The following is a 56,326-nucleotide window of genomic DNA, read 5'->3' as shown; positions in this document are numbered from 1 at the left end:
CTGCTCCCGGCGGATCGGCCCGGACGGCCAGTCTACATCCAAAGGCCGCCACGACCCCCACAAGGGTACAGGGTGGGTTAGCGAAGCGTAACCCGCCAACGCCTCGCGCGCGGATGGACCGAATTGGCGGATTACGCTGACGCTAATCCGCCCTACGACATCCTCAATGCCCAACCGCGCGCCTTGCCGCAGCATTGTTCAACACGATCAGGGCATCGACGGCCACGCCCGTCCTGGTGTTGATCAGGAACGGGTTGATGTCGATCGAGGCGATCCGGTCGCCGGCATCCGCAATCAGGTTGGAGAGCCCGACCATCGCCTTCACCGCCGAGGCCTCGTGCAAGGCCGGCCTGCCGCGATAGCCGCGCATCTTGATGCCGGCCTTGGTGCGGCCGATCAGGAGCCGTGCTTCGGCCTCGTCCAGCGGCGCGCCGGCGAGCGCGACGTCCTTCATCAGCTCGATGTCGATGCCGCCGGTGCCGAACAGCACGACAGGCCCCATCTCGGCATCGAGCGAGGCGCCGACCACGAGCTCGAGCTCGGCCTTGACCTGCTGCGCGATCAGGATGCCATCGAGCTTCGGCCTGCCCTTGAGTTTCGCCACGCGCGCGATGATGTCGCCGAACGCCTTCTTCACCTCGGCCGCGCTGTTGAGATTCAGCACCACGCCGCCGATGTCGGACTTGTGCAGGATCTCGGCGCTGACGACTTTTGCCACGACGGGAAAACTGATCTGCTTTGCAATCTTCACGGCTTCCGCTGCGGTCCGTGCGATCGCCTCCTTCGAGATCGGGATGCCGTAAGCCTTGAGGAGCCTCTTCGAGGCGATCTCGTCGAGCGCGGCGCCAGTCGCCGAGTTCAGTGCCCTTTCCAGCGCGACGCGTGCGGCAGGCTTCGAGCTCGAGACGATGTCGGGCACTTCCTTCCGCAGCTTGGCGTAGGCGAGCATCGACTTGATCGCGGTCACCGCGCGGTCCATGCCCTGCATGACCGCAAGATGGGATAACGATTTGCGCAAGCCCTTGGTGAATTCGGTGAAGCCGATCGACATCGCGCTGATATAGATCACGGGCTTTGAGGCCTTGCTCGCCATCTCGTTGACGATGCCCAAATTGCGCTCGCGCAGCTCGTGCGGCGCTTTCGGCAGTTCGGCATCGATGATGACGATGTCGATATCGGGATCGTCGATCATCAGCTTGATCGACTTCATGTAGACGGAGGGGTCGACGACCGCGGCAAAGCCGGCGTCGAGAGGATTGCCGACGATCGACCCGGGGCCGAGCATCTTCGCCAGCTCCGAGCTGACATGCGGACTCAGCGGTGCGAAATTCAGGCCTGCGGCATAGAACGCGTCGATCAGCATGCCACGCTTGCCGCCGGAGAGCGTGACGGCGGCGAGCCGGTCGCCTTTGGGCATGGCTGCGTGAACGAAGCATTCGGTGGTCTCGATCAGCTCGTCGAGGCCGTCGACCCGGATCACCCCTTCGCGCGTCGCAATCGCGTCGAACGTCTCGATCGAGCCCGCGAGCGCGCCGGTATGCGCCATCGCCGCGGCGCGGCCACCCTCCGACGCCCCGAGCTTGAGCGCGATCACGGGCTTGCTCGCGGCGCGCGCCGCCTTGCAGGCGTCGCGGAAGGCCTTGGTGTTGCGCACGCCTTCGAGGTAGACGACGATCACCCTGATGCTCGGATCCTCGGCGAAATAGCGCATCAGATCCGGCGTCTCGAGCCCGGCCTCGTTGCCGGTCGTGACCATGTAGCCGACACCGACGCCGCGATCCTCCAGCGTTTGGCGGATCGCCATGACGATGGCGCCGGATTGCCCGGCGATTGCCACCGCGCCCTGTTCCATGGTGACGATGCGATCGTCGATGTTGGTGAAGAGCTTTTCGCCGGCGCTTAAGTTGCCGAGACAGTTCGGGCCGGTGACGGCAAGCCCGGTCTCGCGCACGGCCGCCTGCAATTCGGCGGCGAGCTTCTGGCTTTCTTCATCCTGCAACTCGCTGAAGCCCGAGGTGACGATGGTGGCCGAACGCGCGCCGGCCGCGGCGGCGTCGCGGATCACCTGCACGGCGAAGCGCGCCGGCACCAGCACCAGGACGTGATCGGGCTTTTCGGGAAGGCTCGCAAAATCCTTGTAGCAGGGAACGCCCCAGATGGCGTCGCGCTTGGCGTTGACCGGATAGAGCCCGCCCTCGTAACCGTACTTGATCAGATTGTTCCAGATGCGCTCGGCATAATTGCCGGGCTTGTCGGTTGCACCCACCAACACGATGTTGTGCGGGTGCAGCATGGCGTGGATGCCCTTGACGATGTCGCTGGCATCTGGCGGCGGAGACCATGGACGGGACGCGGACGCAGCAGACACACGGGCTTCCATGGCGTGACCTCACCTGTTGTTCTTATTGGTGTCGCGTCGTTCTGTTCTATGGCGAGTCCTTCGGAGTGGCAACCATGTGCATGGGTATGCCGTGTGGTGGAATGAAGTGCGCACCGGCGTTTGTCGCCAGTCCCTTAGGCGATCTATCTGTCGGCTCCTATCAATGTCGCATGCAGGATGTAGCGCTCGGGGCCTGATGTGACGGCGTCGAATGGCCAGCAGGTTGTGAGAATGAGCTCGAAGTCCCGCGTCGTGGGATCGATGCCGGATGCATCGAAGCGAACCACCGCCGACGAATCCGCGCGATAGCGAAAATGTTGACCGTCGCGGCGTGTGATATCGATGACGTCCCCCATGGCAACGTTCCGCAGGAAGTGGAAATGAGTGTCACGATGGGCGGCATAGACGGCAATCCCGCGTTCGCCCGCATCGGCCGTGTGCCGGATATGGCCGGGTCCGAAAGCGAGCGCCTGTCCGCTCGCGCCCTCAAGCACGATGGCGCTGGCGCCGATCCGCTTGACCTCGATCCGCGCGATCGGCCAGGTGTCAGCCCACGACCACGGCTTCACCGCCTGTCCCGTGGCAATGCTTCGCTCGAACGTCCGCTCCAGCAGCACCTGGGCCAGCCATGCCTTGGCGTGGATGTAGGCACCGTCGCCGAACAGGATGAGGCCGATCAGCGCCAATAGCAGGGGAGAGATGAGGCGGGGCATTGTCTCCACACTCGTCAAAAAGGCGCGCGCGGCAGTTTGTAGGGGACGGGCAGCCGCGCGCGCTAACAGAGGAGTTCGGGGGGCTCCTCTCTCAACCGGCGTCGGTGAGCAAGGGCCGACGCCGGTTGAACACGAACAGGACCACGGCGAGAACGATCAGGATGAAGCCTGCGATCATCTTCAGCTCGGCCGAGGTTGCAGTCTTGGGCAGGCGGATCGCATCGGGTGCGGCGGGTGTCGGCCGTCGCGTCGCCGGCTGATTGCGCGCGTCGGCATGACGTTCGCGCAGCTGTGTCGGCAATTGCTGTCGTTCGCCAAAGACCTTCTCGAAATCCCAGCCCGCGGGCAGGTTGACGGGCAGCTCGCTCAGCTTGAGCGGCGAGCCTTCGGGCCGGCTTGGCGTCTTGTCGACCGCGACGAGGCTGGTCAGTCGCGTGACGATCTGATGGTCGAGCGCCAGCGCCAGGATCGCCTTGTCAGCTTCCTCCGGCGTCATCTCGCGTAGGGTGCGCGCCACTTCCGCATCGGCGATCTTTCGCCTGGCCCAGAGCTTTGACAGGCCCTTGCCTTCGGCTGCGCTCTGCAGCGGCAGCGTCACCGACCACGGACGGTCGCCGACGCGGCCCTTGATCTCGAGCGAGCCTGCGAGCTTGTCGAGCCTCGCCGCCAGCACCAGCGGTTCGTCGCGATAGACGTCGGGGATGATCGCCGGGGTGACGTCAGCCTTGGTGTCGGAAAATCTTGCGGTGATGCCGGTCACGGCCGGATTTTCCAGCTTGGCGAACAGGCCGCGCATGCGCTCCTCGACTTGCTCGACGGAGCCGATATGGGTGAAGGCGCCGCGGCCGAGCTCGGCGGCACGGGTCATCAGATAGGTGTTGGGCGCCGACCCGATGCCGACCATGAAGACGCGCGAGCGGCCGCGCATCGTCGTGATCGCATCGAACAATTGCTGCTCGTTGCCGATCGCGCCGTCGGTCAGGAATACGACCTGACGAACCATGTTGGTGTCACTAATCTTGTCGGTCAGCGCCGCGCGCATCGCCGGCACCATCTCGGTGCCGCCGCGCGCCTGCAACGCGCCGACGAACGAGGTTGCTTCGCCGACATGGGTGGCATCCGCCGGCACGGAAGCTGGAAACAGCACGTCCATGGTGTCGTCGAAGCGGATCACGTTGAAGCGGTCATTCGGCTGGAGGCGGCCGAGCGCATAGAGCAGGCTCGCCTTGGCCTGAACGATGGAGGTGCCGCCCATCGAACCGGAATTGTCGATCACGAACACGACTTCGCGCGGCAGCGGCTTCTGCGCCGCTTGCTCGGCGCCCGGCGGGGTGACGAAGGCGAGCAGGTAATCGGCATCGCCGATACGCTCGCGGAACAGGCCGACCGACGGCGCTTTCTCCGCAGCCGGCTTCCAGGTCAGCTCGAAATCGCGGTCGGCGGGAACGACGCCGTCGGCGAGCGTAACCACGCGGGTCGTGTCGTCCGGGCTTTCCGTCTTGACGTTATGATGGTGGCTCTTGATCTCACCGAGCGCGAAGCCGGCCTTCAGGCGTACCGTGATGCTGGTCGGATTGACCGGCGCATTCCTGGCGGGATCCAGCACAGGCGGCGAGATGCGATCGCGATCCGGTACAGGGTCAGACGTCGCTGCACCCCAGCCCGAGCCGTCCTTGCGGAAGTCGACGCTCTGCACGATCGGCGCCGGATTGTAGCGCGGTCCGACCACGAGCGGCAGGCGCAGCGAATACTCATTGCCGGATTGATGCACCGGCTCCTGATATTCGATCTGCACCAGCACCGTTTCGCCGGGGCCGATATTGGCGACCGAGTTGGTGAAGATGTTCGGCCGCTGCTGCTCGGTGAGCGCAGCCTTCTGGCCGGCACGGCGCGCCTCTTCGTAGATCACGCGCGCCTGCTGCCGCTCCTTGATGTCGCCGACGATGACGCGGTCGCCGACCACCATCTTCAGCGTGTCGACGGCGCCGCCGGTCGCGAGCGGATAGACATAGGTGGCCTCGACCCAGTCCTTGGTCGGGTTGCGGAAGACTTGCGTGACGCGGGCGCGCAACGTCGGGCCCGACACTGTGATGTCGACATCGGTCCCAACGCGGATCGCCTCGGTGATGGCGCCGTCCTCCTTCAGCAGCAGGCTGCCCGACCGTGCCTCCCCGGGCTGGAGCAGGCTGGCCTGTTCGGTCGTCGCCGACCAACTCGTTCCGAAGCTCACCAGCAGGGCCAGGAAGGCCACCAGCATCACTGCGATGCCCTGCGCGAGAAGGAACAGTCCGACCTTGATGAGCCGGCTCAACAGGGGGTGTTCGTCGCTGTCGGCCGTGTCGTAGGCGTCCATTTGGCTTGCTCCCGAAGCATGTTTGCTGGTCCTCAGCATCCGCTGGCGGGGCGGCATTTCGCGAGCGGAATGATCGGCAATGTTCCGCCGCGGCCGGCCCGGACTCGATTCCGCCCGGGCGGCCATGTGCGGTTTTGTGCTGGTTTGTCCGCCCTGCTAGGATGGGACTCCAAGGCAGGGTTCACGATGCAGATGCAGGCCGACAAGCAGCTTTCGGACGAGCAGAGCCGCGAGATCGCGGAGACCATTCGCGAGGAACTGGCCAGGCGCCGGATCTCCCGGCAGGCTTTGGCCGAGCAGGCCAAGCTCAGCCTGTCGACGCTGGAGAAGGTGCTCGGCGGCCGGCGGCCGTTCACGCTGGCGACGACAGTCCGGCTGGAGCAGGCGCTCGGCGTCTCCTTGCGCAAGAATGCCGTCGCGGTGACGCCCCCGGCCGCAAACGACGTCGCGCCCGACAGTCTCGGCTCCTATGCGCATCGCGCCGTCACCTGGCTCGAGGACGTCTACATCACCCTGCGGCCGTCGTTCGGGGACAAGGATGCGATCTTCGCCTATCGCACCGAGATCGTCTGGGAGTCGAAGGTCTCTTCGCTGGTTTTTCGGGAGGGCGATCGGACCGATGCCGCCTACGAGCATACCGGCGAGGTCGCCGTCCCCCATCAGTCCGGCTTCATCTACCTCGTCATCATCAAGCACGGCCAGCATCGCGTGATCACGGTGTCGCGGCCGACGGTTTCCGGCGAGATGTACGGCATCATCTCGACGCTCCGCGCCGGGCCCGGCTCGCAGCTCACGCCGATCGCCGCGCCGATTGCCTATGTGCCGCTCAGGCACGTTGCGAAGCCGTCTCTGGGCCGGGTCGCGTCCGGCGATGCCAACTATGAGCTGTACCGAAAGCACCTGCGCCGCACGGTGGAAGAGCCGTTCGCGCTCTTCCTGCCGGCATAACCGCTTCGATCGTGTTCAGCACGCCTTCCGACGCGTTGAGGCTTGCGGGCATCGCCGAGCGCCGTTCGAGACGTCGATCACCACATGCGTTCAAGAAAGCGCCCGCGAGGCGCGCTTCGATCACGCGTTGGCGACTTTCTTGTCGACTTCGGACGCCACCGAGAACTCCTTGCGCAAGGTCGGCTTGTGGATCTTGCCGGTGGCGTTGCGCGGCAGCGCATCGACGAAGCGGATCTGGCGCGGGCATTTGAAGCGCGCCAGATTGGCCGCGCAATGGGCGAGGACCTCGGTCTCCGTCAGCTTTTGTCCCGGCTTGATCGCAACGATGGCGAGGCCCACCTCGCCCCATTGAGCATCAGGGATGCCGATCACGGCAGCTTCCGCGATCGCCGCGAGCTGGTGCAGGACGTTCTCGACCTCGGCCGGATAGACGTTCTCGCCGCCGGAAATGTACATGTCCTTCCAGCGATCGACGATGTAGTAGAAACCGTCCTCGTCGACGCGGGTCGCATCGCCGGTGTGCAGCCAGCCGTCGGTAAAGGACGTCTTGTTCGCTTCCGGCCTGTTCCAGTAGCCCGGGGTGATGTTGGGGCCCTTGACCCAGAGCTCGCCGAGTTCGCCGACATCGGCGTCGCTGCCATCGGGGCGAACGATGCGCACCTCGGTGTGCAGCACCGGCTTGCCGGCCGAGCCGGCCTTGCGCGCTGCATCCTCACGGTCGAGCACCAGCACGGCCGGCGAGGTCTCGGTCATGCCGTAGCCCTGCTGCAGCGCGACGCCGCGCGCCTCCCAGACTTTCAGCAGCGGCACCGGCATCGGCGCGCCGCCGACACCGCCGACGATCAGCCGGCTGAGGTCGGTGGTCGCGAAGGCCGGGTGCTGCGCCATGAACTGGTAGATCGCGGGCACGCCGAAGAACACGTTGATGCCCTGCGCGGGATCGTCGATCAGGCCGAGCGCCGTGCCGGGATCGAAGGCGCGCATGATCATCACGGTGCCGCCGGCATGCAGCACCGGATTGGTGTAGCAATTGAGACCGCCGGTGTGGAACAGCGGCAGCACGGTGAGCAGCACGGAGCCCGGTCCGATGCAGGCGGGACCGCCGAGATTGACGCAATTCCAGAAGGTCATGCCATGGGTGATGGTCGCGCCCTTGGGATGTCCCGTCGTGCCTGACGTGTACATGATGGTCGAGACGTCATCGAGCGTGACTTCTTCGGCGCGGTCGAGCGGCTTTGCGGCAGCGATGCCGGCCTCATAGGTGCCGCCGGGGCCGAGCAGCAGGCTGGTCGCAATGTTGCAGAGCTTCGCCACGCTGAGCGCCGTCTCGGCCAGATCAGTATCGTGGATCATCACCTTCGGCGCGCAGTCGGCGGTGATGAACTGGAGCTCGGGGACGGTGAGGCGGGTGTTGAGCGGCACGAAGATGGCGCCTAACCGCCCACATGCGAACTGCACCTCCAGCGTATCGGTCGTGTTCAGCGCCAGCACCGCGACGCGGTCGCCGCGCGAGACCTTGAGCGAGTGGCGCAAGAACGAGGCGAGGCGCGAGACGCGGGCGTCGAGCTGCGAATAGGTGAAGCGGCGCTCGTTCGCGAGGTCAATCACCGCAACCTTGTTCGGCGTGCGGCGGCCATGATGGACGATCCAGTCGTAATAGCGAATGGTCAAAGATGTCTCCCTCGGCGGTCTCGTGCCGCCCGTCTTCCTGTTGCCCCTGCACGATGCGCGGCTTGGCCCTGGGGCCAGCCGGAGTCTGTGCAGCAACGTTTTTTTGAGCGAGAGTTGGCCTGCGAGCAGCGAAAATCGTCTTGCGTTGAGTTGCTAGGAGATAAGGTGCTCCGGAGCAGTTCCTTCGGTCAGCCACTCTGCGCAAGTGAACGGCAAATGTTCCAGCCATGGTGGACGCGACGAATCCGCCAAGAGGCGACACTGCGATGAAGAGCCCGTTCTATACCGCCGAGCATGACGCGTTCCGCGAAATGATGCGGCGCTTCGTCGAGAAGGAGATAGCGCCCTTCGCCCATGAATGGGACGAGGCCGGCGAATTCCCGCGCGAGCTCTATCGCAAGGCGGCCGAGATCGGGCTATTGGGCCTCGGATTCCCCGAGGAATATGGCGGGATCGCCGCCGACCAGTTCATGAAGATCGTCGCCAGCCAGGAGCTGGCGCAAGCCGGCGCCGGCGGTATCAGCGCCAGCCTGATGAGCCATACGATTGGATCGCCGCCGATCGCGCGCGCGGCCCGGCCCGAGGTGAAGGCACGTGTGCTGCCGCAGGTGTTGTCAGGCGAGAAGATCTCAGCGCTGGCGATCACCGAGCCGGGCGGCGGTTCCGATGTCGCGAACCTGCGAACCCGGGCGCGGCGCGACGGCGATCACTACGTCGTGAGCGGGGAGAAGACTTTCATCACCTCAGGCATGCGCGCCGATTATCTGACGGTTGCGGTGCGCACCGGCGGCGAGGGGGCCGGCGGCGTCAGCCTGCTCCTGATCGAGGGCGACACGCCCGGCCTGTCGCGGACGAAGCTGAAGAAGATGGGCTGGTGGGCCTCCGACACCGCGACGCTGCATTTCGACCAATGCCGTGTGCCGGCCGAGAACCTGGTCGGCGAGGAGGGCCAGGGCTTCAAGATCATCATGCAGAATTTCAACAGCGAGCGCATGGGCATGGCGGCGAGCTGCACCGCCTTTGCCCGCGTCTGCCTCGATGAGGCGATCGCCTATGCCAGGGAGCGCAAGACGTTCGGCAAGCCGCTCGCCCAACACCAGGTCATCAGGCACAAGATCGTCGACATGGCGCAGAAGGTTGCGGCGTCCCAGGCAATGCTCGAGATGCTGGCCTGGCGTCTCGAGCAGGGCGAAAGCCCGGTCGCCGAAATCTGCATGATGAAGAACCAGGCGACGCAGACCATGGCGTTCTGCGCCTCCGAGGCCGTGCAGATCTTCGGCGGCGCCGGCTTCATGCGCGGCATCAAGGCCGAGCGCATCTACCGCGAGGTCAAGGTCAACGCCATCGGCGGCGGCACCGAGGAGATCATGAAGGATCTGGCGTCGCGGCAGATGGGGTTGTGACGGATACCGTCATTCCGGGGCGACGCGAAGCGTCGAGCCCGGAATCCATCGGGCGCCAGACTCCGCAGAGGAATGGATTCCGGGTTCGCGCTTCGCGCGCCCCGGAATGACGAAGAGGAAAGAGATGCTGTTCACCACCGACCACGACGACATCCGCCGCTCCCTGCAAAAGTTCATCGCCAACGAGATCAATCCTCACGTCGATGAGTGGGAGAAGGCCGACATCTTCCCGGCACACGAGCTGTTCAAGAAGATGGGCAGCCTGGGCTTCCTCGGCCTGAACAAGCCGGTCGAGTTCGGAGGCTCCGGGCTCGACTACTCCTATGCGCTGATGATGGCCGAGGAGTTAGGCGCCATCACCTGCGGCGGCGTGCCGATGGCGATCGGGGTGCAGACCGACATGGCGACGCCCGCGCTGGCGCGGTTCGGCTCGGACGAGGTGCGGCGCGAATTCCTGGCGCCATCAATTGCCGGCGACTACGTCGCCTGCATCGGCGTTTCCGAGCCCGGCGCAGGCTCCGACGTCGCTTCGATCAAGACCCAGGCGCGCTCTGATGGCGACGATTACGTCATCAATGGCGGCAAGATGTGGATCACCAACGGCACGCAGGCCGACTGGATCTGCCTGCTCGCCAACACCGGCGACGGGCCGGTTCACCGCAACAAGTCGCTGATCTGCGTCCCCATGAAGAGCAAGGGCGTCACCGTCGCGCGAAAGCTCGACAAGATGGGCATGCGCTCCTCCGACACCGCGCAGATCTTCTTCGACAATGTCCGCGTGCCCAAGCGCAACCGGATCGGCGAGGAGGGCAAGGGTTTTACTTACCAGATGATCCAGTTCCAGGAGGAGCGCTTGTGGGGCGCGGCCGCCTGTCTCAAGGCGCACGAATACATCATCAACGAGACCATCGAGTACACCCGCAATCGCAAAGCCTTTGGCCAGAGCATCCTCGACAACCAGGTCGTGCACTTCAAGCTTGCGGAGATGCAGACCGAGGTCGAGCTGCTGCGCGCGCTGATCTACCGGGCCGCCGAGCAGCTGGTCGCCGGCGAGGACGTGACCAGGCTCGCGACCATGGCCAAGCTGAAGGCCGGCCGGCTCGGCCGCGAGCTCACTGACGCCTGCTTGCAATATTGGGGCGGAATGGGCTTTACCAACGAGACGCCGGTCAGCCGCGCCTATCGCGACAGCCGCCTGACCTCGATCGGCGGCGGCGCCGATGAGGTCATGCTGATGGTCCTGTGCAAGATGATGGGCACGCTGCCCGGCAGCAAGGGGAAGGCCTCATGATTACGCTCTATCACTGCGATGCCGCGCGCTCGTTCCGCCCGCTCTGGATGCTGGAGGAGATGGGGCTGCCTTATGAATTGAAGATGCTGCCGTTCCCGCCGCGGGTGTTCGCCAAGGACTATCTTGCGCTCAATCCGCTCGGCACCATTCCCTTCCTGATCGACGGCGAGACGCGGATGACCGAGTCCTCCGGCATCTGCCATTACCTCGGCATCAAATACGGTCCGACGCCTTTGATGGTAGGCCCCGAGGATCCCGCCTATGGCACGTTCCTGAACTGGATGTATTTCAGCGACGCCACGTTAACCTTCCCGCAAACGCTGGTGCTGCGATACACCCAGCTCGAGCCGGAGGAGCGCCGCAACCCGCAGGTCGCCACCGATTACGCAAAATGGTTCCTGGGGAGACTGCGCGCGGTCGAGGCAGCGACGGCGAATGCCGAAACCTTGTGCGCGGGCCGCTTCACTGCCGCTGACATTGTCATCGGTTACGCGCTTCGCCTGGCGAGCAACATCGGGCTTTCCAAGGATTTTGGGCCAAATGTCGCAGCCTATTGGGCCCGCCTGCAGCAGCGCGAGGGTTTCAAGCGCGCGGTTGCGGCGGAGCAAAAGGCCGGCGTTGAGCAGAATGTCGCGCCGAGAGTGAAGGCGTAAGGGAGGCTGTCATTCCGGGGCGGTGCGAAGCATCGACCCCGGAATCTCGAGGTTCCAGGGTCGGTCCAATGGACCGCCCCGGAACGATAGCGCGCGTTTCCATGACAGCGCTATCCCATCGTGACAGCGCCCAAATTTCGGCTAAGGTGACCTCCGTCCGCAGCGGCCAGAGAGCCGCGCGAGGAGGACCCCAATGGAATATAACGGTCGCGAATCCGACCATCTGATGCTGATCACGCCGGAGCGGGTATTCTATGCCGGCCTGCTGGGCCGCCCCCGCAAGCGAACGCCTGGCTGCTGCCAGGTTTATGTGGCGGTGAAGGGCAATCTGCACCTGACGATCGACGATGTCCTCGCTACCGGTGAGCTGTTCGTCACCCTGCCGAACCAGCGGCACTCCATCGCCAGCGACTACCGCACCGTGATCAGCGTGACGCTGGAGCCCGAGAGCATGCCGGATGGCGTGATCGAGGCCTTGGCCGCGCGGCTGACCGGGCCCGATCGGGCGTTCTACGCCCGCAAAATCCTCGCAGCCTATGCGCTGCTGCGTCAGCGCCGCTATGGCGACATCACCACTGCCGAGTTCGACGAGATGTGCTTTGGCGAGGCGCTGCCGCGCCGCGTGCTCGACCCCCGCGTGATGCGCGCGGTCGCCCGCATCGGGCGCTTTTCCGGCGAGCCGGTGACGGCCGACACCTGTGCGGCGGAAGCAGGGCTCTCGGCTTCGCGCTTCCTGCATCTGTTCAAGGAGGAGACCGGCATCTCGTTCCGCTCCTTCCGGGCCTGGAAGCGTGCGCGCCATTTGCTGCACTTCGCCAACCAGGACCTCAACCTCGCCCATCTCGCGCAGGACATCGGCTATCCCGATTCCACGCATTTCAGCCACTCGATCCGTCGCTTCTATGGCCTCAAGCCGCGCGCGATCTTCGTCGGCTCGCGCGATCTTGCGATCTATCGCAGCACCGAGACGGTGCGGCTCGCGGAGGCTTCGTAGCTCTCGTAGGGTGGGCAAAGCGAAAGCGTGCCCACCATCTTTGCCAAGCGTTGAGACGTGGTGGGCACGGCGCAAGAGCGCCTTTGCCCACCCTACGATAGCTCGTCTTTAGCTAGCTTCTCCGCGCAAGAAGCCGCATGTCGCGCGTCACATGATCTCAATCATTGAATTCTCAACGTGCGAGACATCACTGGCATGAGCGACAAGGCCGTCATCACCTGCGCGCTGAACGGCGTGCTCACCGACCCGAAGCAGCACAACGTGCCCGTGACGCCCGAGCAGATGGCGCGCGAGGCCAAGGCTGCGTTCGATGCCGGCGCATCCATCATGCACATCCATCTGCGCCAGCAGGCGCCGAACAAGGGGCATTTGCCATCCTGGGAGGTCGCAGTCAGCAAGGAGATCCAGCAGGCGATCCGCGACGCCTGTCCCGGTGTCATCATCAATCACACCTCGGGCGTTTCCGGCCCGAACTACTCAGGCGCGCTCGACTGCATCCGCGAGACCAGGCCGGAGATCGCCGCCTGCAACGCCGGCTCGCTGAATTATCTGAAAGTGAAGGCCGACAACAGCTGGGCCTGGCCGCCGATGATGTTCGACAACGCGGTCGAGAAGGTGAAGGACTATCTCGACGTCATGAACGCAGTCGGCACCATCCCCGAGTTCGAATGCTTCGACGTCGGCATCGTCCGCTGCGTCGGCATGTATCGCCAGGTCGGCATGTATAAGGGGCCGCTCGAATACAATTTCGTCATGGGTGTCGCTTCCGGTATGCCTGCTGATCCCGAGCTGCTGCCGATCCTGATCAAGCTGAAGCGCCCCGAGGCGCATTGGCAGGTCACCGCCATCGGCCGCGAAGAGATCTGGCCGCTGCACCAGCGCTGCGCCGAGCTCGGCGGCCACTTGCGCACCGGGCTGGAGGATACGTTCTACCTCGCCGACGGCACGAAGGTCACCTCGAACGGCCAGCTGATCGAGGCGGTCGCCGCCTGCGCAAGGCGTGCCGGCCGCGAGATCGCGTCTCCAGCCGAGGCGCGGAAGATCTTTGGGACGAACAGGTAAGGTATCGCCTCACCCGTCATTGCGAGCGAAGCGAAGCAATCCAGAATCTCTCCGCGGATGCAGTCTGGATTGCTTCGTCGCTTCGCTCCTCGCAATGACGAGCAGGATCAAGTCATGTCTGTCATCGAAAACACCATTTCCCCCGGCAGCGTCGCCTACCACGCCAACCGCGACGGCATGCTCGCGCTGATCGGCCGCATGCGCGCGCTCGAAGAGCGCACGCGCGCGGCATCGGCTGCGGCCAAGGATCGCTTCCACAAGCGCGGCCAATTGCTGCCGCGCGAGCGCGTCGCGCTGGTGCTCGATCCCGGGGCGCCCTTCATCGAACTGTCGACGCTCGCCGGCTACATGTTCGACGTGCCGGATGCGAACAAGAGCGTCCCCGGTGGCGGCGTCATCGCCGGCATCGGCTTCGTCTCGGGCATCCGCTGCATGGTCAGCGCCAGCGATTCCGGCATCGATGCCGGCGCGTTGCAGCCCTACGGCCTCGACAAGACGCTGCGGGTGCAGGAGCTCGCGCTGGAGAACAAGCTGCCTTACATCCAGCTGGTCGAAAGTGCCGGCGCCAATTTGCTGCGCTACCGCGTCGAGGACTTTGTCCGCGGCGGCAACATCTTTCGCAACCTCGCCCGGCTCTCGGCCGCAGGCCTTCCCGTCGTGACCGTCACGCACGGCTCCTCCACTGCGGGCGGTGCCTATCAGACCGGCCTGTCCGACTACATCGTCATGGTGCGCGGCCGCACCCGTGCGTTCCTCGCGGGGCCGCCGCTGTTGAAGGCCGCGACCGGCGAGGTCGCGACCGAGGAGGAGCTCGGCGGCGCCGAGATGCATACGCAAATCTCCGGCCTCGGCGATTATCTCGCCGAGGACGATCGCGACGCGCTCCGCATCGCCCGCGAGATCATGGCGGCGATGGAATGGGAGCGGCCGGGCAAAGCGTCGGCGCAATTCAAGCCGCCGCGCTACGACCAGGACGAGCTGCTCGGCATCATGCCGATGGACCACAAGCGTCCCGTCGACATGCGCCAAGTGATCGCGCGCATCGTCGATGATTCCGACTTCACCGAGATGGCGCCGAATTACGGCCCGGCCACCGTTTGCGGCCATGCCCGCATCGAGGGTCAGGCGATCGGCATCATCACCAACAACGGCCCGCTCGATCCCGCCGGCGCCAACAAGGCCACGCATTTCATCCAGGCCTGCTGCCAGACCCGCACGCCGCTGCTCTATCTCAACAACACCACCGGCTACATGGTCGGCAAGGCCTATGAAGAAGCCGGCATGATCAAGCACGGCTCGAAGATGATCCAGGCGGTGACCTCGGCGACGGTGCCGCAGATCACCATTTATTGCGGCGCCTCGTTCGGCGCCGGCAATTACGGCATGTGCGGCCGCGGCTTCCATCCGCGCTTCTGCTTCTCCTGGCCCAATGCCAAGACCGCTGTGATGGGTGGCGAGCAGGCCGCCGAGACCATGGCGATCGTGACCGAGGCCGCCGCCGCGCGCCGCGGCAGGCCGATCGAGAGGGACAGGCTGGAGGCGATGAAGGCTGAGATCATCGGCGTGTTCGACGGCCAGATGGACGTGTTCTCCACCAGCGCGCGCGTGCTCGACGACGGCGTGATCGATCCGCGCGACACCCGAGCGGTGCTGTCCGAGGTGCTCGCGATCTGCCGCGAGGGCGATGCGCGCACGCCTCAGCGCATGCAGTTCTCGGTGGCCCGCCCATGAGGAACGGATCAGTGCAGCACCGGCCGTTCTTCAAGGTCCTGGTCGCCAATCGCGGCGAGATCGCGCTACGCGTGATGCGCAGTGCGCGAAAACTCGGCCTCGGCGTCGTCGCGGTCTATTCCGACGCCGATCGCGACGCGCTCCATGTGAAGCAGGCCGACCAGGCCGTGCGCATCGGTGAAGGGCTGCCGGCGCAGTCCTATCTCAACATCTCCGCGATCATTGCCGCGGCGAAAACCAGCGGCGCGGACGCCGTACATCCCGGCTATGGTTTCCTCGCCGAGAACGAGGAGTTTGCGCAAGCCTGCAAGGATGCCGGCCTCGTCTTCATCGGCCCGTCGCCGCAGGCGATCGAGGCGATGGGCAACAAGGCCGGTGCCAAGGAGATCATGAGGAAGGCCGGCGTGCCGATCGTCCCCGGCTATCAGGGTGCCGATCAGGGCGACGAGGTCATGCTCGCGGAGGCCAGAAAGATCGGCTTCCCCGTGATGATCAAGGCGGTCGCCGGTGGCGGCGGCCGCGGCATGCGGCTCGTCACTGACGCGGCATCCTTCCCCAATGCGCTGCGCAGCGCGCGTTCCGAGGCGAAGGCCGCGTTCGGCGACCCCACCGTCATCCTCGAGCGCGCGATCCAGAACCCCAGGCACATCGAGATCCAGGTGTTCGGCGACAGCCACGGCAGCGCCATCCATCTCGGCGAGCGCGACTGCTCGGTGCAGCGGCGGCACCAGAAGCTGATCGAGGAGGCGCCGTCGCCGGCGGTCACGCCGGAGCTGCGCGCCAGAATGGGCGAGGTTGCGGTCGCCGCGGTCAAGGCGCTGCGCTATGAGGGCGCCGGCACGCTGGAATTCCTGCTCGATCAAGGCGGCGCGTTCTACTTCATGGAGATGAACACGCGGCTCCAGGTCGAGCATCCCGTCACCGAGGCCATCACCGGGCTCGATCTCGTCGAGCTGCAGCTGCGCATCGCGCGCGGCGAACCCTTGCCGCTGAAGCAGCAGGACATCAAGTTCTCCGGCCACGCCATCGAGGTGCGGCTTTGCTCGGAAGATGCTGGGCACGATTTCATGCCGCAGTCCGGCCGCATGGCGCGCTGGCGGGTGCCTGACAGCATCCGTGTCGAGCACGCGCTGCAATCGGGCTCGGAGATCCCGCCGTACTACGATTCCATGATCGCCAAGGTGATCAGCCACGGCGTCACGCGCGAGGAGGCGAGGGGGCGGCTGATCGTGGGTCTCGAGCAGCTCACCGCGTTCGGCGTGACCACCAACCAGGCGTTCCTGATGTCCTGCCTGCGCCATTCCGGCTTTGCCAAGGGTGATGCGACGACGGCGTTCATCGACACGCATCGCGACGAGCTGCTGGCGCCTCGTGCGGACGCCGCATTCGACACGTCGTTGGCCGGGCTCCTGCTCTACGTCACCAACCCGCGCGCGCCGTCATGGCTGGCTGGGCGGAGCCTCGCCGCCACCTTTCCGCTGCCGGCGAAAATCGAGATCGCCGGCCACGCGCACGAGCTCGACATCACGCGCGAGCGCGATGGCAGCTACTGTGTCGTCGTCGACGGTCGCCAGAACAGGTTCGAGATCGACCAGCTCGATCCCGACGCGATCCGCTTCCGCCACGATGGCGTGATGGACGGCGCGAGGTTCCTGCGTGACGGCGATCGCCTGTACGTCCAGCATCGCGGCATCCCGTTCGCAGTCGCCGATCTCACCCTCGCCGCACCAAAGGCCGCCGCAAGCAACGGCGGTGACGGCAAGGTCCGCGCCGCCATGAATGGCCGCGTGGTCGCCGTGCTGGTGAAACCCGGTGAGCGCGTCACCGCCGGCCAGCCGGTGATGACGCTGGAAGCGATGAAGATGGAGCACGTCCACAAAGCCGGCATCGACGGCATCGTCGCCGCGATTGACGTCGCCGAAGGTGAACAGGTGACCACGGGACGGATCGTGGCAGAGATCGGGGCAGGGTAGCAAGGTATCGTAGGGTGGGCAAAGGCGCATAGCGCCGTGCCCACGAATGTCGATCGTACGCGGGATGGTGGGCACGCTTCGCTTTGCCCACCCTACGGCACTGGATTGCTTCGCTGCGCTCGCAATGACGATGGGGCGAGATGCTGCCTCAAACTCCGCCCCGACAAGGGGCGGGGACGATAGCGGAGCTATTGGCTTCGCCCCGTCCCCTCGTTCAGCAGGCACGCCACCTGATGCCCATCACCGGCATCCATCAGCGCCGGCCGTTCCGTCTTGCACCGATCCATCGCATACCGGCAGCGGGTGTGAAATGCGCAGCCTGAGGGCGGGTTGACCGGGCTTGGCACATCGCCGTCGACCAGCGGCGCGAGCTTCTTCGCCAGCGGATTGGCAATCGGCACCGAGGCAAGCAGGGCCTGCGTATAGGGATGTCTGGGATTGCGGAACAGCTCGTCCTTGCCGGCAATCTCGACGATGCGGCCGAGATACATCACGGCGACGCGGTGGCTGATATGGGCGACCACGGCGAGATCGTGGGCGATGAAGAGATAGGAAAAGCCGTGTTGGCGCTGCAGGTCGATCAACAGGTTGATCACCTGCGCCTGGATCGAGACATCGAGTGCAGACACCGGCTCGTCGCAGACGATCAGGCGCGGCTCCAGCGCCAGCGCGCGTGCGATGCAGATGCGCTGGCGCTGGCCGCCGGAGAACTGATGCGGGAAATTGCCCATCTGGTCGGGCCGCAACCCCACCTGCTCGAACAGTCTTGCGACCCGTGTCTCGAGCGCCTTGCCTGTGGCGAGCCCGTGCACGGCGAGTGGTTCGCCGACGATGTCGCCCGCGGTCATGCGCGGGTTGAGCGAGGCAAACGGGTCCTGGAACACGATCTGCATCGAACGGCGGTGCGGCCGCAGTGCCGTCTTGGACAGATGGGTGATGTCCTCACCATCGAGACGGATCTGGCCCGAGGTCGGCTCGACCAGTCGCAGCACGCTGCGCGCCACCGTGGACTTGCCGCAGCCGGATTCGCCGACGAGCCCCAATGTCTCGCCGGTTCCAAGCGCAAACGAGACGCCGTCGACCGCATGCACAGTGCCGATCTGCCGGCGCAACACGCCGGCGCGCACGGGGTAGTGCTTTTTGAGGTCAGTGACTTCGAGCAGCGCCTCGGTCATGCCACCTCCGCGACTTCTTCCGCGCGCCAGCAGGCGGCGAGATGGCCGCCGCCCCAGTCCGCCAGCGGTGGATATTCGGCCTCGCAACGCTTGATGGCGAGCTTGCAGCGCGGCGCGAACGCGCAGCCCTTCGGCAGCCGCACCAGCGAGGGCACCGTGCCGGGGATTTCGTTCAGCCGCGCCTGCGCAGGGACACCGGATGCGGGGACGGCCGGGATCGAGGCCATCAGCCCGCGCGTATAGGGATGCTTCGGCGAAGCGAACAGCGCTTCGACGCTGGCCTCCTCGACCTTTCGCCCCGCATACATCACGATCACGCGCTGCGCGGTCTGCGCGACGACGCCGAGATCATGCGTGATCAGCACGAGCCCGGTGCCGAGCTCTTTCTGAAGATCGAGGATCAGCGCCAGGATCTGCGCCTGGATGGTGACGTCGAGCGCCGTGGTCGGCTCGTCCGCGATCAATAGCGCCGGCCGGCAGGCCAGCGCCATCGCGATCATCGCGCGCTGCCGCATGCCGCCGGACAGCTGGTGCGGGTACTCACGCGCGCGCCGCGCCGGCTCCGGGATGCGCACCAGCCGCAGCATCTCGACCGCGATGCCTTGCGCCTCTTTCGACGAGATGTTCCGGTGCAGCCGCACGGCCTCGACGATCTGGTCGCCGATCCGCATCACTGGATTGAGCGAGGTCATCGGCTCCTGGAAGATCATGGAGATGCGGTTGCCCCTGACCGCGCGCATCTGCGCTTCATCCAGCGCCAGCAGGTCGGTGCCTTCGAGCGAGACGGAGCCGCCGACGATGCGGCCGGGCGGATCGGGCACCAGCCGCATCAGCGACAGCGCGGTCACGCTCTTGCCGCAGCCGGATTCGCCGACGATCGCCAGCGTCTCGCCGCGCTTCACGCTGAACGAGAGGTCGTCGACAGCTTTGAACAGGCCGGAATTGGTGAAGAACACCGTCTTCAGGTTCTTCACATCGAGCACGAGATCGGATTTGTCCGCCATCAGCCGCGTTGCCTCGGATCCAGAATGTCGCGCAGGGCGTCGCCGAACAAATTGGCGCCGAACACGGCGAGGCTGATCGCGATACCCGGGAAGATCACGAGCCACGGCGCGGTACGGACATATTCGGCGGCGGATTCGGATAGCATGCGCCCCCATGACGGATAGGGCTCGGGAATGCCGAGGCCGAGGAAGGACAGCGAGGCTTCGGTGAGGATGGTCGAGCCGAGCTGTGCCGTCGCCAGCACGATCAGCGGGGCCAGCGTGTTCGGCAGCACGTGGCGCAGCGCAATCCGCATCTCGCTCATGCCGATCGACTTGGCGGCCTCCACGAACGGCTGCTCGCGCAGCGCCAGCGTGTTGGCGCGGATCACGCGCGCGACCGTCGGGATCAGCGGAATGGCGATGGCGATGATCACATTGGGCAGCGAGGGGCCGAGCGCCGCCGTCATCACCAGGGCCAGCACCAGCAGCGGCAGCGCCTGTAGGACGTCGGAGACGCGCTGGAATACGAGATCGACCCAGCCCGAGAGATAGCCGGAGGTGAGGCCGACGATCACGCCGATGGTGCCGCCGAGTGCGGTCGAACCGAGCCCGACCGCGAGCGAGATCCGCGCGCCGTGGATGATGCGGCTGAACACGTCGCGGCCGAACGAATCGGTGCCCATCCAGTGCGCCAGGCTCGGGCGCGCCAGCGCGCGGGCGGAATCGACCGTGAGGGGATCATAGCGCGCAATGAAGCCGGCGAAGATCGCAGTCAGCACGAACACCGTCATGATGACGAGCCCGGCCGCGCCCAGCACATGCCGCTGCGCCATGAACAACACGCGCCGCCACCCGCCGGTCGCATGCGCCCCGGCCCGCCTCAGCTCAACGTCGAAATCAATCGCGGCCAAGCTGATCTCCTAATCCGTGTACCTGATCCGCGGATCGAACACCGCGTAGAGCATATCGACCGTGAAGTTCGCGAACACCACCACGACCGCAATGAACATCACGAGGTTCTGCACGATCGGATAGTCCCGCCAGCGGATCGCCTCGACCAGGAAGCGCGCGACGCCGGGAATGTTGAACACCGTCTCGGTGACGATCAGGCCGCCGATCAGGAACGCCGCCTCGATGCCGATCACGGTTATCACGGGCAGGATCGCGTTCTTCAGCGCGTGGTGATAGTTCACCGCCGCATCGGAGGCGCCCTTGGCGCGCGCGGTGCGGATATAGTCCTGCCGCAGCACCTCCAGCATCGAGGAGCGGGTGATGCGCATGGTCAGCGCCGCGCTGCGGAAGCCGACGGCGGCGGCCGGCACGGCGTAGGTTGCGAATGCCTCGAGCCATGTCTTCGGATTCGGATTGAAGATCGGCATCTGCCCGAACATCGCCACCGACGCGGTGAGGATCAGAAGGCCGAGCCAGAACGAGGGCAGCGACAATCCGCTGAGGCTGACGACGCGAAGCACGTAGTCGAGCCTTGTGCCCTGCTTCACCGCGCTGATGACGCCGAGCGGAATGCCGATCGACGCCGAGAACAGCAGCGCGAGGCCGGCGAGCCGCGCCGTGATCGGAATCCGCGGCAGGATCTCCTGCAGCGCCGGTTTCTCCGAGACATAGGAGTAGCCGAAATCGCCACGCAGCAGGCCACCGATCCAGTGCAGATATTGCACCGCCAGCGGCTGGTCGATGCCGAGCTGCTTCTCGAGCTCGGCCTTGTCGGCGGGATCGACATAGCCGGCGGCGGCGAACAGGATATCGACGATGTTGCCGGGCACGATGCGCAGCAGGAAGAAGATGACGACCGAGATCCCGAACAGGGTCACGAGCATCAGGAACAAGCGCCGCACCAGATAGGCAAACATGCATCGCGCTCCGCGAGCCGCTAGAGCATGATCCGGACCCGGAGGGCCGCGTTAGCGCAAAGTGCGCAGCGATTTTCCGAGAAGGTCATGCTCAAAACCAAAACCTAAAGTCGTCAGCCCGGGCTGCTACTTGTCGAGCCACACATCCTCGTAGCGGAAGCCGTTGTAGGAGCTGTTCGACATGATGGTGACGCCCTTGACATAGGGCTGCCAGCAGGTGCCGGCCCGTGCATGGAAGATGATCGGGCGGGCGACGTCCTCCTGCAGCTTCTTGTCGATATCCCACACCAGCGGCTTGCGCTTGCTGACGTCGGTCTCCTGCGACTGCACGTCGACCAGCTTCTCGATCTCCCTGTTGCAGTAATTGGTGTAGTTCCGTTCCGAGCCGCAGGAATAGTTCTCGTAGAAGGACTGGTCGGGATCGTCGACGGAACTGCCGGTCAGATTGAGGCCGAGCATGTAGTCCTTGCGCGCGACCTTCGGAAACCAGTTCGCGGTTTCCACCACGTCGAGCTCGCCGTCGATATAGATGCTCTTGAGCTGGTCGATCAGGATCACCGCGGGGTCGCGATATTCGGCGAGATTGCGCGTCGAGACCTTCACCGCGAGATGCTTGTCGGGGCCGTAGCCCGCCTTCTGCATCAGCTTCTTGGCTTCCTCCCGGTTTGCCTTCACGTCCCGGCCGTAACCTGGAATGGTCTCCAGCTTGTCCTTGGGCATGCCCCAGATGCCTTGAGGCGGCGGCAGCATGGTGCCGCCGATATCGGCCTGGCCTTCGAACAGGATGTCGACGAAGGCCTTGCGGTCGAGTGCGAGCGACATGGCCCGGCGAATATCGATGTTATCGAACGGCGCGGAGGTCGAATTGACGATGATGTTTGTCGAAACGTTGGTCGGTTCGACGACGCAAACCGCGTTCGGCGCCTGCGACTTGATGTCCTTCAGGAGCGGGATCGTGATGTGCGTCGGGAAGGTCATGTCGAACTTGCCGGCGACGAAAGCGAGAATCGCGGTCGAGCGGTTGGTGATGATCGTGTACTCGACGCCGTCGAGATGGGGCAGGCCCTTCTTCCAATAGTCCGGATTTCGCGTCAGCTTGATCGATTCATTGGCCTTGAATTCGACGAACTTGAACGGCCCGGTTCCGATCGGATGGGTGCGCATGTCCGCCGGCGAGACATGACAGGGATAGATCGGCGTGTAACCGGACGCGAGCATCGCCAGCAGCGAGGGCTGCGGCCGCTTCAGGTCGAAGGACACCTCGAGCTCGCCGCTCGTCGTGACCTCGTTGACTTCGTTGTACCAGGCCTTGCGCGGATTCTGCCGCAGCTTCTGCTGCGACTTGCCCATCAGGAGATCGAAGGTGCACTTGACGTCGGCCGATGTGAACGGCTTGCCATCGTGCCATTTGACGCCCTGGCGAAGCTTGAATGTCAGTTTCTTGTTGTCGCTGCTCCAGGACCAGCTTTCGGCGAGGTCCGGCCTCAGCGTATCGGGGCTGTTCTGCGCGATGTGCTGATCGTAGATCAGGAGATTGTTGAACACCCCCATGAAGGGAATGTTGATCGAATAGGTCGCGCCCTCGAGGATGGACGCGTTGGCCGGACTGTCGCGGTGATACATCCGCAGGATACCGCCCTGCTTGGGCTCGCCGGCGAGCGTGGCGGTTGAGGCCGTCAGCACAGATAGCGCCGCCATTGCGGCGAGCGCCCACACGCTCCGCATGCTCATCCTCCCTGGACCTCGGCCTTTTGCGGCCTGTTTGTCAGACGATAGCGAGGCGCGTGCAGCGAGGCAACCCGCAAGGCTGCGCCCTCGACAATTCGGATGACGGATCGCCACGGGGTTTATCCCGCACAATGCGAGAGTGCAGGTGCGAAGAGGTGCGGAACTGAGATGTCTCGCTGCGCCTCAAGCACTCCGCCGTCGTCCCGGACAAACGCGCCCTAAGCGCGTGCAGATCCGGGACCCATAACCACAGGAAGACGTTTGGCGGAGACTCGGAGTTGCCAGTTTGCGCCGCAACTCCTCCCTGGGAGTATGGGTCCCGGATCAGCGCTTACGCTTGTCCGGGACGACAGCGGTGTTTGCGGCTACGCCCCTCTCACACGATCCGCGACGGCTTGTTCCCCCAATACCGGTCCCTGAGCAGCCGCTTGTACAGCTTCCCTGTCGGCAGCCGCGGCAATTCCTTCTCGAAATCGACCGAGCGCGGCACCTTCTGCCGCGACAGCGATCTTGCGCAGAACGCGATCAGCTCTTCGGCGAGAGCCGGCCCCGGTACCACGCCCGGCATCGGTTGCACCACCGCCTTCACCTCCTCGCCGAGATCGGCATTGGGCACGCCGAACACCGCGGCGTCCGCGACCTTCGGGTGGGTGATCAGCAGATTCTCGCACTCCTGCGGATAGATGTTCACCCCGCCGGAGATGATCATGAAGGTCGCGCGGTCGGTGAGGTACAGGAAGCGGTCCTTGTCGACATAGCCGACGTCGCCGACCGTGCTCATGCTGCCGTCGGACGAGCGCGCTTCCCGGGTCTTCTCGGGGTCGTTGAAATATTCGAACGGCGAGGCGGTCTTGAACCAGACTTGGCCGGGCGTGCCGGTCGGGCACTCCCGCATGTTCTCGTCGAGAATATGGAGATCGCCGAGCAGCACCTTGCCGACGGTGCCGCGATGGCTGAGCCATTCCTCGCTGTTGCAGGCGGTGAAGCCGAGGCCTTCGGTCGCGCCGTAATATTCGTGGATGATCGGGCCCCACCATCTGATCATGTCGTCCTTGACCAGGGCCGGGCAGGGCGCGGCGGCATGGATCGCGATCTCCAGCGACGACAGATCGTAGCGATTGCGCACCTCCTCCGGCAACTTCAGCATGCGCGAGAACATCGTCGGCACCAGTTGCGTGTGGGTGATGCCCCATTGCTCGACGAGCTGGAGGTAACGCTCGGGATCGAAACTCTCCATGATGATCACGGTGCCGCCCATGCGGATCGTGAGGTTCACGGCGGCCTGCGGCGCGGAGTGATAGAGCGGCGCCGGCGATAGATAGACCATGCCTTCCCGGTAGTGCCAAAGCTTGGTCAGGAAATCGAACAGCGGCAGATTGTGCTTCGGCGCCTCCTCCGGCAGCGGCCGCAAGATGCCCTTTGGCCGTCCCGTCGTGCCGGACGAATAGAGCATGGCGGTGCCGAGCCATTCATCGGGAAGCGGCGTTGTCGGCAAGTCAGCGGTCTCGTCGGCAAGCCCGACGATACGCTCGCTCTCACCCGGGCCATCGGCGACGATGCAGAGCTTGACGTCGGGGCAGGCCTGGATCGCCTCGCGCGCGATGTCGAGCTTGGCGACCGACGTGATCAGGATCTTCGACTGGCTGTTGACGAGGAGATAGGCAAGCTCGTCCGGCGTCAGGAAGGAGTTGATGCAGGTGTAGTAAAGCCCGGACCGCTCGCCCGCACCGCAGGACTCGAGATAGCGCGAATTGTTCTCCATGAAGATCGAGTAGTGATCGAGCCGCTTCAAGCCCTGCTTGCGGAACAGCTGCGCCAGGCGATTGCTGCGCGCCTCCAGCTCGCGATAGGTGACGGCCTCTCCGGTCCCCGCCATGATGAACGCGGGCTGCAGCGGGCGCAGGCGGGCGTGGTGACCAGTGTACATCTATCCTCCGGCTTGGATCATGCGGCGAGAAGCAGGATTTCTTTGATGTCGGCGGGCCCGTCGATCCTGCGCGGATTGCGCGGGATCCAGTTCGTGCGCATCGCCGCTTCCGCGATGGCATCGAAATGCTCCGGCGAGATGCGCACGTCGCTAAGGCTGCGCGGCATGCCGAGCGAGCGGATGAAGGCATCGAGCACGTCGGCGGCGTCACGGCCGGGATAGCCCATCGCGGCGGAAACGATCATCTGGCGCTCGGCATTGTCGCGCGCGTTCCAGCGCATCACCGCCGGCAGCATGATGCAGGAGGTGTAGCCGTGCGGGACGTCGAAGCTCGCGCCAAGCACGTAGCCGATGCCGTGGCTCGCACCCATCGGCACGCCTGCGGCGAGCGCGCCCATCGACAGCCAGGTCCCGATCTGCGCATCCATGCGTGCGTCGAGATCGGATGGGTCGGCCTTCACCCGCGGCAGCGCATCGGCGAGCATGGCGAGGCCCTTGACCGATTGCGCATCGGCATAGGGATGCGTCTCGCGCGAGCAGATCGCCTCGACGCAATGGTCGACGGCGCGGATGCCGGTGGAGAGGAACAGCCATTCCGGCGTGTGCACGGTGATGCCTGGGTCGAGGATGGTCGCGCGCGGCACCGTGAGTGGATGCCGCAGCATCTGCTTCACGTTGCTGCTGCGGTCGGTGACGCCGGCGATCGAACTGAACTCGCCGCCGGCGATCGTGGTCGGCACGCTGACCTGGCGCACGGTCGGCGCGTTCATCTCGGGCGCAACACCCTTGTGCACGCGGATGCGCTCGATGCCCTCGATATCGTCGATGCCGTTGGCGAGGCAGAGCTGCACCGCCTTGGCGCCGTCGGTGATCGAGCCGCCGCCGACGGTGACGATCAGGTCGGCACCCGCCTCGCGCGCCGCATTGGTTGCCGCGATCACCGCCTCGCGCGGCGTGTGCGCCGGCATGGCGTCGAACAGGCCGGCACAGCGCTCGCCGAGCGCGTCCTTGATCTTCGTGATCTCGTCGGTTTGCCGGTTCAGCGTCCCCGATACCATCAGGAAAGCGCGGCGGGTTCCCAGCCGGTCCATCTGCGCGACGATCGCGCCGGCCGCAGGATGGCCGAACACGACCTCCTCGATCGCGCCAAAAACGACACGTCCCTGGTGCACGCCTGTCCTCCCCGGACAATTCGACTTTATTTTTGTGGGAGTAATCTAGCTGTGTCGACGCCACTCGTCATGCGCGAAGACGCTGGGGGCTCTTACCCTCCCCTGGAGGGGGAGGGTCGATCGCGCGAAGCGCGAGCGGGGTGGGGTGACAGTCTCTCAATTGAGGCGGTGCCCGTGTGGAGAGATCACCCCCCCCGCATTGCATTGCGCTGCGCTCCATGCACTGCGACCCTCCCCCTCCAGGGGAGGGTGGAGAACGCCGCGCCCTCGTTGCGAGGCTTACATCAACGAGCCAGCCGCGCGCGGCCATCTCTCCCCCTGTCAACCCACCATCCGGCCAGGACGCTCCCGCGAGCATTGGTCTTGAAGAGTTCATCTTTGCTACCCATCTTGTGGCGCCCGCAGGTAGAAGCGTACCCTGCTTTTTCTGCGGCTTTTGATGCGAGGACCTGGGATGACTGGACCGGACGGAAGCGAGCCATTTGTCAAAAAGCACGATTTCGTTCAGCCGCGGCATTACGCAATAGCGGGCCTCCTCGCCGCTTCATTCGCACTCGCCGGCTGCGGGCAGCCGGCCTCGCAGGCTGCTGCTCCGCCGCCCGCGCCGGTGACCGTCGCCCAGCCGGTCAAGCGCACCGTCACCGATTGGGACGAATTCACCGGCCGCTTCGAGGCAGTCGAGGAGGTGCAGGTGCGGCCGCGCGTCGGCGGTTTCGTCAACTCGGTCGAATTCCAGGACGGCGCTATCGTGCGTCAAGGCGATCTGCTTTACGTGATCGACCCGCGTCCGTTCGAGGCAGTGGCGACGCAGGCAGAGGGCCAGCTGTCGGATGCACGGGCCAAGGTGGAGCTTGCCAAGCGCGAGCTCGATCGCGGTCTCAACCTGGTGCAGACCAGCGCCGTCTCCGAGCAGGTCGTCGATCAACGCCGCCAGGCGCTGCAGGCGGCGCATGCCGCGGAGATGCAGGCGGAGGGCGCGCTGAAAGCCGCCAAGCTCAACATCGAATTCACGCACGTCGCAGCGCCGCTGACCGGCCGGGTCAGCCGCCACCTGGTCAGCCCGGGCAATCTCGTGCAGGGCAGCGACACCGGCACCTCGACGCTGCTCACCTCGATCGTCGCGCTCGATCCGATCTACATCTATTTCGACATGGATGAGGCGACGTTCATCAAATACAGCAAGCTGTGGTTCGAAGGACGGCGGCCAAGCTCGCGCGATACCGCGAACCCGGTGCAAGTGACTCTCGCCGGCGAGACCAAGCCGTCGCACGAGGGCACCATCAACTTCCTCGACAATCGCCTCGACGTCTCCACTGGCACGCTGCGCAGCCGCGCGGTGGTCAAGAACACCGATCTGTCGATTTTGCCCGGCCAGTTCGGCCGCGTCCGCCTGATCGCCAGCGCGCCCTATGAGGCGCTGCTGATTCCGGACGTCGCGATCGCGACCGACCAGTCCCGCAAGATCGTTTTTGTGGTGAAGCCTGACGACACCGTGGAGGCGCGTCCCGTGGTGCTCGGGCCGCTCGACGACGGCCTGCGCGTGATCCGCGAGGGTATAAAGGCCGAGGACCGCGTCATCGTCAACGGCATTCAGCGCGCCCGTGTCGGCGCCAAGGTCGCCCCGCAGACCGCGCAAGCGCCGGCCGGTGGCAAGTCATGAATCTCGGCCGTCTCTCCATCAACCAGCCCATTTTGGCGATGGTGCTGTCGATCGTGCTCTTGATCGTCGGCGCGCTGGCTTACACCACGCTGCCGGTCTCCGAGTATCCGCAAGTGGTGCCGCCGACCGTCGTCGTCACCACGCAATATCCCGGCGCCTCCGCGCAGACCGTGTCCGACACGGTCGCCGCTCCGATCGAGCAGGAGATCAACGGCGTCGAGGACATGCTGTATCTCTACAGCCAGGCGACCTCGAACGGCCAGCTCACCATCACCGTCACCTTCAAGCTCGGCACCGATCTCGACAAGGCCCAGGTGCTGGTGCAGAACCGCGTCGCCATCGCGCAGCCGCGCCTGCCTGAGGAGGTGCAGCGCAACGGCGTCACCACGCGCAAGAACTCGCCCGACATCCTGATGGTCGTGTTCATGCTGTCGCCCGACGACACCTTCGACCAGCTCTATATCTCCAATTACGCGCTGCTCCAGGTCCGCGACCAGCTGCTGCGCCTCGACGGCGTCGGCGACATCCAGATCTTCGGCGCACGCGACTACTCGATGCGGCTGTGGCTCGATCCTGACCGCATCGCCAATCTCGGACTGACCTCTGCCGAGGTGCTGGCGGCGATCCGCGCCCAGAACGTGCAGATCGCCGGCGGCCAGATTGCCGAGCCGCCGATTGCCGACCGCGCCTTCCAGCCGAACCTCACCTTCACCGGGCGCTTGAAGGACCAGAAGCAGTTCGAGGATATCCTGATCAAGGCCGGCTCCGACGGCCGGGTCGTTCGTTTGCGCGACGTTGCCCGCATCGAGCTCGGGGCGCTGGCGTATTCCACCAACAGCTTCCTGCTGCGCAAGTCGGCGGTCGCCATGCTGGTGACGCAGCGGCCGGGATCGAACGCGCTCGCGACGGCAAAGAACATCTCCGACACCATGACGAGGCTCAAGGAGAGCTTTCCGAAAGGCCTCGATTACAACATCGGCTACAATCCGACCGAGTTCATCGCGCAGTCGGTTCACGAGCTGATCAAGACCATCTACGAGGCCATGCTGCTCGTGGTCATCGTGGTGCTGGTGTTTTTGCAGGGATGGCGGCCCGCGATCATTCCGATCATCGCGATCCCGGTGTCGCTGGTCGGCACCTTCGCGGTGATGGCGGCGCTCGGCTTCTCCATCAACAATCTGACGCTGTTCGGGCTCGTCCTCGCCGTCGGCATCGTGGTCGATGACGCCATTGTCGTGGTCGAGAATGTCGAGCGCCATCTCGAGCACGGCCTCAGTCGTCGCGATGCCGCGCTGAAGACGATGGAGGAGGTCGGCGGCGCGCTGGTCTCGATTGCGCTGGTGCTGTGCGCGGTGTTCGTGCCGACCGCCTTCCTCGGCGGCATCTCCGGGCAGTTCTTTCAGCAATTCGCCGTCACCATCGCGGTCGCGACCGCGATCTCCTGCTTCTGCTCGCTGACGCTGTCGCCGGCGCTGGCCTCGCAGATCCTCACGCCGCATGAAGAGAAGCGGCCGCCGGCGAGCTGGAATGTCATCGCGCGGGCGTGGGGTGCCTTCACCGGCGTGTTCAACCGCGTGTTCGACCGGCTTTCGCACGGCTATGCCGGCCTCGCCAATTTCGTGATCCGGCATTCGGTGGTGATGCTCCTGATCTATGTCGTGCTGATCGGCAGCGCCGGCTGGCTGATCGTGACCACGCCGCAGGGCTTCATCCCGGCGCAGGACCGCGGCTACGTCATCATATCCGTGCAATTGCCGGGGGCGGCCTCGCTGGCGCGCACCACGGAGGTCGTGCGCGAGATCGAGCGGATCTCGCTGGATACGCCGGGCATCGTCCGCGTCGCCGCCTTCGCCGGCTTTTCCGGCGCCACGCGTACGCAGGCCGGCAATGCGGCGGCGCTGTTCCCGGTGTTCGACGAGCCGGAGGTGCGGCTGAAGAAGGGGCTGTCCGCGAACGCCATCACGGCCGAGCTGCGCAAGCGCCTGTCCGCGATCCAGGGTGCGTTCATCATCGTGATTCCGCCGCCCGCCGTGCCCGGCATCGGCACCGGCGGCGGCTTCACCATCCGCATCCAGGACCGCCAGGGCCGCGGCCCGGAAATGCTTGCAGCTGCGACCGACGAGCTCGTCGCCGCCGCGCGCAGGGCGCCGACCCTCACTTCGGTGTTCTCGCCGTTCACGGCCAACACGCCGCAGCTCTTCGTCGACATCGATCGCACCAAGGCGCAGAAGCTGGCCGTGCCCATCTCCAACATCAACGAGACGATCCAGACCTATTTCGGGTCGACCTATGTCAACGACTTCAACCTGTTCGGCCGCACCTACCACGTCACCGCGCAGGCCGACTTCCCATTCCGGAAAGAGCCGAGCGACCTTGCGCGCCTGCGCACGCGCAACGCCTCCGGCGACATGGTGATGCTCGGCAGCGTGGTCGAGTTCAAGCACGTCTCCGGCCCCGACCGCGTCGCGCGCTACAATCTCTACGCGGCCTCCGAGCTCCAGGGCGAGCCGGCGCCGGGCACCAGCTCGACCACCGCGCTCAACACCATCAAGCAGCTCGCGAACGACACCTTGCCGAGCGGCTTCACCTTCGAATGGACAGACCTGTCCTATCAGCAGGTCACCGGCGGCAATGCCGGTCTCTACGTATTTCCGATCTGCGTGCTGTTCGTCTATCTCGTGCTCGCCGCGCAATATGGCAGCTGGACGCTCCCATTCGCGGTGATCCTGATCGTGCCGATGTGCCTGTTAGCGGCCACCATCGGCGTGCGCATCATGGGCCAGGACGTCAACATCCTCACCCAGATCGGCTTCGTCGTGCTGGTGGGACTGGCGGCGAAGAACGCGATCCTGATCGTCGAATTCGCGCGCGACATCGAGAACGAGGGCAAGCCGCGGCTGGAGGCCGTCATCGACGCCTGCCGCCTGCGGCTGCGGCCGATCCTGATGACCTCGTTCGCCTTCATTCTCGGCGTCTTGCCGCTGGTGATCTCGACCGGCTCCGGCTCGGAGATGCGCCAGGCCGTCGGCGTTGCCGTGTTCTTCGGCATGATCGGCGTCACCCTGTTCGGCCTTCTGTTCACGCCGATCTTCTACGTGGTGGTGCGGAACCTCGCCGAAGGGCGGCGGGACAAGAAGCCGAAGGTGATGGCCTGATTCATTGTGGCCGCTGGCGTGTCCGCATCCCCTATGTCGTCCCGGACAAGCGCAAGCGCAGATCCGGGACGACACCGGTTGTTTGGCGCGCGCCCTCCATACTAACGACCAACATGCAATGGATGGGCACGCGCGGGGTTCTTCACTAGTATCCGCGCGATTTCACAACAGAAGACTGCTGGGAGTTAACATATGAAATCAGCCCTTTGGGCCGCTGTCGCAACCTCCGCCCTCTTGCTCGCCGCGCCGGCTTCCGCGCAAGGCGTCAAGATCGGCATCCTCAACGATCAGTCCGGTGTCTATGCCGATTACGGCGGCAAATGGTCGGTCGAAGCGGCTAGGATGGCGATCGAGGATTTCGGCGGCGAGGTGCTCGGCCAGAAGATCGAGCTCGTCACCGCCGACCACCAGAACAAGCCGGATCTCGCCAGCTCGATCGCACGGCGCTGGTACGACGTCGAGAACGTCGACATGATCACGGAGCTGACGACCTCCTCGGTCGCGCTCGCGATCCACGAGCTCTCCAAGGAAAAGAAGAAGATCGACATCGTCGTCGGCGCCGCGACCTCGCGTCTCACCGGCGATGCCTGCCAGCCCTACGGCTTCCACTGGGCCTATGATACGCATGCGCTCGGCGTCGGCACCGGCGGTGCGCTGACCAAGGCCGGCGGCGACACCTGGTTCTTCCTCACCGCCGACTACGCATTCGGCTACGCGCTGGAGAAGGACACCGCCGAGATCGTCACCGCCAATGGCGGCAAGGTGCGCGGCTCGGTGCGCGTGCCGCTCAATTCGTCGGACTTCTCCTCCTTCCTGCTGCAGGCGCAAAGCTCGAAGGCGAAGATCGTCGGCCTCGCCAATGCCGGCCTCGACACCACCAACTCGATCAAGCAGGCGTCCGAGTTCGGCATCGTCTCCAGCGGGCAGAAGCTCGCGGGCCTCTTGATGACGCTCGCCGAAGTCAACGGCCTCGGTCTTCAGGCCGCGCAAGGTCTGGTGCTGACCGAAGGCTATTACTGGGATCTCAACGACAAGACGCGCAATCTCGGCGAACGCTTCCTCAAGCGCACCGGCCGGATGCCGAGCATGATCCACGCCGGCACCTATTCGGCGACGCTGAGCTATCTCAAGGCCGTCAAGGCCGCCGGCACCAAGGATCCGGACGCGGTCGCCAAGAAGCTGAAGGAGCTGCCGGTCGACGACGATTTCGCGCAAGGCGGCAAGGTGCTCGAGAACGGCCGCATGGTCCACGACATGTATCTGTTCGAGGTCAAGAAGCCCTCGGAATCGAAGAAGCCCTGGGACTATTACAAGCTGCTCGCCACCGTCCCCGGCGACAAGGCCTTCTTCACCGCCAAGGAAAGCGGCTGCCCGCTGACGAAGTAGGGGGAAGGGGGCGCAGCGAGCGCCACACTCTCGCTGTCGTCCCGGACAAGCGCGCCTCAAGCGCGCGCCGATCCGGGACCCATAACCACAGGCAGACGTGGTTACGGGGACTCGGAGTGATCAGCTCGCGTCACGACATCTTCCTGTGGTTATGGGTCCCGGATCTGCGCTTACGCTTGTCCGGGACGACACCGCGCATGTGTCCGCAGCTCGGCGCCTCACACCAACCGCAACGTCACCGCCCCGATCGCCCCGACCCACAGCGCCATGGCGGCGAGGCTCTGGATCGCGAAGCCCGGGCCGCGCTTGGCCGCAGCCTTCGAATAGCCGACGAAATAGACGATGCGGCCGATGATCCAGACCGCGCCGATGCCCGCCGCGATGGCGTCGCTGATATAGATCGCGAACAGCCACAGGGCTGGGAGGAAGATCGGCATCCATTCCAGCGTGTTCATCTGGATGCGGAAGGCCCGTTCGAAATCCGGATGGCCCGACATCGCGGGCACCTTGACGCCGGTCTTGGTGCGCGAGCGCGAGACGTTGATGGCGGTGAAGAAGTAAAATGCGATCGCCAGCAGCGTGACGAGAGCGGTGAGATGATACATCGTCGGTTCCATCGAAGAGATCGCGCCTCAATAGCCGGTCAGCTCGAGATAGCCAACGCCGTCATGCGTCCCGGTAAAGCTGATCGGCCCTTCCCAATAGGAAAAACCGGTCGCCATCCAGGCCCCGGGATTGAGCGGCTTGCACAGGATCGAGAACGAGCGCGAGGGGATCGCGATCTGCCATTCCACCGGCAACTTGCGTCCGGCAACATCCGCTGTGGCCTTCGGCATCATCTGGATGTCGCTGCCTGCAATCATCTGCGTGCCGCCGTTGGCGCTGATCCAGTTGCCGAACGGATAATCCTGAGCGTCCTTCTGCCGCAGCCGGTACAGCATCAGCTTGTCCCCGGATGAAAGATGCAGCGAGAGCCAGTCCCAGCCGGTCTGATCAGTGTCGAGCGGCTGGCTGCTCCATTCCCGGTCCATCCAGGCCTGGCCCGAGACGTCGACCGCCTTGTCGTCGATGGTGAGCGTACCGCGCGCGCGATAGAACGGCTGGCTGTAATAGTAGGACGCCTGCCCGCGCTCCGACTTGCGGCTGTAGCCGCCATCGCCTTGCAACACCACCGGCCGGTCGGCCGCCAGCGTCAGCGCATAGCTGAAATCGGTGCCGGACGCCTTCAGCGTCAGCGGCGCCAACGTGCGATCGTCGGTGCGCTCGAGACCCTTCATCTCCCAATCGTCGATCCAGGCATCGAACGGTTTGGCCGTCACGCCGGCTTGCCCCACGCCACCGCGCGAAAACGTTTCGGAGAAGCGGTGGGTGTCGGCCCGTGTCACCGCGGCATGCGCCATCCACACCTGCTGGTTGGCCCAGCCTTCGCCTTGCGGGCCCGGCTGCGCCGCCTGGCGAAACAGCGTCCATTGCAGGCCGCAAGCCGCGCCGCTCGTGTCGACGAGGTTTGCCGTGAGATACCACCACTCGATACGAAACTCCGGATGCGGTCCGTGATCGGCGGGGAAGGTGAACGCCTTTCCCGGCATCACCTTCGCAAAGCCGCCGGCAGTCTCGCCGAGTCCGGCATAGCCCTGCGCGCTGGCACGGCGCGCGAGAGCGAGGGCGGCGATGCCGCCGGCGAAACTGCGCCGCGAGATTGCTTCAGCGCTCATTGGCAAACACCTTGATCAGGTTCGCCGGCTGCATCCGCGCCAGCCTCGCCACCGGCAGCAGCGCCGCAAGCAGCGAGGCGAGCAGCGCGACCGCGACGAGCTCGATCAATTGCAATGGAAATACATGGAACGGCAGCCGCCAGCCGAATGCTTTCACGTTCACGATTGCAATCAGGCACCACGCGACCAGGAGACCGAGCGGCACGGCCAGCAGCGCCGTGAACAGCGCGACCGAGAGCGTCTTGGTCAGCTCGATTGCGGCAAGGCGCGGCCGCGTGATGCCGATCGCCCATAGCGGCGCAAGCTGCGGCAGGCGGGAGTTGGCCAGCGTGAGCAGGCTGGTGAGAAGCGCAATGCCCGCGACGCCGAGCGTGAAGGCGTTCAGCGCCGAGGTCACCGCAAAGGTGCGGTTGAAGATGCGGATCGATTCCGCCCTCACCGTCGCCTGGTCGGCCACGCTGCGGTCGTCGAGCCCGAACCGCTTCTGCAAGGCCGCGATCAGGCCGGGGCTATTCTCTCTCGCGACGATCAGGCCGATCCGCGTCTGCGGCGTCTGCGGAAACTGCCGGATCAGTGCGGCGACATTCACCGTGAGCTGCCCCTTGGGGTTGCCGTAATCGGCATAGATGCCGACGATGTCGAGCTCCCAGGTCCCGCCCGGCGCCGGCACCTCGACGACGTCACCGAGGCGGACGTTCAGCCGGCGGCTCAATTGCTCGCTGATGAAGGCGGCGTTGCCCGGCACCAGCCGGGTCCAGGCGCGCGGCGTGGTTTCCAGCAGCGGCCAGCGCTCGCGATACAGCGCGTGATCGGGCAGGCCGAGCAATTCGACCGATTGGCCCTGGATTTGCGCCTCGGCGCGTCCGCCCGAGAGGATCGCCTGAACATCGCTGCGATCCTTCAGCCAGTTTCGAATCGCAACGCCTTGCGCATTGTCGGACGCGCTGATGTAGACGTCGGCGGCGAGCCGCCCGTTGAGCCAGCCGATGAAGGTGCGGCTGAACGTGTCCACCATGGTGGACACCCCGACATTGACCGCGAGCGCGAGCAGCAGCGCCATCAGCGCGAGCGACAATCCGGAAAGCTGTTGCCGGCTGTCCGCCCAGAACCACAGCGCCAGCGGGCCTCGCGCGACGCGCTGGCCCGCGAGCAGGATGATGTCGAGGAAGGCCGGCAGGAACAGTGCCGCACCTAGCATCAGCGCCGCGAGCACGCCGAACCCTGCGATCAGCGATTGTCCGTAATGGAGCAGCAGCAGTGCGACCGCGAACACGGCGCAGGCCGCACAGCTCTGCAGGACCAGCCAGCGGCGTTGCCGCTGCTGCCAGGCGCGCGGCTGCGCCGTCGCCAGCACCGGCATCCTGATCGCCTTGATCAGGCTCGTTGCCGCCGCAACGAGCGCGCCGGCAACGCTGATGCCGATGCCGGCGAGCCACCATTCGGGGTGTAACGTGAGCTGCCCCGGAATCCGCGCGCCATAGAGCCCGCGCAGCGAGGCCGCGACGTCGGGCAGCAAGGCAGCCGCGATGAAATAGCCGCAGGCGAGCCCGATCAGGCCTGCCACCAGCGCCAGTGCCACGAGCTCGACCACCAGCACCGTGTTGACCAGCCGCGCCGAGGCACCGCAGGCCCGCAAGGTCCGCAGCATCGGCAGCCGCTGCTCGAAGGCGAGGCCGACGGCCGAGTTGACGATGAACAGGCCGACGAAGAACGACAACAGGCCGAAGGCGGTGAGGTTGAGATGAAAGCTGTCGGTGAGGCGCTCCAGCTCCGTCTCCGCATTCGGCGCGACCAGCTGCAGCTGGTCGCCGACGACGCTCGCGAGCGGGATCGGCTTGCCCCTCGGCTTTCCGATCAGCAGCCGCGACACCTGATCCGGCTTGCTGAGGAGGCGCTGTGCCACGCCGATATCGACCACGAGCACATCGGGCGCGAGCTGCGGCTGCACGCGCAGCGGCGGCAGCTCTGCGCCATTGCTGATCGCCGGTGCCGCGCCTTCCGGCTCCTGCAAGTCGGCCAGCGTCTCCCGCGCCACCAGCGTCTGGCCCGGCGGCGCAACAAAGCTGCTGAGATCCGCGGCGCCGAGACGCGGCGCGTTGCCGACATCGGCGGGCAGTGTCACCGGCTCGATGCCGAGCAGCCGCAGCGAGCGCCCGTTGATCTGCACCCGTCCCTCCAGCACCGGCGAAACCGGCCACCCGGCGCGGCGGAGCTTTATGAACAGCTCTTGCGGAAAGGTCGCCGCATTGGGAGCGACCAGCATCGCGGTGCGCACGCCGCCGAACGTCGCCGCCGCGCGGTCATAGGCGCTGCGGGCCTGCTGGTTGATCGCCTGCACGCCGCTCCACAGCGCGGTCGCCGCGATCAGCCCGACCAGCAGCGTCGCGAACTGCATCTTGTGGCGCCGCCAATGGCTGAGCAGCACGGCGAGGATCCACAGCGCGCGCCTCATGCGATTCGTCCCGCATGCAAGGTGAGATGACGGTCGAGCGTGGCGGCCAGATGCAGGCTGTGCGTCACCATCAGGAAGCCGCAGCCGGTGCGTGCGACGAGGTCGCGCGTCAGCGCCAGCACGTCCTCGGCGGTGTCTTCATCGAGATTGCCGGTCGGCTCGTCCGCAAGCAGCAGCGAGGGCTTCGTCGCCAGCGCCCGGCCGATCGCGACCCGCTGCTGCTGGCCGCCCGATATTTGTTCTGGATAACGTTTGAGCAGGCTGCCGAGTCCGAGCCGCTCGACAAGCTCTTTGGTCCAGGCCGCATCATGCCGGCCGGCGATCCGCGCCTGGAAGGCGAGATTGTCCGCGACGGAGAGGCTGGGGATCAGGTTGAATTGCTGAAAAACCAGGCCGATGCGGTCGCGCCGCAAGCTGGCCCGTCCGGCATCCGACAGCTTGGTGACCTCGATCTCCTCCAGCCGGATCGTGCCGCCATCGGCGGCGTCTAACCCCGCGATCAGGTGCAGCAATGTGCTCTTGCCGCTGCCGGATTCACCCGTCAGCGCGACGCGTTCGCCAGCCTTGAGGTCGAGATCGACGCCGCGCAGCACATGGACCGGCTCGCCGGCCGAGGAGAACGTCTTGGAAAGATTTCGGATGCTCAGCACGATGAATGGCGCCGGACGGAATTTACGGAATTGCTGCGTAGCACACCTGCCGGGGAAATGCCGGGTTGCGTTGGTCTCGAAGCCGTTGTTAGCTTCCAAGACGGCCAAATCAAAAAAGTGCCAAAAGACATGTGGGGAGATTCATGAGCGCTCAGGGAACGCCGGCGGCGGCGGGCAAGACGACAAGGACGCCAAAGGGCGCCTGGGCCATCACCTTTCTCCTGTTCCTCTTCATGCTGGTGAACTTCGCCGACAAGATCGTCGTGGGTCTTGCCGGCGTGCCGATCATGACCGAGCTGAAGCTCACTCCGGAGCAATTCGGCCTGCTCGGCTCTTCCTTCTTCTTCCTGTTCTCGATCGCTGCGATCGTGGTCGGCTTCATCGTCAACAAGGTGCCGACGCGCTGGGTGCTGCTGGCGTTGGCTGTGATCTGGGCGCTGGCGCAATTTCCGATGGTCGGCACCGTCTCCTTCACCACGCTCCTGATCTGCCGCATCGTGCTCGGCGCCGGCGAAGGCCCGGCCTTCTCGGTCGCCGCGCATGCCATCTACAAATGGTTCCCCGACGAGAAGCGCACGCTGCCCACCGCGATCCTGTCGCAGGGCTCGGCCTTCGGCGTCATCCTCGCGGTGCCGGCGCTGAACTGGGTCATCGTCAATCATTCCTGGCACTACGCCTTCGGCGCGCTCGGCGTCGTCGGCCTGATCTGGGTCGCGGCCTGGCTCGCGCTCGGCAAGGAAGGGCCGCTGGAGGACACGCAAGTCTCGGCCGCGACCGAGCCGAAGATCCCGTATTTGCAGCTTCTCACCTCGCGCACCTTCATCGGCTGCGTCGCCGCAACCTTCGGCGCCTATTGGGCGCTGTCGCTCGGCCTGACCTGGTTCACGCCGTTCATCGTCAAGGGGCTCGGCTTCTCGCAGAGCCAGGCCGGCTTCATCTCGATCCTGCCCTGGGTGTTCGGCGCCACCATCGTCATTCTCACCGGCTGGATCTCGCAGGTGATGATGGCGCGCGGCTACAACACCCGTACGGCCCGCGGCGTTCTCGGCTCGGTGCCGCTGGTGATCGGCGGGCTGATCCTGGCGATGATGCCGCAGGTCCAGGGCGCGGGCCTCCAGATCGCGCTGCTCGTGGTCGGCTCGGGCCTGTGCGGGGCGATCTATGTCGTCTGCCCGCCCATGCTCGGCGAGTTCACCCCGACGTCGCAGCGCGGCGCGATTCTCGCGATCTATGGTGCACTCTACACGCTGGCCGGCATCATCGCGCCGGCCGTGATGGGGGCGACGATCCAGCGTGCCGGCAGCACGCTCGACGGCTATATGACCGGCTTCACCATCAACGCGGTGATCATGGTCGGCTCCGGCCTGCTCGGCCTGCTCCTGCTCTGGCCGAACACCGAGCGCGCCAGGCTGACGCGCAGCATCGCCCCGCAGGCCAGCGCGCTGAAGGGCGCGGTTTCGCCGGGGTAAGGGGCCGTTCTTACCCTCCCCTGGAGGGGGAGGGTCGATCGCGCGAAGCGCGAGCGGGGTGGGGTGATCTCTCCGCTCGGGCACTGTATCGGTGGAGAGACTGTCACCCCACCCCGTCTCACATTTCGCTGCGCTCCATGTGAGCCGACCCTCCCCCTCCAGGGGAGGGTAACCACAGGGAGATGTTTGGCGACGACTCGGAGTGACCAGTCTCGCGCCACAACTCCTCCCTGTGGTTATGGGTCCCTGCTTTCGCAGGGACGACAGCTGAATTTGTGGCGATACCGACGCCTCAATTTGCCTTGGCCCGCCGTTCCGTGAACGGCGACAGCACCACCGTCGCCAGCATGAAGATCACCGACGCGCCGAACACCCAGTGCGGCGCGCTTTGATCCATGATCCAGCCGAACAGCAGCGGTGAGACGATGCCGCCGAGATTGAAGCCGGTGGAGACGATGCCGAAGGCGCGGCCCGCAGCGCCCGCCGGTGCCGCATTGCGCACCAGCATGTCGCGCGAGGGCGCGATCACGCCGGAGAGAAAGCCCGCAGTCGCCATCGTGGCGGTCAGCACCCAGCCCGGCAGCGTCACCAGCGCGATCAGCAGCACGATTGCGGCATTCGCCGCAAAGCAGGCCGCCGCGACATAGCCGTGACGCTCGGTGTGGTCGGCGAGGAAGCCGCCCGCGAGCACGCCCGCGGCGCTGGCGGCGAGGAACGCGGTCAGCGCGACATTGGCGATCGAGTAGGAGGTGCCGTAGCCGCTCATCAGCGCGACCACGCCGAAATTGTTGATGCCGGCGACCGACAGGCTGAGCAGCATGAACAGCGCGGTCAGCGTGATCAGCGCCGGCGTGATCACCGCCTGCTTCGGCGCGCTCGCACCACCCGGCTTCTTCTTGTGCGCGCCGGCCTCGGGAATGCCCATGGCGATCAGCAGCAACGCCACCAGGATCGCAATCGCGCCCGACGCGATCAGCGCACCGACGCCGCCCCACACCGTGACCAGCGCGGCAACGATCGCCGGCGTCACCGCGCCGCCGAGATAGCCGGCAAAGGTGTGCACCGAGAAGGCGCGCCCCATCCGCGCTTCGTCCATGTGCTCGGCGAGGATCGCGTAATCGGCGGGATGATAGACGCTGTTGGCGAGGCCCAGCAGCACGGCGCAGCCGATCAGCGCGGCGTAGCTCAGATGCAGGCCGAGCAGGATCAGTGCGCAGCCGCCGAGCGTCAGCCCGATCAGCAGGATCTTGCGCGCGCCAAAATGGTCGACGAGATAGCCGGTCGGCGCCTGCGTCAGGCCCGAGACGACGGCGAGCGTGGTCAGCGCGAAGCCGAGCTCGACATAGCCGACCCCGAGCTTGTCCTTCAGGAACGGGAACAGCATCGGCAGGACCAGCAGATGGAAATGGCTGACCCAATGCGCGATCGAGATTCCCGTCAGCGTGCGCAGCGCACTGTCCGCCTTGCCTTGCTGCGGTGCGGCGAGAACGTCGACCATTACAGTTCCGTTTCACTCCCGATCGAGGCGCAAACTATCGGGGAGAGCGGTTATTTGTCCATGAACGCAGGCGCATGGCAGCTAGCGCGGGCGGGGAGTGGGGCGCTAGCTTCGGATCAGAACCAGTAGGCCCCTCACAACGGCTCGTCATCCGGGCCATATCGATCACGCTTCGGCGTTGCGATGTCGCCGTCTTCGTAATCGTCGTCGTCGACCTCGCGCCGGGGCGAGGGCTTCTTTGCCTTGTCTTGCGCCTGCTTCGGCGGTTCGCTCGGCTTTGTGGTGGTCTTCCCGGTCTTGGCCATGGCTGGTCCCGGATGGGTGATGCTGCATCCGAATATCTATCCGCCCAATATGTGCGGTTCCTGGCCCAACTCAAGGCCCGCGGCGAGGCCGTCAGTGCACCACCGGCCCGCCCGCCTTCTTCCAGGCATCGATGCCGCCGGCGATATGGGCGGTGTTGAGCAGCCCCGCGTCCTTCGCAGCCGCCACCGCCATCGCCGAGCGTTCGCCGAAGGCGCAGAAGAACACCACGCGGCGCCCCGTCGCGGCCGCGACCTCGCGCAGCATGCCGCCGGGCTTGAGGCTCTCCTCGACCGACGGATAGGGCGTGTGCAGCGCGCCCTCGAGCATGCCGTGCTTCAGCCGCTCGTTGGTTTCGCGCAGGTCCACCAGCAGGATGTCGGGCCGGCCGAGGATGCGGATCGCCTCGATTGCGTTGAGCGCGCGGCCCTCCTTCTCGAGCTCCTCCTGATGCAGGCCGACATGCATGTTGGCGGGCACCGCCACGTCCATCATCTTCGGATTGGGCAGCTTCAGGTTCGCCATCAGCTCGATATATTCGTCGACCGAGCGCACCTGGAGCCGCGGATTGTAGCGCTTCTCCTCGCCGATGGTGGAGACGGTGTCGCCCTTGTAGTCATGCGCCGGGAACACCATCGTCTCGTCCGGCAGCTTGAGCAGGCGGTTGAAGATCGAATCGTATTGCGCGCGCGCCGAGCCGTTCTGGAAGTCGGTGCGGCCGGTACCGCGGATCAGAAGCGTGTCGCCGGTAAAGACGCGGTCGCCCATCAGATAGGAATAGGAATCGTCGGTGTGGCCCGGCGTGTACATCACGTCGAGCGCCAGGCCCTCGATCGTCACCTTGTCGCCGTCGGCCACCCGCATCGCCACCACGTCGGCCTTGGTCTGGTCGCCCATCACGGTCATGCAATGGGTGCGGTCGCGCAGCTCGCCGAGACCGGTGACGTGGTCGGCATGCAGATGGGTGTCGACCGCCTTGACCAGCTTGAGGTCGAGCTCGCGCAGCAATTGGCAGTAGCGGTCGACCTTTTCCAGCACGGGATCCAGGATCAGCGCCTCGCCGCCGGGGCGGCTGGCGAGGACGTAGCTGTAGGTGCCCGAAACGCTGTCGAAGAGCTGGCGGAAGATCATGGCAGGACCCCGGCGTGGAGTGATTTCGAGGATTCTACTACGGCGGTGGCTGGGAGGAGAAGCAATTCACTGTGTGGATAGCAATATTTGGAAGATTTTTATTGCAGGGGTGGGGTGAGAGGCAGTTGGGTTGAAGCCAATCCCACAAACTCAGGGTCGTCCCCGCGAAGGCGGGGACCCATAACCACAAGGCGTAGTTGAGGGCGTAACTTGTAACTCCGGGTCTTCGCCAAACTACTCCCTATGGCTATGGGTCCCGGATCGGCGCGCGCTTGAGGCGCGCTTGTCCGGGACGACAGCGGAGGGTTGGCCAAGCTTACGGCCGCACCAATGTGTACCCGTTCTCCGCCAGGAACAGGATCTGTCCGACGCCCACCTGTACCGGCGTGGCCGCTTGGATGAACTCCGGCCGCTTGCCCGTCTCCCGCTCGATCGTATCGACCGTATTGAGGCAGAGGTCGAAGCGCACGCCCTGCGCGATCAGGCTCTCGACCTGCTTGCGACGCTCGCTGCCGGCAAGAAGCAGGTCGATGCCGGGACCGAACGCCACCACCTCGATCGCGATCTTGTCGGGATCGTAGGCCTTCAGCAGATTGTTGGCGACGCTCAGCACCAGCGCCTGCTTCTTCGCATCGCCGTCGGAGAGTTGCAGCACGACCTTGTGCTCGGCGAACGGCTTGTCCTGGAGCGGCACCTGTTGCGCAAGAGCAGGCGGGGCCGCCCAGACGAGCAGTGCCAGCATCATCGCGGACAAGAGCTGCGACCGCATCATCCCTGTCCTGCAATGCCTGGATTGCCGTCGACCCCTTTCAGCATCACGCCGGAGCCGAGTCGCTCCTGTAACATCCGGCCCGAGCGCAGATATTTGCCGACGACGTCCCACACCGGCGCGCCTCGCTGGTCGTTGACCGAAGCCCAGCCCGCGATCTTGTAGCGGTGGCTGGCGTTGAGCGCCTTGCCGTTGCCGAGCCTCAGCTCGGAAATGCGACTGCCGATCGCAGCGTCCGGCGTGCAGGTGTAGCTGAGCCCACCGGCGCGCACCATGTCGCCGCCCTGCTGGTAATAGGGATCGGCGTTGAAGAGATTGTCGCAGACGTCTTCCAGCACGTCCTTGATCTGGGCCCCCGTCATCTCCTGCACATAGGTCTCGGGATAGGTGATCGCGGTCTCCGCCAGCACATCCTCCATGGTCAGCGCCTGGCCGGACAGCGCGGTGACGCCCCAGCGGAAGCCCGGCGACAATGCGATCTCGGCATCGAGCTCGGTGCGCAGCGCGGTGCAGATCAGCTCGTCCATGGGCCCGGAGAAATTGCCGCGCCGATAGAGCAGGCGGTCGGGCGTTGCGATCTTCGCCGACCAGTCGGTCACATGCGGCGCGCGCAGCCGGCCGATCAGCTCGGCCATGGCAGGATCGGGCTTCAGCAGCTCGGAATAAACCGGCAGCAGATGGTAGTGGACGTCGCTGACCTTGCCCTTGTCGATCGCGAGATCGAGCACGGCCAAAAATTTCCCGTTGGAGCCGGCATTGGTGACGAGCGTGGTGCCACCGGCGTTCTTCACGGCAATCGGCTGCGGCACGGCGTCATGGGTATGGCCGCCGAGAATGACGTCGATGCCGGTGACGCGGCTTGCGAGCTTGAGGTCGACATCCATGCCGTTGTGCGACAGCAGGATGACGGCATCGACCTTGTCGGTGCCGCGCAAGGCATCGACGTGCTTCTGCAGTTCCTCCTCGCGGATGCCGAAAGTCCAATCCGGCGTGAATTTTTTGGGATGCGCGATCGGCACGTATGGGAAGGCCTGGCCGATGATCGCGACCCGATGGCTGCCGATCTCCTTGATAACAGACGGCTTGAACACGCGCCCCGTGGCCTTGTCGAAGGCGGGGGCGTCGTTGAATGCGGCTTCCTCGGTCAGGAACACGTTCTGTGCCAGGAACTCGCCTTTGAAACGCTCGAGATTGTCGCGCAGCGCCTGCTCGCCATAGGTGAATTCCCAATGCCCGGTCATCGCTTCGATGCCGAGCAGATTGGCGACCTCGACCATGTCGCGGCCCTGCATGGCATTGGCCAGCCCCGTGCCCTGCCAGAGATCGCCGCCGTCGACGAGCAGCGAACGTCTCTCGCCGACATCGGCGCGCAAGCGATCGACCAGCGTCTTCAGATGGGCGAAGCCGCCGAGCTTGCCGAAGCGGCCTGCGGACTTCTCGAACTCGAAGCAGGTGAAGGCATAGGCATCCGCGCTGTCGGGCCGGATGCCGAACCGCTCCAGGAAGGCGCGGCCGACCAGATGCGGCGGCCGTCCCGCCATCTCGCCGATGCCGATATTGACGCTGGGCTCGCGGAAATAGACCGGATTGAGCTGCGCATGCGTGTCGGTGATGTGCAGGATCCGCGCATTCCCGAACCGTTCGAGGTCGTAGATGCTGGCGGTGTCAGTGCCGCGGGCCAGCCGCGGCAGGCCGAGCGTAGCGGCGGCAAGGCCTGCACCTTTCAGGAAATCGCGGCGGCGGATGCCCATCTCGAATTCTCCGCGCCCCTTCAACGACGGTCCGACAGTTCCAATAGGCTCCAATCTAGCGGATTTCCATCGCCTTCCAGGCTTCTTTTTCGGACGTGGCCTGGAAGATCGACGCCTTCGCCAGCGCCTCGGCCTCCTTGGCTGCGGCAACAGCACGGTCGAAATCGCCGCCGTCGGCAGCCTTCTTCGCTGCCGCCAGCGCAGATACGGTCACGGTCCACTGATTGCGCATGCCCGCCGCCTCCTTGGAGACGGCTTCCGCGGTGGCATAGGCCGCCTTGTAATCCGCCTCATTTGCCGCGCGCGCGGATGGCGCAAGGCTCAACGCGAGTAGCATGGCGAGAGCAAGTGACCGCTTCATGGCCGTGCTCCCGGGCCTGAGATCGGCAGTCCGTTGGCGACGTAGGACAGGAAATATTCGACGTCGCGATATTCATCCGACTGCGGCTCCAGCGGAACCGCTCGGGTCTGGCTGTTGCAGGTGACGAAGCGGCGGCTGGTGGTGCCCATGCCGCTCCATTCGGAGCGGTAGATCGGCATCGCGTTGAGGATGCCGAGCGCCGGTGCCAGGGTCTCGGCGCGGATGCGCTCACCCGGGCTCTGCACATGGCAGCTCGCGCAGGAGAAATTCATCTGGCCGCGGCGGGTGTAGAAATAGCGCTTGCCGTTCTCGAACGCCGCCAGCGCGCGGGGATCGTCGGGAATCTTGATGTCCATCGGCTTGCCGCGCGAGGTGAAGGCCATGTAGGCGGTGAGCGAGGCCATCTCGTCCTTGACGTAGGAATAGGGCGCCTCGCCATTGGCCTCGCGGCAGCGGTTGAGCGCGAGCTCCAGCGTGACGACCTTGCCTTCCTTGGTGTCGAAGTACGGATAGTTCTGGCGGATGCCGATGCCGCCGTTCGGGAAGCAGTCGGCGTAGGTCTTGCCGTTCTTGAACGGGGTCGAGAACATCTCCTTGCCGGCGTCGAGCGCGAACTCGTAAGGCGGAAATTCCTCCTTCTCCTGCCACTGCCGCTTCATGTCCTCGTTCATGGAATAAGGACCGTTGACGAAATCCTCGTGCTTCACGTTCGGAAACTTCCGGAAGAAGAAGTTCTGGAACGCCTTGGCATCGGCGACGGGATCGACCTTGTCGGCCGCGACGACGCGCGTTGCGGCGAAAGCAAGCGCCGCGAGCGCGACGAAGGCTGAGCCGAACAGAATCGTAGCGCGCTGTTTCATCACGCGATCTTCGCGGTGGTGGTGTCCGAGCCACCCTTGTTGTCGGTCCAGGAGATCTTGAGCTCGTCGCCCTTCTTGGCGCCCTTGAAGCTGAACTTCACATAGGGATCCTTGGAAACCGCGGTGCCCCAATCGGCGACGAAGACGTCCTTGCCGTTACATTCGAACTTCAGCTCCTGGATGAAATGCGCGGGGATCAGCTCGCCCTTGGAATCCTTGACTAGGCCCGTGTCCATGGGGTGCTGGATCAGCGCCTGCACCTCGGTGATGTCGCCGTTGGACGTTCCGCGCACGCGAATGCTTGATGCCATGTCGAACTGCCTCGCTTAACCGCCGCAACCGCCGACGGTGACCTTGACCTCCTTGGTCGCGCTGTAGAGCTTGCCGTCGGCTTCCACGATCGCGGTCAATCTGGTGGTCCTGGCCATCTTCAGCCGGTTGGCGACGGCAGGGATCGTGCCATCGGGGATCTTGTAGCTTGCCGCGAGCGCGAACGGGTTCTCGGCCACGAAGAACGAGATCGAGGTGACCTTGTCCAGCGTCGTCGTCACCGAGATCGGCACCACGCCGCCGTTCTCGGCGATCTCGGGCGCATCCAGCTTGACCTTGTCCGACGGTTCGGCGGTCTTGCCGTAGAGCGCCTTGATCGCGTCCGCCTCGCTCTTCTGCTTGAAGGCCTCTTCCGGATATTTGTCGTTTGCCGCCGCGCGCGCGGGCGCTGCGAACGGCAGGTTGCCGAGGCCGAGCAGCGCGACCGAGGCTGCGCCCTGAAGGATCAGGCGCCGCGTCGGATGAGGCTTGGGGGTCGTGGTCATCTCAAGTCTCCTGGGCCGCCGGCCGTCACAGGGTCTGCAGGAAATCAACGATCGCGTTGATCTCCCGTTCGGTCAAAATCCGGTTCCGGCCGAACGGCGGCATCATGGTCTGCGGATTGCGCTTGGTCTCGTCGAAGATGATCGCAACCAGCTCGTTGCGATCGGGGTATCTGGCCTTGATGTCCTTCAGTTCCGGCCCGATCGTTCCGGGTAGGTCGCCGCCTTTGATGGCGTGGCAGGTCAGGCAATTGCCCTTGCCGCGGTCGAAGGCGAGTTTCTGGCCGTCGGCCACGCTGGACTGTGCCCCAGCCGGGGCCATGGCCGCGCCGGCGAGGAGGGCCAGCGCCACGAGCAGGGCGGGCTTGCAAGGAAAGGCGGTCAAGGCATCGTCCCGAGCGGTATGTCGATGATCTCATTTGCGGAATTGTTCAAAAGCACAAAGGGCACCGCCTGACAATCAAGACTATGCACGCGGCAAAATGGGGTTAATATCCTCCGCATTGCAACCGGTGAGATAGTTCGTTCATCAGATCGTCTGGAGCTAGCAAATTATTCTCAGGCGTTTGGCCCTTATGGGCGTGTTTTCTGTTTCACAATTTTTTGGGGACGTCACTTGGCTGAATATGTCGTCGAATTTGGCAGGGACGGAGGACGGGTCGAGCCGGATGGCCGGCTCGATGCGCCGGCTTTCCATCGCAATCACGAACCGATTTGGGCCGCGCTGGAAAAGCATCTCGCCGGCGCCACCGGCGACGTGGTGGAGCTCGGCAGCGGAACCGGCCAGCACGTGGTTCATTTCGCCCGTCACACGCCCGGCCTGATCTGGTGGCCGAGCGACCTCAACCAGCGCCACCTCAAGAGCATCGAGGCCTGGCGCGTGCATGCGGGCCTGCCGAACATCCGCCCGCCCCTGCGGATCGACCTCACCGATCCCGACTGGTGTCCGGAGATGAAAAGCGGGCAGGGGCCGACCAGCCTTGCGGCCGTGTTCTGCGCCAATGTCATTCACATCGCGCCCTGGGTCGTGGCCGAAGGCCTGTTCGCCGGCGCCGGCCGCTATCTGCGCCCCGACGGCAAGCTGTTCCTCTACGGCCCCTTCAAGCGCGACGGCAAGCACACCGCACTCAGCAATGCGGTGTTCGACACCTCCTTGCGCGAGGGCAATCCCGAATGGGGCGTGCGCGACGTCGTTGATGTCGAGAAGCTGGCGAAGGCGGTAGGCCTCGGCCTCGTCGATACGATCGAGATGCCTGCGAACAATCTGACGCTGGTGTTTTCGCGGTCGTAGGTCGTCATGGCCGGGACAAGCCCGCCATGACGATGCGGATGCGCTCACGCCCGAACGCTAGCTTTCGTCCCCCCACCCGATCTTCTCCTTCAGAAACCGAAAGCCCAGCACCTCGAAACCGGCGCGCTCCTTGTTGTCCTTGCCGTAGCCATGGCCGCCGGCGGCCGGCTCGTAGAACCAAGCTTCAAAGCCCATCGCCTGGAGCTTGGCGGCCATCTTGCGGGCATGGCCGGGATGAACGCGGTCGTCGCGCCGCGTTGTCGCGATCAGGATCGGCGGATAGGCCTGGCCGTCCCTCACGTTGTGATAGGCCGAATAGGTCTTCAACCACTCCCATTCCTCGGGCTTGTCGGGGTCGCCATATTCCGCGATCCAGCTCGCGCCCGCGAGCAGCTTTGTGTAGCGGCGCATGTCGATCAGCGGGATGGTGCAGAACAGCGCGCCGAAGCGTTCGGGATAGCGCACCAGCATGTTGGTGATGAGGATGCCGCCGTTCGATCCGCCCTGCGCGGCGATGCGCTTTGCGCTCGTCACGCCGCGGCGGACGAGATCGGCCGCGACCGCGGCGAAATCGTCGTGTGAGAGCTTTTTGCCGGCAAGCCGTCCGGCATCGTGCCAGCGCGTGCCGAACTCGCCGCCGCCGCGCAAATTCGCCTGCACGGTCGTGCCGCCGCGCTCCAGCCAGAGCTTGCCGAGGGAGGCGTTGTAGTACGGCTTCACCGAGACGCCGAAGCCGCCATAGGCGCTCATATAGACCGGCGCATCGCCGGTCTCAGCCGCGGGGCCGGTCTGCACATAGGGAATGCGCTCGCCGTCAACAGAGATCGCTTCGTGCTGGGTCACGACGAGGCCGTCGGCGGTGAACGTTTTCGGCGCCTGCTTCAGCACGATCGGGCTTGCGATACTGCGCTCGATCAGCAGCAGCGAGGGCGGCGTCAGCGGATCCTGCACATTGGCGAGCAGATCGCCATTGCTCTCCGATGCATGCCGATCGAGCGGCCAGACGTCGACGACGCCGATCTGCGGCAGGCCGGGAAGCGTCTCGCGGCTCCAGCTAGTGGCGGATGGCGTGCAGATCTCGAAGCGCGGCTTGAGCTCGTCGAGGATCGACAGCACCAGCTTGCTGGCGGCCCAGAACAACCCTTGCAGCGCGCGCCGCGGTGCGGGCTCGAACAGGACGACAAAATCGCGGCTGCCGGCAAGGAAGGCCGAGAGCGAGATGCCGAGCACGGTATCGGTGGCATAGGTCCGGCCTTCGATTGTCCAGTCCTTGCGCAGCTTCATCGCGAACCAGTCGCCATGCGCCTGCATCCAGATCCCGGTCGGCAGATCGAGCTTCGTCATGCCACCGGCCGCATCGCGCAGCCAGATCGCATGATTGAAGAAGTCGATCTGGTCGACGATCCACACCCGCGGCGCCGCACCGGTGTCGTCGCTTGTCCCTGAGATCGCCATGTGATCGGCGGTGGTCTCGATGATCAATTGCGCCTGATCGACCGGCTGACCTCGCCGCCACAGGCGCACCGTCCGCGCATATCCCGAGCTCGTCGCCATGCCCTCGCCATAGGCGCTCGACAGCAGCAGTGTGTCGGCATCGAGCCAGTCGACGCCGCCCTTGGCTTCCGGCAGCGCAAAGCCGTTCGCCACGAAGCTTTTCGTGGCGAGGTCGAATTCCCGCAAGGTGACGGCGTCGCTGCCGCCGCGCGACAGGCTCAGGATCGCCCGCGAGCTTGCCGGCATCGTGGCGATACCGCTGAGCAGCCAGTCCTCGCCTTCACTTCTCGCGAGCTGGTCGATGTCCAGCATGGTCTCCCATGCCGGATCGGCTTTGCGAAATTCCGCCAGCGATGTCCGCCGCCACAGGCCGCGCGGGTTGATGGCATCCTTCCAGAGATTGTGCAGGTCGTTGCCGCGCCGGCTGACATAGGGAATGTTGTCCGGTCGGTCATAGATCGCCGCGAGGACGTCGCGATCGTGCGCGAAGGCCTTGCCGCCGAACGCTTGAAGCGTCAGCTCATTCTGCCGCTCGACGAAATCGAGCGCCTGCGTGCCCTCTATCTCTTCCAGCCACAGCCAGGGATCGTCATCGGGAGCACTGAGCGTGGGCCTGTCGTCGACGGTCATGAACGAAACTCCCAAGAAATGGCAGCGGATAGGATTTGATCGAGCGCAAGCCGTCAAGAGCGCGCTCCGCTATCATCGCAGCGATTGCGTCAGGGGCATGGCCCGCGCCCGTTTGCGCCGGTTGTCCGCTCTTCCGCGCCCCTCCATAGTGCCGGGAATCAACAAGGCCCCTTGAAAGCCTAAAAAGCCCCTTGGGGCGGAAGTGCCGATGCTGGACGTAACTGCTGTCAATGAAATCGCCGACGATGCCCGCGTGCGTGCCAATGTGGTGCGCCTTGCCGCCGCGCAGGCGCTGACCGGCGCCAACTCGGCGGTGATCTTCGCCACCGGCGCGATCGTCGGCGCCACGCTCGCCCCGGACATGTCGTTCGCGACCGTGCCGATCTCGATGTATGTGGTCGGGCTCGCCGCCGGTACGCTGCCGACCGGCGCGATCTCGCGCCGCTTCGGTCGCCGCGTGGCCTTCGTCATCGGCACGGGCCTCGGCACGCTGACCGGCCTGCTCGGCTCGTTCGCGATCTTGCACGGCTCGTTCGCGCTGTTCTGTGTCGCGACCTTCCTCGGCGGCCTCTACGGCGCGGTGGCGCAGTCCTATCGCTTCGCCGCCGCCGACGGCGCCAGCGCGGCCTACCGCCCCAAGGCAGTGTCCTGGGTGATGGCGGGCGGCGTGTTCGCCGGCGTGCTCGGTCCGCAGCTCGTGCAATGGACCATGGATGTCTGGCAGCCCTATCTGTTCGCCTTCAGCTTCCTGGTGCAGGCCGCGGTGGCGCTGGTCGCCATGGGCATCGTCGCCGGCGTCGACATGCCCAAGCCCGCGCCGGCCGATCTGCATGGCGGCCGGCCGCTGCTCACGATCGTGACCCAGCCGCGCTTCATCGCGGCGGCGCTGTGCGGCGTGATCGCCTATCCCATGATGAATCTGGTGATGACCTCGGCGCCGCTCGCCATGAAGATGTGCGGCCTCAGCGTGTCCGATTCCAATTTCGGCCTGCAATGGCACATCGTCGCGATGTACGGGCCAAGCTTCTTCACGGGCACGCTGATCGCGCGCTTCGGTGCCCCGAAGATCGTGGCCGCCGGCCTGCTGCTGGAAGCGGGTGCCGCCACCATCGGCCTCTCCGGCCTCACTGCGATGCACTTCTGGGCGACGCTGATCGTGCTCGGGGTGGGCTGGAATTTTTCCTTCATCGGCGCCTCCGCGCTGGTGCTGGAGACGCACCGGCCGCAGGAGCGCAACAAGGTGCAGGCCTTCAACGACTTCCTGGTGTTCGGCATGATGGCGATCGGCTCGTTCTCATCCGGGCAATTGCTCGCCAATTACGGCTGGTCGGCGGTGAACCTCGTGGTGTTCCCACCGGTGGTTCTCGGCCTCGTTGTACTCTCGCTGGTCTCCTGGGCCCGCCGCCGCAAGGCGCGGCTGGATGCCGCCATGGGCGAGTTTCCGGATGCGGTGTGATGGCAGGAGGCTGTCAGCAGCGTTGATACTTCGATCGCAGTCGAAGTGATTTTCGAGATCGGCGTTGTTACATGATGCTCGTCATCAACAGACGGGCGTGACGCACGGCGCTCGCGGGGGAAACGAAGGAAAGCGCAAATGCTCGACAACCCCCGCCATTCGGTTCCCATCGACGAATCCTCGCTCCGCTACGACGGTTGGCGCATCGTTGCGGTCTGCTTCCTGCTCGCGACCTTCGGCTGGGGTCTCGGCTTCTACGGCCAGAGCGTCTATGTCGCCGAGCTGCAGCGCGCGCGGGGCTGGCCCGCCACGCTGATCTCCGCAGGGACCACGTTCTTCTACCTGTTCGGCGCACTGCTGGTCGTCTTCGTCGGAGAAGCCGTGCGAACATACGGCCCGCGGCTCAGCCTGATCGCGGGCACGCTGGCGATGGCGGCGGCTGCGGTCGCGATCGGCGCGGTGCGCGAGCCCTGGCAGCTCTACCTCGCCGATGCCGTGCTCGCCTTCGGCTGGGCCGGCACCAGCCTCGCCATGATCACCAACACGATCAGCCTGTGGTTCGACCACAAGCGCGGCATGGCGATCAGCCTCGCACTCAATGGCGCCAGCTTCGGCGGCATCGTCGGCGTGCCGCTGCTGGTGGCGTTGATCGGCCATGTCGGGTTCGCCAGCGCGATGTATCTCACTGCCGCTGCCATGCTGGTGCTGCTGCTGCCGGTCATCCTCCTTCTCGTCGGCCGCCCGCCCGATCGCCACGGCTGGCACGCGGCGGCGAAGGCGAAGCCGCAATCATCGACAGAGATCCGCGCTTGGGCGCTGCGCGACGTCGGCTTCCTCACGGTGACGATCGCCTTCGCCCTGGTGCTGTTCGCGCAGGTCGGCTTCATCGTGCACCTGATCTCGTTCCTCGATCCCGTGATCGGGCGCGAGCGCGCCGCCGTCGCCGTCGCGGTGCTGACGGCGATGGCCGTGGTCGGCCGGGTGCTGTTCTCGCTGGTGATCGACCGCCTCAATCAGCGCCTGGCCTCCGCGCTGTCGTTCCTCAGCCAGGCGGCGGCGCTTCTCGTCGTCATCAATCTGCACAACGACTATGTGCTGATCGCGGCCTGCGCATTGTTCGGCTTCTCGGTCGGCAATCTCATCACGCTGCCGTCGCTGATCGTGCAACAGGAGTTCGACTCCGCGGCCTTCGGCGTGCTGATCAGCCTCAACACCGCGATCAACCAGGTGACCTACGCCTTCGGCCCCGGCGTCGTCGGGGCCTTGCGCGATTGGTCCGGCGGATACACGCTGCCGTTCTATCTCTGCATCGCGCTGGAGGTGATGGCGGCGGTGCTGATCATGGTGCGGGGAAAGCCAAGAGCGAAGCACTCGTAGGGTGGGCAAAGGCGCTCTTGCGCCGTGCCCACCACCTGTCTCTACATCGCGAGATTTGGTGGGCACGCTTCGCTTTGCCCACCCTACGAGATCGTGCCCCTACGGCATCACGCTTCCCGCTGTCTCAACAACGCCTCCACGTCCAGCCGCTTGGTGAACATCGCCAGCTTGCCATCCGTCCCGAACGGCCACTGCTCCTTCGGCCGGTCCCAATACAGCTCCACGCCGTTCTGGTCGGGATCGCGCAAGTACAGCGCCTCGCTGACGCCGTGGTCGCTCGCGCCATCGAGCGCGATGCCCGCCGTGAGCACGCGGTGCAGCGCGTCCGCCAGCGCAGGGCGTGTCGGATAGAGGATCGCGGTGTGATAGAGCCCGGTCGCATCAGGCGGCGGCGGCGAGCCGCCCTTGCTCTCCCAGGTGTTGAGCCCGATGTGGTGATGATAGCCGCCGGCCGAGATGAAGGCCGCGCCCGAGCCCATGCGCTGCATCAGCTCGAAGCCGAGCACGCCGCAATAAAAGCCGAGCGCACGATCGAGATCGGCGACCTTGAGGTGGACATGGCCAATCCTGGTGCCGGGGTGGACGGCTGGGCTTTGCGACATGTGAATGCTCCGTTGCTGGGCTCCACATAGGGCGGGCCTCAGGACAGTGCTACTGGCCGATCCCGAAACCCATCGTTTCCGAATGGGAAACTAGCTCAGCTCCGACACCTCACCCTCGGGCAGGCCGAACTCGAACGTGTTCAGCGTCATCGAAACCAGCGTGTAATAGCCGCACAGCCCGATCACTTCGACGACGCCGCGCTCGCTGAGCAGCTTCACCGCCTCATCATACAAGCCCTTCTCGACGCCGTGGCCCTCGTGCAGCGACTTCGCGACGTCGTAGATCATCCTGCCCCTGGGATCGTCGAACTCGGGCGTGCGGCGGTCGCGGATCGCCTCGATGATCTCAGGCTTCATGCCGCCCGCGAGCGCCAGGCGCTTGTGCGCATACCATTCGTAATGCGCGGTCCAGTGCCGCGCCGTCACCAGGATCGCGATCTCCGAGAGCTTTGCCGGGAAGATCGTGTCGAAGCGCAGCACTTCGCCGAGCCTCGTCGCATGGCGCGCCATCTCCGGGCTGCTCAGCCAGGCCATCATCGGCGCCGGCGGCTTGCCGCGCTTGCCGGCAATCGACTCGTCATAGGTCTGCCGCTGGCTCTCGTTCATTTCGCCAGGCGAAAGAAGTTTCAGGCGCATTCTCGTTTCCTCTTTGTTTTCAAGCTCGCGCTTGCGGCGACTATAGCCGAATGTGGGCTCGCGGAAGTGGTTGAATTCCGCGAGGCGTTGGCCCAGAGTCGTGCCCAACAAGTCGAATTTTGAGTGATGGAAACGACCATGACCGACTCCAAGACCAGCGATAAGACCAGCGATTCTGAACCTGCCGATCTCGAGCAATTCCGCGTTGAGGCGCGCGCTTGGCTGGAAGCCAACTGCCCGCCGGAGATGCGCAAGCCCGCAACGTCGGATGCCGACGTGTTCTGGGGCGGACGCAACGCAAAATTCTCCTCCGAGCCGCAGCGCATCTGGTTCGAGCGCATGCGCGACAAGGGCTGGACCGTGCCGGATTGGCCTAGGGAATATGGCGGTGGTGGCCTCAGCGCTGCCGAGCACAAGGTGCTGCGCGCGGAGATGGCCAAGATGGGCGCGCGTCCGCCGCTGTCGAGCTTCGGCATCTGGATGCTCGGGCCGGCGCTGCTGAAGTACGGTAACGAGGCGCAGAAGAAGGAGCATCTGCCGAAGATCGCCGCGGGTGAGATTCGCTGGTGCCAGGGCTATTCCGAGCCGAATGCCGGCTCCGATCTCGCTTCGCTCCAGACCCGCGCCGAGAGCGACGGCGACGACTTCGTCATCACCGGCCAGAAGATCTGGACGTCCTACGCCAATTACGCCGACTGGATCTTCTGCCTGGTCCGCACCGATCCCGCTGCGAAGAAGCATGACGGCATCAGCTTCATCCTGTTCGACATGACCTCGAAGGGCGTTTCGACCAAGCCGATCCTGCTGATCTCAGGTTATTCGCCGTTCTGCGAAACCTTCTTCGACGGCGTCCGGGTGCCGAAGTCGCATGTGGTCGGCACCATCAACCGCGGCTGGGACGTCGCGAAATATCTGCTCCAGCACGAACGCGCGATGATCTCGGGGATGGGCGAGCGCGGCGTCGGCCGGCCGCTCGGCCAGATCGCGGCCGACACCGTCGGCGCCGATGGGCAAGGCAGGCTCGACGACGCGATGCTGCGCGGCCAGATCGCGCGCTTCGACGTCGATGAAGCCGCGTTAGCTGCCTGCGCCGAGCGCGCGGTCGATCTCGCCAAGGCCGGGCAGGCGCATCCGGCGTTCTCCTCGGCGATGAAATATTACGGCACCGAGCTCAACAAGCGCCGCTACGAGATCTTGATGTCGGCGGGCGGGGTCGATGCGCTGGAATGGGAGAGCGAGCGCTCCAGGCAGGGCGCCCGCCCGCGCGCCTGGCTGCGCACCAAGGCCAACTCGATCGAAGGCGGCACGTCCGAGGTCATGCTCGGCATCGTCGCCAAGCGCATCCTGGATCTGCCGGGAGCGTGAGGCTTTCTGTCATTCCGGGGCGCGCAACGCGCGAGCCCGGAATCCATTCATCCACCAACTCTGCGGCGCGATGGATTCCGGGCCTGCGCCTGCGGCGCATCCCGGAATGACGAACCAAAATAGATTTCGAATCGGAAACAAGCAACATGGCCCTCGTCCTCACCGAAGAACAATCCATGCTCCGCGACAGCGCACGCGGGCTGATCAGCGACAAGGCGCCGGTGTCGCACCTGCGCCATTTGCGCGACAGCAAGGATCCCACCGGCTTCTCGAAAGAACTCTGGCACTCCTTCGCCGAGATGGGTTTTGCCGGCCTGTTGGTGCCGGAAGAGTTCGGCGGCAGCGGCCTCGGCTATGTCGAGGCCGGAATCGTCATGGAGGAGATCGGCCGCACCTTGATGCCGTCGCCGTTCCTTGCCACCAGCGTGGTCGCGGCCTCGGCACTGAACCGCGGCGGCAATGCAGCGCAGAAGTCGGAGTACCTGCCAAAGATTTCCAATGGCTCGCTGCTCGCGACGCTGGCGATCGACGAGGGCGCCAAGCATCGCCCGCTGCAGACCAGCCTGCAGGCCGTGCGCGCCGGCAACGGCTTCAAGCTCTCGGGCGCCAAGGCGCTGGTGGTCGACGGTCATGTCGCCGATCTCCTCATCGTCGCCGCGCGCACCGCGGGCGCCGCCGGCGAGCGCGAAGGCTTGACGCTGTTCCTGGTCGACCCCAAGGCCAAGGGCCTCGCGATCGAGCGCACCATCATGGTCGATGCGCACAACGCGGCGCGGATCGAATTCGCCAATGTCGAGGTCAATGCCGACAGCGTGCTCGGCGAGGTCGATCAGGCGGCCGGCCTGCTCGATGGCGTGCTCGATATCGGCCGCGGCGCGGTCGCCTCCGAGATGGTCGGCCTCAGCGATGAAGTGTTCAGCCGCACCGTCGAATATCTCAAGAGCAGAAAACAGTTCGGCAAACTGATCGGCGAATTCCAGGCGCTGCAGCACCGTGCCGCCGAGCTCTATGTCGACATCGAGATCACCCGCGCCGCCACCATGAAGGCGCTGCAGGCACTGGACGCCGACATTGCCAAGGCCGCCTCAGCCGTAGCGGTGGCGAAAGCCCGCGCCGGCACCACCGCCACGCGCGCGGTGCAGGAAGGCGTGCAGATGCACGGCGGCATGGGCATGACCGACCAGTTCGACATCGGCTTCTTCATGAAGCGTGCACGGGTCTGCGAGGAGCTGTTCGGCGATGCGAACTACCACACCGAGCAGCTGGCGCGGGCGCGGGGGTATTGAGGCAGTAGAGCTCTCGTAGGGTGGGCAAAGGCGCGCGAGCGCCGTGCCCACCATCTCTCCTCGTGTGGGGCTCGAACTGGTGGGCACGCTTCGCGGCCCGGCGGCGGCTTCGCTTTGCCCACCCTCATATGGGGATTTGCGAGTCAAGGCCTTTCGGTTGGCTTGAGTGAGTTTGGCGCGGTGCGAGGG

The 56,326-nt window shown here is 65.2% G+C and carries 45 protein-coding genes; 17 read left to right on the top strand and 28 right to left on the bottom strand.

The window, feature by feature from the left end:
* Nucleotides 1-163: 163 nt before the first annotated feature.
* The 3 genes from JQ566_RS32900 to JQ566_RS32890 form a co-directional block, all read right to left on the bottom strand.
* Entirely contained in the window at nucleotides 164-2,380 is a 2,217-nt protein-coding gene (locus tag JQ566_RS32900; RefSeq protein ID WP_212380145.1) for an acetate--CoA ligase family protein, read from the bottom strand.
* 143 nt (nucleotides 2,381-2,523) lie between these two features.
* Nucleotides 2,524-3,093: a class GN sortase gene (locus JQ566_RS32895; protein WP_212380143.1), complete on the bottom strand. Its 570-nt coding sequence runs from the start codon at nucleotides 3,091-3,093 to the stop codon at nucleotides 2,524-2,526.
* Nucleotides 3,094-3,184: 91 nt separating this feature from the next.
* A complete protein-coding gene (locus JQ566_RS32890) occupies nucleotides 3,185-5,446 on the bottom strand; it encodes a marine proteobacterial sortase target protein (protein WP_212380142.1) in 2,262 nt (753 codons plus the stop codon).
* A 186-nt stretch (nucleotides 5,447-5,632) separates the two neighbouring features.
* Between JQ566_RS32890 and JQ566_RS32885 the strand changes: the two genes are divergently transcribed.
* The gene (locus JQ566_RS32885) at nucleotides 5,633-6,394 is read left to right on the top strand and encodes a helix-turn-helix transcriptional regulator (protein ID WP_212380141.1); all 762 of its coding nucleotides are present in this window, start codon (nucleotides 5,633-5,635) and stop codon (nucleotides 6,392-6,394) included.
* Between the two features lie 120 nt (nucleotides 6,395-6,514).
* Here JQ566_RS32885 and JQ566_RS32880 read toward each other — a convergent pair whose 3' ends face one another.
* On the bottom strand, nucleotides 6,515-8,065 hold the full coding sequence (locus JQ566_RS32880; RefSeq protein WP_212380140.1) for an acyl-CoA synthetase: 1,551 nt from the start codon (nucleotides 8,063-8,065) through the stop codon (nucleotides 6,515-6,517).
* Between the two features lie 266 nt (nucleotides 8,066-8,331).
* Between JQ566_RS32880 and JQ566_RS32875 the strand changes: the two genes are divergently transcribed.
* From JQ566_RS32875 to JQ566_RS32845, 7 genes are all read left to right on the top strand, one after another.
* Nucleotides 8,332-9,468 carry an acyl-CoA dehydrogenase family protein gene (locus tag JQ566_RS32875; RefSeq protein ID WP_212380139.1) on the top strand — a complete coding sequence of 379 codons (1,137 nt, stop codon included), beginning with the start codon at nucleotides 8,332-8,334 and terminating at the stop codon, nucleotides 9,466-9,468.
* A 124-nt stretch (nucleotides 9,469-9,592) separates the two neighbouring features.
* A complete protein-coding gene (locus JQ566_RS32870) occupies nucleotides 9,593-10,759 on the top strand; it encodes an acyl-CoA dehydrogenase family protein (RefSeq protein ID WP_212380150.1) in 1,167 nt (388 codons plus the stop codon).
* Nucleotides 10,756-11,412, top strand: coding sequence for a glutathione S-transferase family protein (locus tag JQ566_RS32865; RefSeq protein ID WP_212380138.1), 657 nt, complete (start codon nucleotides 10,756-10,758; stop codon nucleotides 11,410-11,412). Before JQ566_RS32870 ends, JQ566_RS32865 begins: the two co-directional genes overlap by 4 nt.
* Nucleotides 11,413-11,605: 193 nt before the next feature.
* Nucleotides 11,606-12,406, top strand: a complete 801-nt coding sequence (locus JQ566_RS32860; protein WP_212380137.1) for a helix-turn-helix domain-containing protein — start codon at nucleotides 11,606-11,608, stop codon at nucleotides 12,404-12,406.
* 195 nt (nucleotides 12,407-12,601) lie between these two features.
* Nucleotides 12,602-13,468 (top strand): beta-keto acid cleavage family enzyme, encoded by an 867-nt coding sequence (locus JQ566_RS32855; protein WP_212380136.1) that lies wholly within the window; start codon nucleotides 12,602-12,604, stop codon nucleotides 13,466-13,468.
* 114 nt (nucleotides 13,469-13,582) lie between these two features.
* Nucleotides 13,583-15,199 (top strand): acyl-CoA carboxylase subunit beta, encoded by a 1,617-nt coding sequence (locus tag JQ566_RS32850; protein ID WP_212380134.1) that lies wholly within the window; start codon nucleotides 13,583-13,585, stop codon nucleotides 15,197-15,199.
* Nucleotides 15,196-17,172 carry an acetyl-CoA carboxylase biotin carboxylase subunit gene (locus tag JQ566_RS32845; protein WP_212380133.1) on the top strand — a complete coding sequence of 659 codons (1,977 nt, stop codon included), beginning with the start codon at nucleotides 15,196-15,198 and terminating at the stop codon, nucleotides 17,170-17,172. The genes JQ566_RS32850 and JQ566_RS32845 overlap by 4 nt, the downstream gene beginning before the upstream one ends.
* Nucleotides 17,173-17,360: 188 nt before the next feature.
* Here JQ566_RS32845 and JQ566_RS32840 read toward each other — a convergent pair whose 3' ends face one another.
* From JQ566_RS32840 to JQ566_RS32810, 7 genes are all read right to left on the bottom strand, one after another.
* Nucleotides 17,361-18,347 (bottom strand): ABC transporter ATP-binding protein, encoded by a 987-nt coding sequence (locus tag JQ566_RS32840; protein ID WP_212380132.1) that lies wholly within the window; start codon nucleotides 18,345-18,347, stop codon nucleotides 17,361-17,363.
* Complete coding sequence (locus tag JQ566_RS32835) at nucleotides 18,344-19,351, bottom strand: ABC transporter ATP-binding protein (protein ID WP_212380131.1); 1,008 nt, start codon at nucleotides 19,349-19,351, stop codon at nucleotides 18,344-18,346. The genes JQ566_RS32840 and JQ566_RS32835 overlap by 4 nt, the downstream gene beginning before the upstream one ends.
* Nucleotides 19,351-20,244, bottom strand: a complete 894-nt coding sequence (locus JQ566_RS32830; RefSeq protein ID WP_212380130.1) for an ABC transporter permease — start codon at nucleotides 20,242-20,244, stop codon at nucleotides 19,351-19,353. The genes JQ566_RS32835 and JQ566_RS32830 overlap by 1 nt, the downstream gene beginning before the upstream one ends.
* 9 nt (nucleotides 20,245-20,253) lie before the next feature.
* Nucleotides 20,254-21,201, bottom strand: coding sequence for an ABC transporter permease (locus tag JQ566_RS32825; RefSeq protein WP_212380129.1), 948 nt, complete (start codon nucleotides 21,199-21,201; stop codon nucleotides 20,254-20,256).
* 126 nt (nucleotides 21,202-21,327) lie between these two features.
* Nucleotides 21,328-22,926 (bottom strand): ABC transporter substrate-binding protein, encoded by a 1,599-nt coding sequence (locus JQ566_RS32820; RefSeq protein WP_212380128.1) that lies wholly within the window; start codon nucleotides 22,924-22,926, stop codon nucleotides 21,328-21,330.
* A gap of 379 nt (nucleotides 22,927-23,305) precedes the next feature.
* The gene (locus JQ566_RS32815; protein WP_212380127.1) at nucleotides 23,306-24,856 is read right to left on the bottom strand and encodes an AMP-binding protein; all 1,551 of its coding nucleotides are present in this window, start codon (nucleotides 24,854-24,856) and stop codon (nucleotides 23,306-23,308) included.
* A 17-nt stretch (nucleotides 24,857-24,873) separates the two neighbouring features.
* Nucleotides 24,874-26,028, bottom strand: a complete 1,155-nt coding sequence (locus JQ566_RS32810; protein WP_212380126.1) for an iron-containing alcohol dehydrogenase — start codon at nucleotides 26,026-26,028, stop codon at nucleotides 24,874-24,876.
* A 454-nt stretch (nucleotides 26,029-26,482) separates the two neighbouring features.
* Here JQ566_RS32810 and JQ566_RS32805 point away from each other — a divergent pair, with 454 nt between their 5' ends.
* The 3 genes from JQ566_RS32805 to JQ566_RS32795 all read left to right on the top strand — a co-directional run bounded on the left by JQ566_RS32805 (nucleotide 26,483) and on the right by JQ566_RS32795 (nucleotide 32,229).
* Nucleotides 26,483-27,688 (top strand): efflux RND transporter periplasmic adaptor subunit, encoded by a 1,206-nt coding sequence (locus JQ566_RS32805; RefSeq protein ID WP_212380125.1) that lies wholly within the window; start codon nucleotides 26,483-26,485, stop codon nucleotides 27,686-27,688.
* Nucleotides 27,685-30,843 carry an efflux RND transporter permease subunit gene (locus tag JQ566_RS32800; RefSeq protein WP_212380123.1) on the top strand — a complete coding sequence of 1,053 codons (3,159 nt, stop codon included), beginning with the start codon at nucleotides 27,685-27,687 and terminating at the stop codon, nucleotides 30,841-30,843. Before JQ566_RS32805 ends, JQ566_RS32800 begins: the two co-directional genes overlap by 4 nt.
* Before the next feature lie 192 nt (nucleotides 30,844-31,035).
* Complete coding sequence (locus JQ566_RS32795) at nucleotides 31,036-32,229, top strand: ABC transporter substrate-binding protein (protein ID WP_212380121.1); 1,194 nt, start codon at nucleotides 31,036-31,038, stop codon at nucleotides 32,227-32,229.
* Nucleotides 32,230-32,447: 218 nt separating this feature from the next.
* On the opposite strand, the gene JQ566_RS32790 is transcribed toward JQ566_RS32795, so the two are convergent.
* The 4 genes from JQ566_RS32790 to JQ566_RS32775 are packed head-to-tail and all read right to left on the bottom strand — an operon-like array spanning nucleotide 32,448 to nucleotide 37,046.
* Complete coding sequence (locus tag JQ566_RS32790) at nucleotides 32,448-32,834, bottom strand: MAPEG family protein (RefSeq protein WP_212380149.1); 387 nt, start codon at nucleotides 32,832-32,834, stop codon at nucleotides 32,448-32,450.
* A gap of 27 nt (nucleotides 32,835-32,861) precedes the next feature.
* Complete coding sequence (locus tag JQ566_RS32785; RefSeq protein ID WP_212380120.1) at nucleotides 32,862-33,944, bottom strand: lipocalin-like domain-containing protein; 1,083 nt, start codon at nucleotides 33,942-33,944, stop codon at nucleotides 32,862-32,864.
* A complete protein-coding gene (locus tag JQ566_RS32780) occupies nucleotides 33,934-36,396 on the bottom strand; it encodes an ABC transporter permease (protein ID WP_212380119.1) in 2,463 nt (820 codons plus the stop codon). The genes JQ566_RS32785 and JQ566_RS32780 overlap by 11 nt, the downstream gene beginning before the upstream one ends.
* Entirely contained in the window at nucleotides 36,393-37,046 is a 654-nt protein-coding gene (locus JQ566_RS32775) for an ABC transporter ATP-binding protein (RefSeq protein WP_212380117.1), read from the bottom strand. The genes JQ566_RS32780 and JQ566_RS32775 overlap by 4 nt, the downstream gene beginning before the upstream one ends.
* A gap of 143 nt (nucleotides 37,047-37,189) precedes the next feature.
* Here JQ566_RS32775 and JQ566_RS32770 point away from each other — a divergent pair, with 143 nt between their 5' ends.
* The gene (locus JQ566_RS32770; RefSeq protein ID WP_212380115.1) at nucleotides 37,190-38,515 is read left to right on the top strand and encodes an MFS transporter; all 1,326 of its coding nucleotides are present in this window, start codon (nucleotides 37,190-37,192) and stop codon (nucleotides 38,513-38,515) included.
* Between the two features lie 292 nt (nucleotides 38,516-38,807).
* On the opposite strand, the gene JQ566_RS32765 is transcribed toward JQ566_RS32770, so the two are convergent.
* The 10 genes from JQ566_RS32765 to soxX form a co-directional block, all read right to left on the bottom strand.
* Entirely contained in the window at nucleotides 38,808-40,013 is a 1,206-nt protein-coding gene (locus JQ566_RS32765) for an MFS transporter (RefSeq protein WP_212380113.1), read from the bottom strand.
* Between the two features lie 134 nt (nucleotides 40,014-40,147).
* On the bottom strand, nucleotides 40,148-40,318 hold the full coding sequence (locus JQ566_RS32760; RefSeq protein ID WP_212380111.1) for a hypothetical protein: 171 nt from the start codon (nucleotides 40,316-40,318) through the stop codon (nucleotides 40,148-40,150).
* 91 nt (nucleotides 40,319-40,409) lie between these two features.
* Nucleotides 40,410-41,447, bottom strand: a complete 1,038-nt coding sequence (locus JQ566_RS32755; protein ID WP_212380109.1) for an MBL fold metallo-hydrolase — start codon at nucleotides 41,445-41,447, stop codon at nucleotides 40,410-40,412.
* A gap of 316 nt (nucleotides 41,448-41,763) precedes the next feature.
* Nucleotides 41,764-42,219, bottom strand: a complete 456-nt coding sequence (locus JQ566_RS32750; protein WP_212380107.1) for a DsrE family protein — start codon at nucleotides 42,217-42,219, stop codon at nucleotides 41,764-41,766.
* Nucleotides 42,216-43,967, bottom strand: a complete 1,752-nt coding sequence (gene soxB / locus JQ566_RS32745) for a thiosulfohydrolase SoxB (protein WP_212380105.1) — start codon at nucleotides 43,965-43,967, stop codon at nucleotides 42,216-42,218. Before soxB ends, JQ566_RS32750 begins: the two co-directional genes overlap by 4 nt.
* A 55-nt stretch (nucleotides 43,968-44,022) precedes the next feature.
* Nucleotides 44,023-44,328 (bottom strand): hypothetical protein, encoded by a 306-nt coding sequence (locus JQ566_RS32740; RefSeq protein ID WP_212380103.1) that lies wholly within the window; start codon nucleotides 44,326-44,328, stop codon nucleotides 44,023-44,025.
* Nucleotides 44,325-45,188, bottom strand: coding sequence for a sulfur oxidation c-type cytochrome SoxA (gene soxA, locus JQ566_RS32735; RefSeq protein WP_212380102.1), 864 nt, complete (start codon nucleotides 45,186-45,188; stop codon nucleotides 44,325-44,327). The genes JQ566_RS32740 and soxA overlap by 4 nt, the downstream gene beginning before the upstream one ends.
* Nucleotides 45,188-45,499 (bottom strand): thiosulfate oxidation carrier complex protein SoxZ, encoded by a 312-nt coding sequence (soxZ, locus tag JQ566_RS32730; protein ID WP_212380100.1) that lies wholly within the window; start codon nucleotides 45,497-45,499, stop codon nucleotides 45,188-45,190. Before soxZ ends, soxA begins: the two co-directional genes overlap by 1 nt.
* A gap of 15 nt (nucleotides 45,500-45,514) precedes the next feature.
* On the bottom strand, nucleotides 45,515-46,003 hold the full coding sequence (gene soxY, locus JQ566_RS32725; RefSeq protein WP_212380098.1) for a thiosulfate oxidation carrier protein SoxY: 489 nt from the start codon (nucleotides 46,001-46,003) through the stop codon (nucleotides 45,515-45,517).
* 25 nt (nucleotides 46,004-46,028) lie between these two features.
* Entirely contained in the window at nucleotides 46,029-46,385 is a 357-nt protein-coding gene (gene soxX / locus JQ566_RS32720; RefSeq protein WP_249139947.1) for a sulfur oxidation c-type cytochrome SoxX, read from the bottom strand.
* A 231-nt stretch (nucleotides 46,386-46,616) separates the two neighbouring features.
* Here soxX and JQ566_RS32715 point away from each other — a divergent pair, with 231 nt between their 5' ends.
* Nucleotides 46,617-47,291: a DUF938 domain-containing protein gene (locus JQ566_RS32715; protein WP_212380096.1), complete on the top strand. Its 675-nt coding sequence runs from the start codon at nucleotides 46,617-46,619 to the stop codon at nucleotides 47,289-47,291.
* 57 nt (nucleotides 47,292-47,348) lie between these two features.
* On the opposite strand, the gene JQ566_RS32710 is transcribed toward JQ566_RS32715, so the two are convergent.
* Nucleotides 47,349-49,415 (bottom strand): prolyl oligopeptidase family serine peptidase, encoded by a 2,067-nt coding sequence (locus JQ566_RS32710; protein ID WP_212380094.1) that lies wholly within the window; start codon nucleotides 49,413-49,415, stop codon nucleotides 47,349-47,351.
* Between the two features lie 208 nt (nucleotides 49,416-49,623).
* Between JQ566_RS32710 and JQ566_RS32705 the strand changes: the two genes are divergently transcribed.
* Together JQ566_RS32705 and JQ566_RS32700 are read left to right on the top strand one after the other, a co-directional pair.
* Nucleotides 49,624-50,871 (top strand): MFS transporter, encoded by a 1,248-nt coding sequence (locus JQ566_RS32705; RefSeq protein WP_212380091.1) that lies wholly within the window; start codon nucleotides 49,624-49,626, stop codon nucleotides 50,869-50,871.
* 138 nt (nucleotides 50,872-51,009) lie between these two features.
* Entirely contained in the window at nucleotides 51,010-52,248 is a 1,239-nt protein-coding gene (locus tag JQ566_RS32700) for an MFS transporter (protein WP_212380089.1), read from the top strand.
* Between the two features lie 107 nt (nucleotides 52,249-52,355).
* On the opposite strand, the gene JQ566_RS32695 is transcribed toward JQ566_RS32700, so the two are convergent.
* A complete protein-coding gene (locus JQ566_RS32695) occupies nucleotides 52,356-52,850 on the bottom strand; it encodes a VOC family protein (protein ID WP_212380087.1) in 495 nt (164 codons plus the stop codon).
* A 90-nt stretch (nucleotides 52,851-52,940) separates the two neighbouring features.
* Entirely contained in the window at nucleotides 52,941-53,486 is a 546-nt protein-coding gene (locus JQ566_RS32690; RefSeq protein ID WP_212380085.1) for a carboxymuconolactone decarboxylase family protein, read from the bottom strand.
* A gap of 138 nt (nucleotides 53,487-53,624) precedes the next feature.
* Here JQ566_RS32690 and JQ566_RS32685 point away from each other — a divergent pair, with 138 nt between their 5' ends.
* Both JQ566_RS32685 and JQ566_RS32680 read left to right on the top strand, forming a co-directional pair.
* Nucleotides 53,625-54,851 carry an acyl-CoA dehydrogenase family protein gene (locus tag JQ566_RS32685; RefSeq protein ID WP_212380083.1) on the top strand — a complete coding sequence of 409 codons (1,227 nt, stop codon included), beginning with the start codon at nucleotides 53,625-53,627 and terminating at the stop codon, nucleotides 54,849-54,851.
* A 146-nt stretch (nucleotides 54,852-54,997) separates the two neighbouring features.
* Nucleotides 54,998-56,137 carry an acyl-CoA dehydrogenase family protein gene (locus JQ566_RS32680; protein ID WP_212380081.1) on the top strand — a complete coding sequence of 380 codons (1,140 nt, stop codon included), beginning with the start codon at nucleotides 54,998-55,000 and terminating at the stop codon, nucleotides 56,135-56,137.
* Nucleotides 56,138-56,326 lie beyond the last annotated feature (189 nt).

This window comes from Bradyrhizobium sp. SZCCT0231, assembly GCF_018130245.1.
Taxonomy (GTDB): domain Bacteria; phylum Pseudomonadota; class Alphaproteobacteria; order Rhizobiales; family Xanthobacteraceae; genus Bradyrhizobium; species Bradyrhizobium japonicum_F.
This window is presented reverse-complemented; position numbering and strand designations above follow the sequence as displayed.

Bases quoted from the DNA above. Each gene is read 5' to 3' on its own strand.
- JQ566_RS32685 (WP_212380083.1), top strand. From the start codon at position 53,625: ATGACCGACTCCAAGACCAGCGATAAGACCAGCGATTCTGAACCTGCC.
- JQ566_RS32680 (WP_212380081.1), top strand. From the start codon at position 54,998: ATGGCCCTCGTCCTCACCGAAGAACAATCCATGCTCCGCGACAGCGCA.
- JQ566_RS32710 (WP_212380094.1), bottom strand. From the start codon at position 49,415: ATGACCGTCGACGACAGGCCCACGCTCAGTGCTCCCGATGACGATCCC.
- JQ566_RS32760 (WP_212380111.1), bottom strand. From the start codon at position 40,318: ATGGCCAAGACCGGGAAGACCACCACAAAGCCGAGCGAACCGCCGAAG.
- JQ566_RS32795 (WP_212380121.1), top strand. From the start codon at position 31,036: ATGAAATCAGCCCTTTGGGCCGCTGTCGCAACCTCCGCCCTCTTGCTC.
- JQ566_RS32780 (WP_212380119.1), bottom strand. From the start codon at position 36,396: ATGAGGCGCGCGCTGTGGATCCTCGCCGTGCTGCTCAGCCATTGGCGG.
- JQ566_RS32820 (WP_212380128.1), bottom strand. From the start codon at position 22,926: ATGCGGAGCGTGTGGGCGCTCGCCGCAATGGCGGCGCTATCTGTGCTG.
- JQ566_RS32785 (WP_212380120.1), bottom strand. From the start codon at position 33,944: ATGAGCGCTGAAGCAATCTCGCGGCGCAGTTTCGCCGGCGGCATCGCC.
- JQ566_RS32835 (WP_212380131.1), bottom strand. From the start codon at position 19,351: ATGGCGGACAAATCCGATCTCGTGCTCGATGTGAAGAACCTGAAGACG.
- soxA (WP_212380102.1), bottom strand. From the start codon at position 45,188: ATGAAACAGCGCGCTACGATTCTGTTCGGCTCAGCCTTCGTCGCGCTC.
- JQ566_RS32755 (WP_212380109.1), bottom strand. From the start codon at position 41,447: ATGATCTTCCGCCAGCTCTTCGACAGCGTTTCGGGCACCTACAGCTAC.
- JQ566_RS32790 (WP_212380149.1), bottom strand. From the start codon at position 32,834: ATGTATCATCTCACCGCTCTCGTCACGCTGCTGGCGATCGCATTTTAC.
- JQ566_RS32860 (WP_212380137.1), top strand. From the start codon at position 11,606: ATGGAATATAACGGTCGCGAATCCGACCATCTGATGCTGATCACGCCG.
- soxB (WP_212380105.1), bottom strand. From the start codon at position 43,967: ATGGGCATCCGCCGCCGCGATTTCCTGAAAGGTGCAGGCCTTGCCGCC.
- JQ566_RS32740 (WP_212380103.1), bottom strand. From the start codon at position 44,328: ATGAAGCGGTCACTTGCTCTCGCCATGCTACTCGCGTTGAGCCTTGCG.
- JQ566_RS32695 (WP_212380087.1), bottom strand. From the start codon at position 52,850: ATGTCGCAAAGCCCAGCCGTCCACCCCGGCACCAGGATTGGCCATGTC.
- soxZ (WP_212380100.1), bottom strand. From the start codon at position 45,499: ATGGCATCAAGCATTCGCGTGCGCGGAACGTCCAACGGCGACATCACC.
- JQ566_RS32750 (WP_212380107.1), bottom strand. From the start codon at position 42,219: ATGATGCGGTCGCAGCTCTTGTCCGCGATGATGCTGGCACTGCTCGTC.
- JQ566_RS32855 (WP_212380136.1), top strand. From the start codon at position 12,602: ATGAGCGACAAGGCCGTCATCACCTGCGCGCTGAACGGCGTGCTCACC.
- JQ566_RS32885 (WP_212380141.1), top strand. From the start codon at position 5,633: ATGCAGATGCAGGCCGACAAGCAGCTTTCGGACGAGCAGAGCCGCGAG.
- JQ566_RS32900 (WP_212380145.1), bottom strand. From the start codon at position 2,380: ATGGAAGCCCGTGTGTCTGCTGCGTCCGCGTCCCGTCCATGGTCTCCG.
- JQ566_RS32845 (WP_212380133.1), top strand. From the start codon at position 15,196: ATGAGGAACGGATCAGTGCAGCACCGGCCGTTCTTCAAGGTCCTGGTC.
- JQ566_RS32800 (WP_212380123.1), top strand. From the start codon at position 27,685: ATGAATCTCGGCCGTCTCTCCATCAACCAGCCCATTTTGGCGATGGTG.
- JQ566_RS32875 (WP_212380139.1), top strand. From the start codon at position 8,332: ATGAAGAGCCCGTTCTATACCGCCGAGCATGACGCGTTCCGCGAAATG.
- JQ566_RS32850 (WP_212380134.1), top strand. From the start codon at position 13,583: ATGTCTGTCATCGAAAACACCATTTCCCCCGGCAGCGTCGCCTACCAC.
- JQ566_RS32690 (WP_212380085.1), bottom strand. From the start codon at position 53,486: ATGCGCCTGAAACTTCTTTCGCCTGGCGAAATGAACGAGAGCCAGCGG.
- JQ566_RS32825 (WP_212380129.1), bottom strand. From the start codon at position 21,201: ATGTTTGCCTATCTGGTGCGGCGCTTGTTCCTGATGCTCGTGACCCTG.
- JQ566_RS32840 (WP_212380132.1), bottom strand. From the start codon at position 18,347: ATGACCGAGGCGCTGCTCGAAGTCACTGACCTCAAAAAGCACTACCCC.
- JQ566_RS32805 (WP_212380125.1), top strand. From the start codon at position 26,483: ATGACTGGACCGGACGGAAGCGAGCCATTTGTCAAAAAGCACGATTTC.
- JQ566_RS32700 (WP_212380089.1), top strand. From the start codon at position 51,010: ATGCTCGACAACCCCCGCCATTCGGTTCCCATCGACGAATCCTCGCTC.
- JQ566_RS32705 (WP_212380091.1), top strand. From the start codon at position 49,624: ATGCTGGACGTAACTGCTGTCAATGAAATCGCCGACGATGCCCGCGTG.
- JQ566_RS32815 (WP_212380127.1), bottom strand. From the start codon at position 24,856: ATGTACACTGGTCACCACGCCCGCCTGCGCCCGCTGCAGCCCGCGTTC.
- JQ566_RS32765 (WP_212380113.1), bottom strand. From the start codon at position 40,013: ATGGTCGACGTTCTCGCCGCACCGCAGCAAGGCAAGGCGGACAGTGCG.
- JQ566_RS32895 (WP_212380143.1), bottom strand. From the start codon at position 3,093: ATGCCCCGCCTCATCTCTCCCCTGCTATTGGCGCTGATCGGCCTCATC.
- JQ566_RS32865 (WP_212380138.1), top strand. From the start codon at position 10,756: ATGATTACGCTCTATCACTGCGATGCCGCGCGCTCGTTCCGCCCGCTC.
- JQ566_RS32890 (WP_212380142.1), bottom strand. From the start codon at position 5,446: ATGGACGCCTACGACACGGCCGACAGCGACGAACACCCCCTGTTGAGC.
- JQ566_RS32870 (WP_212380150.1), top strand. From the start codon at position 9,593: ATGCTGTTCACCACCGACCACGACGACATCCGCCGCTCCCTGCAAAAG.
- soxY (WP_212380098.1), bottom strand. From the start codon at position 46,003: ATGACCACGACCCCCAAGCCTCATCCGACGCGGCGCCTGATCCTTCAG.
- JQ566_RS32770 (WP_212380115.1), top strand. From the start codon at position 37,190: ATGAGCGCTCAGGGAACGCCGGCGGCGGCGGGCAAGACGACAAGGACG.